Source organism: Blastomonas sp. SL216, from assembly GCA_026625625.1.
In the GTDB taxonomy this organism is placed as follows: domain Bacteria; phylum Pseudomonadota; class Alphaproteobacteria; order Sphingomonadales; family Sphingomonadaceae; genus Blastomonas.
The window spans coordinates 2,501-58,525 of sequence record CP113055.1; the positions used below are offsets into that span (position 1 = coordinate 2,501).

52 protein-coding genes, 2 tRNA genes, 2 rRNA genes, 1 other RNA gene and 1 pseudogene (1 of these 58 running past the window's edge) are annotated in these 56,025 nt (G+C 63.9%); 25 read left to right on the top strand and 33 right to left on the bottom strand.

Annotation, left to right across the window (positions count from 1 at the left end; all coding sequences use genetic code 11):
* Positions 1-18: 18 nt before the first annotated feature.
* The 3 genes from OU999_00020 to OU999_00030 all read left to right on the top strand — a co-directional run bounded on the left by OU999_00020 (position 19) and on the right by OU999_00030 (position 3,258).
* Positions 19-2,808, top strand: a 23S ribosomal RNA gene (locus tag OU999_00020).
* Between the two features lie 137 nt (positions 2,809-2,945).
* A 5S ribosomal RNA gene (gene rrf / locus OU999_00025) occupies positions 2,946-3,060 on the top strand.
* 121 nt (positions 3,061-3,181) lie between these two features.
* Positions 3,182-3,258: transfer RNA gene (locus OU999_00030), tRNA-Met, on the top strand.
* 249 nt (positions 3,259-3,507) lie between these two features.
* Here the strand turns inward: OU999_00030 and OU999_00035 are convergent.
* The 5 genes from OU999_00035 to OU999_00055 all read right to left on the bottom strand — a co-directional run bounded on the left by OU999_00035 (position 3,508) and on the right by OU999_00055 (position 6,937).
* Positions 3,508-3,777 (bottom strand): DUF1427 family protein, encoded by a 270-nt coding sequence (locus OU999_00035; protein ID WAC23622.1) that lies wholly within the window; start codon positions 3,775-3,777, stop codon positions 3,508-3,510.
* 28 nt (positions 3,778-3,805) lie between these two features.
* The gene (locus OU999_00040) at positions 3,806-4,624 is read right to left on the bottom strand and encodes an alpha/beta hydrolase (GenBank protein ID WAC23623.1); all 819 of its coding nucleotides are present in this window, start codon (positions 4,622-4,624) and stop codon (positions 3,806-3,808) included.
* Between the two features lie 89 nt (positions 4,625-4,713).
* On the bottom strand, positions 4,714-5,373 hold the full coding sequence (locus OU999_00045) for a hydrolase (GenBank protein WAC23624.1): 660 nt from the start codon (positions 5,371-5,373) through the stop codon (positions 4,714-4,716).
* 233 nt (positions 5,374-5,606) lie between these two features.
* Complete coding sequence (locus tag OU999_00050; GenBank protein WAC23625.1) at positions 5,607-6,269, bottom strand: response regulator transcription factor; 663 nt, start codon at positions 6,267-6,269, stop codon at positions 5,607-5,609.
* A gap of 101 nt (positions 6,270-6,370) precedes the next feature.
* Complete coding sequence (locus OU999_00055; protein ID WAC23626.1) at positions 6,371-6,937, bottom strand: AraC family transcriptional regulator; 567 nt, start codon at positions 6,935-6,937, stop codon at positions 6,371-6,373.
* 378 nt (positions 6,938-7,315) lie between these two features.
* Between OU999_00055 and OU999_00060 the strand changes: the two genes are divergently transcribed.
* Entirely contained in the window at positions 7,316-10,246 is a 2,931-nt protein-coding gene (locus OU999_00060; protein ID WAC23627.1) for a triple tyrosine motif-containing protein, read from the top strand.
* A 266-nt stretch (positions 10,247-10,512) separates the two neighbouring features.
* Here the strand turns inward: OU999_00060 and OU999_00065 are convergent, their stop codons facing one another.
* The 7 genes from OU999_00065 to OU999_00095 all read right to left on the bottom strand — a co-directional run bounded on the left by OU999_00065 (position 10,513) and on the right by OU999_00095 (position 22,704).
* Positions 10,513-11,901: an alginate export family protein gene (locus tag OU999_00065; GenBank protein WAC23628.1), complete on the bottom strand. Its 1,389-nt coding sequence runs from the start codon at positions 11,899-11,901 to the stop codon at positions 10,513-10,515.
* The gene (locus OU999_00070; GenBank protein ID WAC23629.1) at positions 11,898-13,514 is read right to left on the bottom strand and encodes an MFS transporter; all 1,617 of its coding nucleotides are present in this window, start codon (positions 13,512-13,514) and stop codon (positions 11,898-11,900) included. Before OU999_00070 ends, OU999_00065 begins: the two co-directional genes overlap by 4 nt.
* A gap of 25 nt (positions 13,515-13,539) precedes the next feature.
* Positions 13,540-15,471: an amidohydrolase gene (locus OU999_00075; protein WAC23630.1), complete on the bottom strand. Its 1,932-nt coding sequence runs from the start codon at positions 15,469-15,471 to the stop codon at positions 13,540-13,542.
* Positions 15,472-15,610: 139 nt separating this feature from the next.
* Complete coding sequence (locus tag OU999_00080) at positions 15,611-16,654, bottom strand: DUF4424 family protein (GenBank protein WAC23631.1); 1,044 nt, start codon at positions 16,652-16,654, stop codon at positions 15,611-15,613.
* Positions 16,655-16,658: 4 nt separating this feature from the next.
* Positions 16,659-17,081 carry a hypothetical protein gene (locus OU999_00085; GenBank protein WAC23632.1) on the bottom strand — a complete coding sequence of 141 codons (423 nt, stop codon included), beginning with the start codon at positions 17,079-17,081 and terminating at the stop codon, positions 16,659-16,661.
* A gap of 163 nt (positions 17,082-17,244) precedes the next feature.
* Positions 17,245-18,096 carry a hypothetical protein gene (locus OU999_00090; GenBank protein ID WAC23633.1) on the bottom strand — a complete coding sequence of 284 codons (852 nt, stop codon included), beginning with the start codon at positions 18,094-18,096 and terminating at the stop codon, positions 17,245-17,247.
* Between the two features lie 228 nt (positions 18,097-18,324).
* Positions 18,325-22,704 carry a response regulator gene (locus OU999_00095; protein WAC23634.1) on the bottom strand — a complete coding sequence of 1,460 codons (4,380 nt, stop codon included), beginning with the start codon at positions 22,702-22,704 and terminating at the stop codon, positions 18,325-18,327.
* A gap of 175 nt (positions 22,705-22,879) precedes the next feature.
* Here OU999_00095 and OU999_00100 point away from each other — a divergent pair, with 175 nt between their 5' ends.
* Entirely contained in the window at positions 22,880-23,248 is a 369-nt protein-coding gene (locus tag OU999_00100; protein WAC23635.1) for a response regulator, read from the top strand.
* Positions 23,249-23,304: 56 nt separating this feature from the next.
* Here the strand turns inward: OU999_00100 and OU999_00105 are convergent, their stop codons facing one another.
* A complete protein-coding gene (locus OU999_00105; GenBank protein ID WAC23636.1) occupies positions 23,305-24,264 on the bottom strand; it encodes a L,D-transpeptidase in 960 nt (319 codons plus the stop codon).
* A complete protein-coding gene (locus OU999_00110) occupies positions 24,261-24,791 on the bottom strand; it encodes a GNAT family N-acetyltransferase (GenBank protein WAC23637.1) in 531 nt (176 codons plus the stop codon). The genes OU999_00105 and OU999_00110 overlap by 4 nt, the downstream gene beginning before the upstream one ends.
* Before the next feature lie 196 nt (positions 24,792-24,987).
* Here OU999_00110 and OU999_00115 point away from each other — a divergent pair, with 196 nt between their 5' ends.
* Positions 24,988-25,596, top strand: coding sequence for a murein L,D-transpeptidase catalytic domain family protein (locus OU999_00115; GenBank protein ID WAC23638.1), 609 nt, complete (start codon positions 24,988-24,990; stop codon positions 25,594-25,596).
* 355 nt (positions 25,597-25,951) lie between these two features.
* Here the strand turns inward: OU999_00115 and OU999_00120 are convergent.
* Positions 25,952-26,026: transfer RNA gene (locus OU999_00120), tRNA-Gln, on the bottom strand.
* A gap of 117 nt (positions 26,027-26,143) precedes the next feature.
* Positions 26,144-27,229: a branched-chain amino acid aminotransferase gene (locus tag OU999_00125; GenBank protein WAC23639.1), complete on the bottom strand. Its 1,086-nt coding sequence runs from the start codon at positions 27,227-27,229 to the stop codon at positions 26,144-26,146.
* Between the two features lie 109 nt (positions 27,230-27,338).
* Here OU999_00125 and OU999_00130 point away from each other — a divergent pair, with 109 nt between their 5' ends.
* From OU999_00130 to OU999_00150, 5 genes are all read left to right on the top strand, one after another.
* Positions 27,339-27,845: a MarR family transcriptional regulator gene (locus OU999_00130; GenBank protein WAC23640.1), complete on the top strand. Its 507-nt coding sequence runs from the start codon at positions 27,339-27,341 to the stop codon at positions 27,843-27,845.
* A gap of 126 nt (positions 27,846-27,971) precedes the next feature.
* A complete protein-coding gene (locus OU999_00135) occupies positions 27,972-28,994 on the top strand; it encodes an NADP-dependent oxidoreductase (GenBank protein WAC23641.1) in 1,023 nt (340 codons plus the stop codon).
* Positions 28,994-29,806 (top strand): enoyl-CoA hydratase/isomerase family protein, encoded by an 813-nt coding sequence (locus tag OU999_00140; protein ID WAC23642.1) that lies wholly within the window; start codon positions 28,994-28,996, stop codon positions 29,804-29,806. The genes OU999_00135 and OU999_00140 overlap by 1 nt, the downstream gene beginning before the upstream one ends.
* A gap of 130 nt (positions 29,807-29,936) precedes the next feature.
* Complete coding sequence (locus OU999_00145; GenBank protein WAC23643.1) at positions 29,937-31,103, top strand: acyl-CoA/acyl-ACP dehydrogenase; 1,167 nt, start codon at positions 29,937-29,939, stop codon at positions 31,101-31,103.
* Positions 31,104-31,243: 140 nt separating this feature from the next.
* Complete coding sequence (locus OU999_00150) at positions 31,244-32,413, top strand: acyl-CoA dehydrogenase family protein (GenBank protein WAC25310.1); 1,170 nt, start codon at positions 31,244-31,246, stop codon at positions 32,411-32,413.
* Between the two features lie 193 nt (positions 32,414-32,606).
* Here the strand turns inward: OU999_00150 and OU999_00155 are convergent, their stop codons facing one another.
* Complete coding sequence (locus tag OU999_00155; protein ID WAC23644.1) at positions 32,607-33,110, bottom strand: sterol desaturase family protein; 504 nt, start codon at positions 33,108-33,110, stop codon at positions 32,607-32,609.
* 142 nt (positions 33,111-33,252) lie between these two features.
* On the opposite strand from OU999_00155, the gene leuC reads away from it, so the two are divergent.
* From leuC to grxD, 8 genes are all read left to right on the top strand, one after another.
* Positions 33,253-34,680 (top strand): 3-isopropylmalate dehydratase large subunit, encoded by a 1,428-nt coding sequence (leuC, locus tag OU999_00160; GenBank protein ID WAC23645.1) that lies wholly within the window; start codon positions 33,253-33,255, stop codon positions 34,678-34,680.
* A 70-nt stretch (positions 34,681-34,750) separates the two neighbouring features.
* Positions 34,751-35,608, top strand: a complete 858-nt coding sequence (locus OU999_00165; GenBank protein WAC23646.1) for an N-acyl homoserine lactonase family protein — start codon at positions 34,751-34,753, stop codon at positions 35,606-35,608.
* 5 nt (positions 35,609-35,613) lie between these two features.
* The gene (locus tag OU999_00170) at positions 35,614-35,802 is read left to right on the top strand and encodes an isopropylmalate isomerase (GenBank protein WAC23647.1); all 189 of its coding nucleotides are present in this window, start codon (positions 35,614-35,616) and stop codon (positions 35,800-35,802) included.
* Positions 35,789-36,382 (top strand): 3-isopropylmalate dehydratase small subunit, encoded by a 594-nt coding sequence (gene leuD / locus OU999_00175; GenBank protein WAC23648.1) that lies wholly within the window; start codon positions 35,789-35,791, stop codon positions 36,380-36,382. Before OU999_00170 ends, leuD begins: the two co-directional genes overlap by 14 nt.
* 118 nt (positions 36,383-36,500) lie before the next feature.
* Entirely contained in the window at positions 36,501-37,496 is a 996-nt protein-coding gene (locus tag OU999_00180; protein WAC23649.1) for an NADPH:quinone oxidoreductase family protein, read from the top strand.
* Positions 37,497-37,586: 90 nt separating this feature from the next.
* Positions 37,587-37,913: a DUF1476 domain-containing protein gene (locus tag OU999_00185; GenBank protein ID WAC23650.1), complete on the top strand. Its 327-nt coding sequence runs from the start codon at positions 37,587-37,589 to the stop codon at positions 37,911-37,913.
* Between the two features lie 3 nt (positions 37,914-37,916).
* A complete protein-coding gene (locus OU999_00190; GenBank protein WAC23651.1) occupies positions 37,917-38,150 on the top strand; it encodes a BolA/IbaG family iron-sulfur metabolism protein in 234 nt (77 codons plus the stop codon).
* A 31-nt stretch (positions 38,151-38,181) separates the two neighbouring features.
* Positions 38,182-38,514 carry a Grx4 family monothiol glutaredoxin gene (gene grxD, locus OU999_00195; GenBank protein WAC23652.1) on the top strand — a complete coding sequence of 111 codons (333 nt, stop codon included), beginning with the start codon at positions 38,182-38,184 and terminating at the stop codon, positions 38,512-38,514.
* A 110-nt stretch (positions 38,515-38,624) separates the two neighbouring features.
* Here grxD and rarD read toward each other — a convergent pair whose 3' ends face one another.
* On the bottom strand, positions 38,625-39,533 hold the full coding sequence (gene rarD / locus OU999_00200; GenBank protein ID WAC23653.1) for an EamA family transporter RarD: 909 nt from the start codon (positions 39,531-39,533) through the stop codon (positions 38,625-38,627).
* 109 nt (positions 39,534-39,642) lie between these two features.
* Complete coding sequence (locus tag OU999_00205; GenBank protein WAC23654.1) at positions 39,643-39,864, bottom strand: hypothetical protein; 222 nt, start codon at positions 39,862-39,864, stop codon at positions 39,643-39,645.
* A gap of 189 nt (positions 39,865-40,053) precedes the next feature.
* Here OU999_00205 and OU999_00210 point away from each other — a divergent pair, with 189 nt between their 5' ends.
* Positions 40,054-40,437 carry a glycine zipper 2TM domain-containing protein gene (locus tag OU999_00210; GenBank protein WAC23655.1) on the top strand — a complete coding sequence of 128 codons (384 nt, stop codon included), beginning with the start codon at positions 40,054-40,056 and terminating at the stop codon, positions 40,435-40,437.
* Positions 40,438-40,513: 76 nt separating this feature from the next.
* Here OU999_00210 and OU999_00215 read toward each other — a convergent pair whose 3' ends face one another.
* The 3 genes from OU999_00215 to OU999_00225 are packed head-to-tail and all read right to left on the bottom strand — an operon-like array spanning position 40,514 to position 43,178.
* Positions 40,514-40,810, bottom strand: a complete 297-nt coding sequence (locus tag OU999_00215; GenBank protein WAC23656.1) for a (2Fe-2S) ferredoxin domain-containing protein — start codon at positions 40,808-40,810, stop codon at positions 40,514-40,516.
* Between the two features lie 30 nt (positions 40,811-40,840).
* Positions 40,841-41,374 (bottom strand): J domain-containing protein, encoded by a 534-nt coding sequence (locus OU999_00220; protein WAC23657.1) that lies wholly within the window; start codon positions 41,372-41,374, stop codon positions 40,841-40,843.
* 46 nt (positions 41,375-41,420) lie between these two features.
* On the bottom strand, positions 41,421-43,178 hold the full coding sequence (locus OU999_00225; protein WAC23658.1) for a caspase family protein: 1,758 nt from the start codon (positions 43,176-43,178) through the stop codon (positions 41,421-41,423).
* Positions 43,179-43,361: 183 nt separating this feature from the next.
* On the opposite strand from OU999_00225, the gene OU999_00230 reads away from it, so the two are divergent.
* Positions 43,362-43,553, top strand: coding sequence for a hypothetical protein (locus tag OU999_00230; protein ID WAC23659.1), 192 nt, complete (start codon positions 43,362-43,364; stop codon positions 43,551-43,553).
* 45 nt (positions 43,554-43,598) lie between these two features.
* On the opposite strand, the gene rnpB is transcribed toward OU999_00230, so the two are convergent.
* The 10 genes from rnpB to OU999_00280 all read right to left on the bottom strand — a co-directional run bounded on the left by rnpB (position 43,599) and on the right by OU999_00280 (position 52,310).
* Positions 43,599-44,003, bottom strand: an RNA gene (gene rnpB / locus OU999_00235) — RNase P RNA component class A.
* A 37-nt stretch (positions 44,004-44,040) separates the two neighbouring features.
* Entirely contained in the window at positions 44,041-44,676 is a 636-nt protein-coding gene (locus tag OU999_00240) for an N-acetylmuramoyl-L-alanine amidase (GenBank protein WAC25311.1), read from the bottom strand.
* 47 nt (positions 44,677-44,723) lie between these two features.
* Positions 44,724-45,668 (bottom strand): DMT family transporter, encoded by a 945-nt coding sequence (locus OU999_00245; protein ID WAC23660.1) that lies wholly within the window; start codon positions 45,666-45,668, stop codon positions 44,724-44,726.
* Between the two features lie 76 nt (positions 45,669-45,744).
* Positions 45,745-46,614, bottom strand: a complete 870-nt coding sequence (locus OU999_00250; protein ID WAC23661.1) for a protein-glutamate O-methyltransferase CheR — start codon at positions 46,612-46,614, stop codon at positions 45,745-45,747.
* Positions 46,611-47,678, bottom strand: coding sequence for a response regulator (locus OU999_00255; GenBank protein ID WAC23662.1), 1,068 nt, complete (start codon positions 47,676-47,678; stop codon positions 46,611-46,613). The genes OU999_00250 and OU999_00255 overlap by 4 nt, the downstream gene beginning before the upstream one ends.
* Positions 47,679-47,733: 55 nt before the next feature.
* Entirely contained in the window at positions 47,734-48,099 is a 366-nt protein-coding gene (locus OU999_00260; protein ID WAC23663.1) for a response regulator, read from the bottom strand.
* A 112-nt stretch (positions 48,100-48,211) separates the two neighbouring features.
* Positions 48,212-48,646 carry a chemotaxis protein CheW gene (locus OU999_00265; protein WAC23664.1) on the bottom strand — a complete coding sequence of 145 codons (435 nt, stop codon included), beginning with the start codon at positions 48,644-48,646 and terminating at the stop codon, positions 48,212-48,214.
* The gene (locus tag OU999_00270; GenBank protein ID WAC23665.1) at positions 48,643-51,021 is read right to left on the bottom strand and encodes a chemotaxis protein CheW; all 2,379 of its coding nucleotides are present in this window, start codon (positions 51,019-51,021) and stop codon (positions 48,643-48,645) included. The genes OU999_00265 and OU999_00270 overlap by 4 nt, the downstream gene beginning before the upstream one ends.
* 84 nt (positions 51,022-51,105) lie before the next feature.
* Positions 51,106-51,756, bottom strand: a complete 651-nt coding sequence (locus tag OU999_00275; protein ID WAC23666.1) for a histidine phosphotransferase family protein — start codon at positions 51,754-51,756, stop codon at positions 51,106-51,108.
* Between the two features lie 143 nt (positions 51,757-51,899).
* Positions 51,900-52,310, bottom strand: a complete 411-nt coding sequence (locus tag OU999_00280) for a M67 family metallopeptidase (protein WAC23667.1) — start codon at positions 52,308-52,310, stop codon at positions 51,900-51,902.
* 16 nt (positions 52,311-52,326) lie between these two features.
* On the opposite strand from OU999_00280, the gene OU999_00285 reads away from it, so the two are divergent.
* The 4 genes and pseudogenes from OU999_00285 to OU999_00300 all read left to right on the top strand — a co-directional run bounded on the left by OU999_00285 (position 52,327) and on the right by OU999_00300 (position 55,299).
* Complete coding sequence (locus OU999_00285; protein WAC23668.1) at positions 52,327-53,304, top strand: RluA family pseudouridine synthase; 978 nt, start codon at positions 52,327-52,329, stop codon at positions 53,302-53,304.
* A 76-nt stretch (positions 53,305-53,380) separates the two neighbouring features.
* Positions 53,381-54,286, top strand: coding sequence for an RNA polymerase sigma factor RpoH (gene rpoH / locus OU999_00290; protein ID WAC23669.1), 906 nt, complete (start codon positions 53,381-53,383; stop codon positions 54,284-54,286).
* A gap of 186 nt (positions 54,287-54,472) precedes the next feature.
* Positions 54,473-54,868 (top strand): NADH:ubiquinone oxidoreductase subunit NDUFA12, encoded by a 396-nt coding sequence (locus tag OU999_00295; protein ID WAC23670.1) that lies wholly within the window; start codon positions 54,473-54,475, stop codon positions 54,866-54,868.
* 248 nt (positions 54,869-55,116) lie between these two features.
* Positions 55,117-55,299 (top strand): annotated as a pseudogene (locus tag OU999_00300) (DUF2155 domain-containing protein).
* Positions 55,300-55,334: 35 nt separating this feature from the next.
* Here the strand turns inward: OU999_00300 and aat are convergent.
* Positions 55,335-56,025, bottom strand: partial view of a leucyl/phenylalanyl-tRNA--protein transferase gene (gene aat, locus OU999_00305; GenBank protein WAC23671.1) — the 3' portion only. Its footprint extends 140 nt past the window's final position; the window shows 691 of its 831 coding nt (coding positions 141-831); its start codon lies off the right edge, out of view; the stop codon is at positions 55,335-55,337.

Here is a 56,025-nt window from a genome sequence, read left to right on the forward strand (position 1 = left end):
ATTGGTGGTGTGGACTCTCAAGCGTGAGGTAAGAGCATTTGGTGGATGCCTTGGCATGTACAGGCGATGAAGGACGTGGCACGCTGCGATAAGCGTGGGGGAGCTGTGAGCAAGCTTTGATCCCGCGATTTCCGAATGGGGAAACCCACCCTCACCATTTCATTTCGGCGCTGGTTTCGACCAGTATCGGAGTGAGGTGGATAGGGTATCACCTTGGTGAATAAAATAGCCTTGGTGAAGCGAACCCGGAGAACTGAAACATCTCAGTACCCGGAGGAAAAGACATCAACCGAGATTCCGTTAGTAGTGGCGAGCGAACGCGGACCAGGCCAGTGCCTGATGTTTAATTAGCAGAACATTCTGGAAAGTTTGGCCATAGCGGGTGACAGCCCCGTATGCGAAAATGAAACATCAGGACTTGAGTAGGGCGGGACACGTGAAATCCTGTCTGAACATGGGGGGACCACCCTCCAAGCCTAAATACTCGTACATGACCGATAGCGAACAAGTACCGTGAGGGAAAGGTGAAAAGCACCCCGATGAGGGGAGTGAAACAGTACCTGAAACCGAATGCTTACAATCAGTTGGAGGGTCCTTGAGGCCTGACAGCGTACCTCTTGTATAATGGGTCAGTGACTTAATCTATCAAGCAAGCTTAAGCCGTTAGGTGTAGGCGCAGCGAAAGCGAGTCTGAATAGGGCGACTGAGTTTGATGGATTAGACCCGAAACCCGGCGATCTAGGCATGACCAGGCTGAAGGTGCGGTAACACGCACTGGAGGGCCGAACCGTTTAATGTTGAAAAATTATCGGATGAGTTGTGTTTAGGGGTGAAAGGCCAATCAAGCCGGGAAATAGCTGGTTCTCCGCGAAATCTATTTAGGTAGAGCGTCGGATGTTTACCTGTGGGGGTAGAGCACTGGATGGGCTAGGGGGTCGCGAGATCTACCAAACCTAACCAAACTCCGAATACCACAGAGTTAGTCCGGCAGACAGACGGCGGGTGCTAAGGTCCGTCGTCAAAAGGGAAACAGCCCTAACCTACAGCTAAGGTCCCCAAATCGTATCTAAGTGGGAAAGCATGTGGGATTTCCAAAACAACCAGGAGGTTGGCTTAGAAGCAGCCATCCTTTAAAGAAAGCGTAACAGCTCACTGGTCTAAATAAGAGATCCTGCGGCGAAAATGTAACGGGGCTCAAGATACGTACCGAAGCTTAGGGTGTGCGCAAGCACGCGGTAGCGGAGCGTTCCGTAAGCCTGTGAAGCGGGAGGGTAACCGACCGTGGAGGTATCGGAAGTGAGAATGCTGACATGAGTAGCGATAAAGAGGGTGAGATGCCCTCTCGCCGAAATCCCAAGGGTTCCTGCTTAAAGCTAATCTGAGCAGGGTGAGCCGGCCCCTAAGACGAGCCCGAAGGGGGTAGTCGATGGGAACCACGTTAATATTCGTGGGCCTGGTGGTGTGTGACGGATGGCGTAAGTTGTCAGGCCTTATTGGATTGGTCTGGCTTCGAAGTTGTCCCAGGAAATAGCCCCACCGTATAGACCGTACCCTAAACCGACACAGGTGGGATGGTAGAGTATACCAAGGCGCTTGAGAGAAGTGTACTGAAGGAACTCGGCAAATTACCTCCGTAACTTCGGGAGAAGGAGGCCCCACATATGGGCAACCACGTGTGGGGGGCACAAGCCAGGGGGTAGCGACTGTTTAGCAAAAACACAGGACTCTGCTAAGTCGGCTTCAAGACGACGTATAGGGTCTGACGCCTGCCCGGTGCTGGAAGGTTAAGAGGAGGAGTGCAAGCTCTGAATTGAAGCCCCAGTAAACGGCGGCCGTAACTATAACGGTCCTAAGGTAGCGAAATTCCTTGTCGGGTAAGTTCCGACCTGCACGAATGGCGTAACGACTTCCCCACTGTCTCCAGTACATGCTCAGCGAAATTGAATTCTCCGTGAAGATGCGGAGTACCCGCGGTTAGACGGAAAGACCCCGTGCACCTTTACTGCAGCTTCAGAGTGGCATTAGGAAAGAACTGTGTAGCATAGGTGGGAGGCTTTGAAGCGACGGCGCCAGCTGTCGTGGAGCCATAGGTGAAATACCACCCTGTTGTTTTCTGATGTCTAACCACGCACCGTTATCCGGTGCTGGGACCCTCTGTGGCGGGTAGTTTGACTGGGGCGGTCGCCTCCTAAAGAGTAACGGAGGCGCGCGATGGTGAGCTCAGGACGGTTGGAAACCGTCTGTTAGAGTGCAATGGCATAAGCTCGCCTGACTGCGAGACTGACGAGTCGAGCAGAGACGAAAGTCGGTCATAGTGATCCGGTGGTCCCTCGTGGAAGGGCCATCGCTCAACGGATAAAAGGTACGCCGGGGATAACAGGCTGATGATTCCCAAGAGCTCATATCGACGGAATCGTTTGGCACCTCGATGTCGGCTCATCACATCCTGGGGCTGGAGCAGGTCCCAAGGGTTTGGCTGTTCGCCAATTAAAGTGGTACGTGAGCTGGGTTCAGAACGTCGCGAGACAGTTTGGTCCCTATCTGCCGTGGGCGTCGATAATTGAGAGGAGTTGACCCTAGTACGAGAGGACCGGGTTGAACATACCTCTGGTGTACCTGTCATTGCGCCAGCAGTGCAGCAGGGTAGCTATGTATGGACGGGATAACCGCTGAAAGCATCTAAGCGGGAAGCCTCCCTCAAGATAAGTTATCATCGAGTCGTGGAAGACCACCACGTTGATAGGCCGGGTGTGGAAGTGCAGTAATGCATGGAGCTAACCGGTCCTAATTACTCTGTTCGCGCTTGAGAGTTCCACCATCAATGACAACATTGGTGACGGATGATTGAGCCGGATATTCGCCAGAACTACGCCTATAACTTGCCAGGAATGGCAGGACTTGAATGTAACAGCATCGATTAAAAACCATGTGCACCTGCTTCATTGCTTGGTGGCCATAGCGTCAGTGCCCCACCCGATCCCATCTCGAACTCGGCCGTGAAACCTGACTGCGCCGATGGTACTACCGCTTAAGCGTTGGAAGAGTAGGGCGTCGCCAGGCATTGAAGCCGGTGCGCATGGAAAAACCCATTCATGATGATCAAAAACCGCCCAGGCCAACACGCCAGGGCGGTTTTTTGCCCTCTAGGGCACACGTCCTCACAAGGACGCAAAGTTGGTGGCGCGGGATGGAGCAGCCCGGTAGCTCGTCAGGCTCATAACCTGAAGGTCGCAGGTTCAAATCCTGCTCCCGCAACCAACTCATATCTACACAAACAGATGGAATCATTCCCTCAAAGCTTCGCTTCTGAGGGCGATTTCGTGCGTCCATCGAATACGTCATCGTAATGGGGCGAACGTGGTCTCGCTCTCTCGGTGCAACACAGTTCGCCCGTTCAGCGCGCAACAATGGCATGGGCAGGCGCTGTGAGGCCGATAGGCATGTCGCTGCTCGTCGTCACCGGACGCGCGCAATCGCCTCACCTCCCCTTTGAAAAACCCATTTGCATCAGCGCTCATGCTCCGATTTCGGGGAAGGGTCTTCCATCCTGGCAACGGGGTGGCCGAGGACGTCGCGGGCACAATCGGATTTGACGAAATGCGCGATATCCTGCCGCGCGTGTAGCCGCTTGGCGATGGGAACGATCTGTTCGCCCAGCAGCATGCCGAGCAGGCCAAGCAGTGCGATTACTGGCGGCGCCGGCGAGCGGACGCCGAGGAGACTGTAGAGCAGCCCGACCAGCAGGCCGGCGCCCAGTGACAGGATATAGGGCTTCATCGACACTCTCCTCGGCGCAGCGATGGGATCAGCGGCGTGCGAACGCCAGCAGGTCCTGGTTCAGGCGATCCTGGTCCTGCGCCGGGATGGCGTGAGTCGCGCCCTCATAGACCGATAGCGTGGCATCGGCGATGAGCGTTGCAGCGATGCGCGCGGTGGTGTCGATGGGCACGATGCTGTCGGCATCGCCATGAATGATCAGCGCGGGCACGTCGATCGCCGCCAGATCCTCGGCAAAGTCGGTTTCGGAGAATTGCGCGACGCACTGATATTGCGCATGCGCACCGCCCGCCATGCCCTGCGACCAGAACGCCATGCGCAGGCCATCTTCTTCGGGCCGTCCCTGGTCCCAGCCGAAAAACGTGTCGGGAAAGGTCATGTAGAACCCCGATCGGTTGTCGAGCACCGCCTTGCGGATGCCGTCGAACACTTCCATCGGCACGCCGCCGGGATTGGCCGGGCTCTTGGCCATGGTCGGGATGACAGCGCCGATGAACACCATCCCGGCCACGCGGCTGGTACCGTGGCGGCCTACATAGCGGGCAATCTCTCCGCCCCCGGTCGAATGGCCGACCAGAATGGCATCCTTGAGGTCAAGCGCATCCATGACGGCGGCCAGGTCATCGGCATAATGGTCCATGTCGTTGCCGGTTGCCGGCTGGTCCGATCGGCCATGGCCGCGCCGGTCATGCGCGATGACGCGAAAGCCGTTATTGGCGAGGAACAGCATCTGTCCGTCCCAGGCATCGGCGTTGAGCGGCCATCCATGCGCAAACACGAAGGGCTGGCCTTCGCCATATTCGCGATAATAGATCTGGGTGCCATCCGCAGTGGTAACAAAGCTCATCGGCTCATCCTTTCACGAGGGGGGATTGAAGATAGAGGCGGGGCCGGCGGTCAGCGGGAGGGGGCAGGGTGCCGCCGGCCCCTTGATGGTCAGTGGCCGCCTTCGCCGGCACCGAACATCATCTTTGCATAGCCGATGCCCAGCCCGTAACCGCCGCCCCAGATCCGGGCGATGCCAGTGGTGCTGTCATAGGTGTCCGCACGCGCCCAGTCGCGCTGCAGCTCCAGCAGATATTGCAGCGCTGTCATCGGCCGCGCGCCTGCCTGGATCATCCGCTCGCACGCGCGCTCATGGGCTTCGGTCGAGATATCGCCACAGGCATCGGTGATCACGTAAACCTCAAACCCCTGGTCGAGCGCGGAGAGCGCGGGGCCGACGATGCACACGCTGGTCCACAGGCCGGCAAGCACGATCCGCCGCTTGCCGATGCGGTTGACCTCGGCGATCACCGCCTCGTCCTCCCAGGTGTTCATCGATGTCCGGTCCAGCATCGCCTGGCCGGGAAAGGCATCGGCAATTTCGCTGAACATCGGGCCGGAAAAGCTCTTTTCCGCAACCGTGGTGAGGATGGTCGACACGCCGAACGATTTGGCCCCGCGGCTGATCAGCGCGGCATTGTTGCGCAGCAGCTCGATCGCAATCGACTTGGTGGCAAAGGCCATCTGCGACTGGAAATCGATGAGGATCAACATGTGGTCGCCGGGCGAAAGCAGCGATTGTCCGGGGGCGGCGATTGCGGTGGGGGTCATGGCATGCTCCTTGGGTCCGTGCAGCGCGAGGCTGTCCGGAAGCTTGGGGGTTCGACGAAGGTCTCGGGTGCCGCACCGGACAGGGCTGCTGTCGCCAGCGACCTGAAGGGCGGGCATGGCCAGACCCTAAGCCGGGCTGATGCACGACGTCTTGGACAAGGCTGATATGCTTTGCCGCTCAGCCAGCAATTGCCATCGGCGCCAGGGCGTTTCGATGGTGAGCGAAGATGCCCTTAGAGCTCGATCAAGCCCCGCTTGGCTGCCAGCGTCACCGCATGGGTGCGGTCGGTCGCGCCCAGCTTGGCAAAGACCAGCTTCATATGGCCTTTCACCGTTTCCTCGGAAATCTTGAGCTTGGCCGCGATCTGCTTGTTCGAATTGCCCCAGGCCGCCAGCGAGAGCACCGCGATCTCGCGTTCGGACAGGTCTTCGTCGAGAACATGGAGCGCGATGGCGTTGGCGACCTCTGCATCGAGATGCTTGCCGCCTTCGTGCACCGATCGAATTGCGCCGAGCAGGTCATTGCGCAGGCTGCCCTTGAGCAGATAGCCCATCGCTCCGGCGCGCAGCGCCTTGATCGCGCGGCCGTCGCCGGCATAGGTGGTGAGCACGATGATCCGGGCATCAGGCGATGCGGTGCGGATCTGCGTGATCGCATCGACGCCCGACATGTCGGGCAGTTGCAGGTCCATCAGAACGATATCGGGCCGCAGCCGCTGATATTCGGTTATCGCAGCCTGGCCGGTCTCGGCTTCTCCGGTTACCGCCATATCGGGCTGGGTCGAAATCACCGCGCGCACGCCTTCGCGCAGCAGCGCGTGATCATCGACGATCATCACCGCGATCGGCTGTGCCTGACCTGGCGTCTGCGCCCCGCTGGAACCTCGCTGCTGCATTGCTGCATTCATATCGCCGGTTGGCAGCATTGCATACTGCACCGGTAAAATTTGCACAGGTTTGGAGCGAGAGGGGCCGATCGACGCGGCGGGCGATCCGCTCAGTCAGGCTGTTGCCAGCTGCGCCGCCAGAGCATGGGCGTGGTGCCGACGATCCGCCGGAACAGCCGGGTAAGGTGCGCCTGATCGGTGAGCCCGCACGCACAGGCGATCTGCGACAGCGTGTCGTTTGTCTCCAGCATCAGGCTCTGCGCGCGGCGGATGCGGCAGCGGATGATGTAGCTATGCGGTGTCTCGCCCATGCTGATCTTGAAGGCGCGGCTGAAATGCCCGGTGCTGAGCCGCACGATCGCGGCAAGGTCATCGGCCAGCAGCGAGGATTCCAGATAGCGGTCGACATGCTCGAGCACGCGCCGCTTCTGCCAACCGGCCAGCCCGCCGCGCAGGGTGGGCACGTGCCCGGGCAGGGCGCTGGGGATCAGCAGGGCTTCGATCGGATCGTCAGCCTGCTCCTCGGCCAGCAAGGCTGAAAGCCTGTCCAGGCAGTCGCGGGTCCGCCCGATGTCCTGGGAGAGGGCGATCCGGGCATCGGCCACAAGCGCGATGATCTGGGGCGAAAGGCCGGTCGGGGCAGGGCCGGGAGAAACAGGCGAGGCGAGCTGCGACATTGACGATACTCCCGTCCGGCGCCCCGGGTGCCTGATGCGCCCGGCCAGTCGAGGGAGAATGTCGCAGAACAGCCGGCATCGCCCCAGCCCCGGTCGGGCGGTCGCGCCACGCTCATTCGGGTGGGGCAACCACCCCTCTTTTGGTCACCGCGCAGGAACGGCCGCAATGGTCCGATAAAAGGCAGGGCCGTGCAAAACATGCAGGCATTCGACAATCGGGCCCGTCAGCCGCCATCTAATCTGTCCGTCCCAGCCGCCTGCCGAAGAAAGCGCTGCCATGTTCTTCAGCCGACCAGCGCCCTCCCGGCGATCAGTGCTTCAGATTTCTGTCGCCTGGCCATCCGCGACATGGCAAAATCTGCTATGCGACCCGGCCCCTTGCCTCTGCTGAGCAATCCTTTCCGGTGGCTGGCGGCTGCGCTGGTCTGGCTGGCATTGCTGGCCGCTATCCTGACTCAGCCTGCACACGCGCAGGACATTCCGGGCTATGTCCATCGCCATTGGTCGGGTGCGGATGGCGCGCCGTCCAATATCCGCGCGATCGCCCAGACGCCCGATGGCTATCTCTGGCTGGGCTCGGCCAATGGATTGTACCGGTTCGACGGCATCCGCTTCGAGCAGGTCCAGCCCGAAAGGTTCGACCGGTTCCGTTCCTCGCGCGTCACGGCGCTCGCCGCCGCGCCCAATGGCGATCTGTGGGTCGGCTATGATTATGGCGGGCTGACCGTCTATCGCGGCGGCAGGTTGCGGTCCGCCAATCCGGAAACGCCGCGCGGCGTGGTGTCCAGCATCGTGGTGGGCCGCGATGGCACGCTTTGGGTCGCGGTACAGAGCGGGCTGGGCTTTCAGTTGCGCTTGCTCAGGAACGGCAAATGGTCGGTGATGGACGCCAAGTCCGGCCTTCCGCCCGAGCCGATCCAGACGCTGCATATCGACCGTGACGGATCGCTGCTGATCGCGATGTTTCCGGGCCTCTACCGGCTCGCCCCGGGAGCCAGAAAACCGGTGCTGATCTCCGGTATCGGCGAGGTCAACATGGCACCGACTTTCACCCGCGATGCCGCCAAGCGGCTGTGGCTCTACAGCAGTGCAGGGCTGTTGCGGGTGACCGCCCCTGCGCTCGACCCCGGTCTTCAGTTCGAGGCGCTGCGCGGCGGCGCGGAGGGCAAATGGTCGTTGCTTGTCGAGGATGGCAGCTTCTGGATCGTGGGCGGCCAGAAAGGCATGATCCGGCTGCCGGTCGATCGTCTGCGCAAGGACGCGGCGGAATATCTGCCCTCGCAGCTGTCGGTGCTGTTGCGTGACCGCGAAGGCACGATCTGGGGGGGCGGGGTAGACGGGCTCCACCGTTATGTCCGTTCCGGGCTGGTGCCCTCCGGCATTCCCGGGGTGCCGAGCACGCAGATCACGACTGGCGGCGGCGCTGACCGGGGGCTGTATGTCGGCACCGAGGATGGGGTGTTCCGCATCCTCGACGGCAAGGCCAGCAAGATATCGGTCAACCGCCATGCGCTGGATATCTGCTCCAGCGGCGATGGCGAGATCTATGTGGCAACGGGCGGCAGCACCGATTTGCGGATCATCGATGGCAAGCGATCCTATCCCCGCGGACCCTGGATGGCTGACCAGGCGGCCGCCACCCACTGCGCCTTCGATCTGGCGGGAACATTGAGGGTCGTTGCCTATCCCGACATGATCTATCGCGCCGCCGGGCCCGGCTGGGTTCTGGAGACAGGCTGGCCGATGACCGGTCAGATGGCCGCAACCGGGAAGGACACGTTCATCGTCAGCATGACGATGCGCCATCTTGTGCGGTTTGCGCCCGGCAAGGTCACCCCGATCTGGCAGGCCAGCTCCATCCCCATCGGCTTTACCCGTCTGCTCAAGCGGATCGGCGATATGGTCTATGTCGGCGGCGACAACGGCCTGTCGCGCATCCGCGGCGATACCGTGCAGACGCTGGATGCGGGGCGCTATCCCGTTTTGCGCGGGATCACCGGCATCGCCCCGCAGGGCAGCAAGGTCTGGCTGATCAGCGGCGCGGGCATTTTCAGGATATCGGCGCGCGATCTTTACCGCGCCTTTGCCAGGCCTGGCGCGCCTATCGCCGTTGAGCAGTTCGGCGCGCATGAGGGGTTCAGCGCGCGCGACCCCGCCTATGTCGCCAATGATGTGGCGATCGACAATCAAGGCACGGTCTGGCTTGCGACGTCGCAGGGTTTGATGAAGCTGCTCCCCGCGCGCCAGCCCCGCAACCGCCTGGCACCGCCTGTATCGATAGCGCGAATCGATGCGCCCAGGTTGCGGCTCGACAAGGGGCATTATCGCCTGCCTGCGGGCAGCGACCGCATCGGCATAGAGTTTGCCGCGCTCAGCCTGGTCGATCCGGAACGCAACCGCTATCGCTATCGGCTGGACGGTGTCGACAGCGACTGGGTGGAGGGCGGCACCCGCAGACGCGCCGATTTTGTCGGGCTCGGGCCGGGCGATTATGTCTTCCGCGTGATCGGCTCGAACGCCGACGGGGTCTGGAGCCCGAAGGCGGCGACCGTCCGCTTCACCATCGAACCTTATTTCTGGCAGACCTTGTGGTTCCGGCTGTTGCTGGTGCTGCTGGCCGTGATCCTGCTCGCGCTGTTCGTGCGCTGGCGCTTTCATGTGGCGACGCAGATCACCCGCGCGCGGATCGAGGACCGGGTGGCCGAGCGCGAGCGGATTGCGCGCGACCTGCACGATACGCTGCTCCAGGCGATCCAGGGGCTGGTGCTGCGCTTCCAGTCGGCGCTCAACCTGCTGCCCGCAGACAGCCCGGCGCGTCCGCTGATCGAAGAGGCGCTCGACCGCTCCGACGATGTCCTGCTCGAAGGGCGCGAACGCGTGCAGCAGCTGCGCCAGGATGCCGAACCCAAGGACATGGTTGCGCTGCTGCACGATATCGCCGCGCGGACAGCCGATATCGATCCCGGCGCGATCACGGTGACAGGCACGCCCAGGCCGCTGTGTGCACCAGTCGCGGATGAAGCAGCATTGATTGTCGGCGAAGCGCTGAGCAACGCGGCCCGTCATGCCGGGGCCAGTGCGATCGCGCTGGCTATCAGCTTCGCCCGCGACCGGGTCGAGATCAGCGTCACCGATAATGGCATCGGCATCGCGCCCGAACTGCTGTCGAACGGCAGAAAGGGCCATTTCGGCTTGCAGGGCATGAACGAGCGCGCCCGGCTGATCGGCGCCAGCCTGACGATCGAGCAGCCCGCCGGCGGCGGCACGCTGGTCCGCCTGGTGCTGCCGGCGAAGATCGCGTTCCGATAGAGCACTTTTCGACCAATTTGGGTCAACGTGATTGCCGCAGGAAGCTTCTCGGCAAGGAGCGTTGCGCAAGGGCGGGCTGGTAGCCCGTCCAAGCAAGGCGACGCCGTCCGAGAGGCTTCCTGCGGCAACCCCGAAAGGGCGGGCCCCTTTTGGCCGACTGCGGCGTCTCTCGTCGGTCACTATGCGATGGCATGGCTCCCTCCTCGATCCTTGCACTCGGCCAAAATCGGCTCCGTCCCGATGACCCAAATTGGTCGAAAAGTGCTCTAAAGCCTCAGCCGCGCTTCGAGCGCCACCATGCCGATGGTCCGCGATGGCCCGGTCTGTGCAATATACGCGCCCGGGCGGAAGGCAGAGAGCGAGGCGGTGAACGAGAGCAGCTCATCCGGCTGCCATTCGGCGACGATCTCGATCTGATCGCCGATATGGCGCGCCGCATCCGGATCGGCAGCGCGGATCAACTGGCCGGGTATGTCGTAGATGCCGTCGCCGCGCGTGGCCCGCCAGAAAAACGCGGCGGCGAGTTCCAGCGACACCCCGCGACCCAGATCCCAATCGATCGCGGGCGCGAGATGGATGATGTTGCGCGGGCCGACAGGTGAAAGCTCACCGAAATAGCGGCCCTTGGGGAACAGCGCATTGAAGCTGCCCAGCCGGGTGTCGCGCGCATCGCGGTCTCCGCTGGCGATATCCGCGCGTAGCCTGAGCCTGGGCGATGCGGCATCAGCACTGAGGCTCCATTCGGTCTCGGTGGCGATCGACCAGGCGTGGATGCGCTGCCCGGCAAACTGCCCGCGCTGCGCCATCGCCTCCCAGTTCCAGCGCCACCGTCCGCGCTTTCCGAACGCGCGCACGCCGAAGGTGTCGCGCCGCTCGCGGCCGGTTTGCAGCCCCTGCTGGGCCTCGTCATCGGCCAGGCGCAGCCAATAGCCATCCAGGTCGACGCCCGGTGCCAGCGCCAGCGTGGTGTACATGCCGGACAGGCGGCGTGTGCGTGACGTTGCGTCATCGACATTGCCGCTGCCAACCGCCACGGGCCGCAAGTCGAAGGCAGCGATGCGGTGCGGGCCGAGCTCTGCCAGAAGGTGCAGCCCGTCAAACGCCTGCGGGATGTTGGGGCCATAGCGCGTGCCCACCAGCCGCTCGCTGCCCAGCGCCACCAGCGCACGTCCGGCGCGCAGTGTCAGCCGGTGCGCTCCGCCGAGCGCCAGGCGAATATCGCCAAAGCCCTGCAACAGGTCGATCCCGGTTTCGTCCACCGGGCCCTTGCCCGCATCGACCCCGCGCGCATAGCCCGCTATGCCTTGCGCGAACACTCGGACCGGACCGGCGTGCAGATCGGCACTCGGCATAGCGCGGAGCCACAGATAGCCATCATCGGGCGGCGCGGCATCGCCCCAGAGATTGTCGTCAAACCCCTCGAACCGCGCGCGTGCCTCACCCCCCAAGGTCAGATAGGCGGTGCCGGACCCGACCAGAGCGATGTATTTCCCCCGCCGCCAGCCAGTGAGCGCGGTATCGCGCAGCACGGACCAGTCCTCGTCGTAACGGACATTGGTCTGCGGGACCTGTTGTTCACCCTGTGCCGGTGCCTGCTCCTGGGCCTGGGCCGTGGCGGGCAGCAGGACAAGGCAGGCAAGCCAGCCGCGCATCATCGCCGCGCGACAAAATGGCGCACCAACGGCGGCGCAGTGCCGAGATGAAAGCTGCGCAGCGCATCCTGGATCACCCGGTCGGCCCCGGTCACGCGTTCGTGCTGGCGCAAATGCTCCAGCCAGCTCTCCACGGTAAAGGTCTCGATGACCGATCCGGGCGCGGCCGTGTCCTCGTAAACCCCCCAATCGATCGCGCCGTCGCGGCGGCGGATGCGGCGCATCGCCTGGATCGCGTCGAAAAAGGCCGGTATCCGGTCCGGGTCGATGCGATATTCGATCGTCACCAGCACCGGCCCGCTGTCATGCGCCACCGCCGCCTCGACCATCGGCACGGGCCAGTGCGCGGAAGGGGCAAGGTCGGGCGCGCTGGCTGCATCCAGCGGCAAGCGGGCGGCGAGCCAAAAGCTGGCCAAAGCGAGCAACACTGCCGCAGCAACCAGCGCCGAAGGGACGCCGATGACAGAGGCAAGCGTGCCCCAGACGGTCGCGCCGAGTGCCATCGATCCCTGGAACACCAGCAGATAGATCGCCAGCGCGCGCGCCTTGACCCAGCCGGGTGATGCTGCCTGGGCCCCACCGTTCAGCGATGCCATCATCGCGATCCAGGCCAGCCCGGCCAGAAAGATCATCGCGGCGGCGCTGGCGAAGGTGGCGATCTGCGACAGGCCGGCCATTGCCGCTGCCAGCAGCAGCGATGCCGCGAGCGTGATCGCATTCGCACCCATCTTTTGGCGCAGGCGCGGCATCGCCAGCGCGCCGGTCACCGCGCCCAGGCCCATGAATGTCAGCAACCCCCCATAGCCCAATGGCCCCAGGCCCAGATCGCGCCGCGCAATGATCGGCAGCAGCGCCCACAGGCAGCTGGCGAACAGGAAGAAGCCGATCGCCCGGATCAGCACGACGCGCAGCTCGGGCGCGCCGAGCGCATAGCGCAGGCCTGCGCGCATCGCGCCCACCATATGCTCGGCCGGTAGCGTCCGCACCGCTGCCACCCGCCGCCAGCGGGCCAGCACGAACAGCGCGCCCATCACCGACAGCGCATTGGCAGCGAATACTGCGCCAGGCCCCGCCATAGCGATGATCAGCCCTCCCAAGGCCGGACCGATGGCGCGCGCGATATTGACCCCCAGGGCATTGAGCGCGACCGCCTGTTGCAGCGAGGCAGGCGGAACCAGTTCGGGCACGATCGCCTGAAAGGCGGGTGCCGAAAAGGCTGCGCCGGTCGCGATGGCGGCGGTGAACAGCAGCAGCAGCCCTGCGCTCGCCTGGCCAGCCAGGGTCACGACTGAAAGCCCTGCGGCGGCGAGCAGCCCGAAAAGTTGCGCGGCGATCAGCAGCTTTCTTCGGTCGATGATATCGGCCAGAGCGCCTGCAGGCAGCGCAAAGGCGAACATGGGGAAGGTCGTCGCGGCCTGGACCAGTGCCACCATCAGCGGATTGGGCGAGAGCGAAGTCATCAGCCAGCCTGCGCCGACATCGTGCATCCATGTGCCGATGTTCGACATCACGGTCGCGATCCATAAGGCGCGAAACAGCGGGATCGCCAGCGGATGAGCAGGCGGCGGGCTGTCCGTGCTGTGCGGCGCGGTCATCGCGCGCGGCGAGCCCGGCACAAGCGATCGATCGCATGCGTGCTCATCACACAGCCCAGCAGCCGCAGCCGAACGCGCCCCAGAAGCTCTGCACATCGCCTGCCGCCACCGGCGTTGCCAGCGCCCGGGCATGGTCATGGCCGTGCACCGCGCAGCCCGCTCCGCAGCCGCATGCCGATGCCAGCTTTGCGGCGGCTTCGGGCGTGCGGTGATAGCCGCCAAAGGTGGCGACGGGCGACCAGTCCGGCATCGGGCGAGGAAGAGCAGGGGCGAGCGGCGCGAAATCGCCCTCGCCATGCACGACCTTGCCACCCAGCACAGTGAGCACCGATCGCAGGTGCACGATCTCGCTTTCGGGGACAGTGAAATAGTCGTCGGACAGAAGCGCGAAATCGGCGAGCTGGCCGGCAATGATCTGACCCTTTTTTCCCGTCTCGCTGGAAAACCAGGTGTTGCGCTCGGTCCAGAGCCGCAAGGCGGTTTCGCGGTCCAGCCGGTTGCGGACCGGGTAAAGGGTCATGCCGCCCAGCGTGCGCCCCGTGACCAGCCAGGCGAGCGACACCCAGGGATTGTAGCTGGCCACACGGGTCGCGTCGGTGCCCGCGCCGACTGGAACCCCGGCCTCCATCATGCGGCGGATAGGCGGGGTCGTCTCGGCCGCCCTGGCGCCATAGCGTTCGACGAAATATTCGCCCTGAAACATCATCCGGTGCTGCACCGCGATGCCGCCGCCCAGGGCCGCGATCCGATCGATATTGCGATCGCTGATCGTCTCTGCATGGTCGAAGAACCAGTTGAGCCCCGCGAGCGGAATGTCGCGATTGACCTTTTCGAACACGTCGAGCGCGCGGCCGATCGTCTGGTCATAGGTTGCATGCAGCCGCCAGGGCCAGCGCCGCTCGGCGAGCAGGCGGACGACAGGTTCCAGATCGCCTTCCATGCTCGGCGGCATGTCGGGCCGCTCGACGCGGAAATCCTCGAAATCCGCGGCCGAATAGACCAGCATCTCGCCTGCGCCATTGTGACGATAGCTGTCATCGCCATCGCCGGGCTTTACCTGTGTCGACCAGCTCGCAAAGTCTCGCAGCTCTTCGCCGGGCTTTTGCGTGAACAGGTTATAGGCGATGCGCAGCGTCAGCTCGCCATCGGCATGCAGCCGTTCGATCACCCGGTAATCATCGGGATAGTTCTGGAAGCCCCCGCCCGCATCGATGACGCTGGTGACCCCCAGGCCGTTCAGCTCGCGCATGAAATGTCGGGTGGAGTTGCGCTGATAATCCTCGGGCAGCTTCGGCCCCTTGGCCAGCGTGGAATAGAGGATCGTCGCATTGGGCTGGGCGAGCAGCAGCCCGGTGGGGTTGCCGCTGGCATCGCGGACGATCTCGCCGCCCGGAGGGTCGGGCGTATCCTTGGTATAGCCGACGACACGCAGCGCCGCCGCGTTGAGCAGCGCGCGGTCGTACAGGTGCAGGATGAACACCGGCGTGTCGGGGGCGGCGGCGTTGATCTCGGCAAGGGTTGGCAGGCGTTTTTCCGCGAACTGATGCTCGGTAAAGCCGCCGACAACGCGCACCCATTGCGGGGGAGGGGTGTTTTCGGCCTGTCGCTTCAGCATCGCCATCGCGTCGGCCAGGCTGGGCACGCCATCCCAGCGCAATTCCATATTATAGTTCAGACCGCCCCGGATCACATGGATATGGCTGTCGATCAAGCCGGGGATCAGCCGGCGGCCCTTGGCATCGATGACCACCGCGCCCGGCCCTGCCGCTGCACGCACCTGCGCCTCGCTGCCTACGGCAAGGAAGGTGCCGCCGCGCATTGCGACCGCTTGCGCCACCGGGTTGCTGCGATCGAGCGTGGTCACCTTCGCGTTGACGATGACGGTGGCGGTTGCAGGCATGGCGAAGCTCTCCGTGGCGTTCAGCAGGGCTGAACTGGCAACACCGGCGAGCGCCGAGCGGCGGGTGATCTGGGTCATGCTCGCGGGTCCTTGGATGGGGAAGCGCCATCAAGCACCCGGGGCACCGCCCGGTCTTGTATAAAGGGCACCTGTTCGTGCACCTGCGACCACAAGTTCGCCAGAACGCGCAGCAGGGGCAGCGTTCGGCGGTCAGCGGTCAGCGGCCCTCGCCATTGACGATGAACTCCACCAGGAACACGTCCAGATCACGCGTGGGTTCGAAATTCGTCCTGACCACCTCGAACTGGGTCGGGCTGATCTTCTTCACGCCGTCCATGCAGAAGCTGACAAGATTTTCCGGCCGGCCCTTGTCGACCACCAGCCGGAAGTTCCGGATCGGCCCGAGCCAGTTCGCCCCGGTTTTCAGCACATAGCCGAACCATGTCTGCACGGGGGTTATGTCGGGGTCGGGCTCTGCATTGGCCTTGCCGCCATAGACGCGCCGGTCATAGGCCGCCAGGAACGCCGGGTCGATGCAATAGGGCGCTGCCAGTCCGTCGGGTCCTTTGAGCGCCATCTCGCGATAGTCGCGGTTGAGCGATCCGCTGGCCGATCCGCCGACCATCGGCCGATAGCTGTGCTCGACCGTGACCTTCGATCCGGGCGGAAAAGTCTGGAAACGGGTGACATGCGTCTGCACCACCCAGCCGGGCCGCAGGTTGCGCACCGCGCCGCCGCCGCTTTCGGCATCGTCGATCAGAATGCCTTCTGCCACCAGCGCGCTCGCCACCTGATCGGGCAGGGCGTTGAGCCTGGCGGACAGGCCCTCGTCGCGCCAGTGGAGCACCGGATAGCCGAGCTGCTTGAGCCGCGCCTCGACCGATTTTCCGCGCACCATCGGCACGTCATAACGTTCCAGCGGGGCAGGCTTGCTATCGATCAGCGTCTGGAAGTCGAGCTGGCTCCAGTCCTGATACATTCCGGTGTCCTGCGCCTCTTCCAGCTCGCGCTCGCTTGGTACCGGCAGAGGGAACGAGATCATCAGGTGCTCGGCCTGCGAGCTGTTATTGGCGAAGACATAGCGGACCCTGACCCGCGTTTCGGAGAGATACAGGTCCTCGCTCTCCATCTCGACGGCGGCCGAAGGTGACAGCTCCAGCCCGCCCAGATTGACTGCGGCGACGGTGTCGTTGGCGCGCAGTCCTTCCGTTGCCCCGAGGGCGACAAGGCTGGCGCATAGCCATGCAAAATGCCGTTTCATGGCCTTACTCCGCTGCTGGATCGTTTTGGGTGGGCGCGCCGACGGTAAATTCATAGACGGTGGAGAGCGACTGGCCGTTATCGACCGGCTGCGCCATGACCTGGATGCGATAGGTTCCATCGCGGGTGATCGGCTGCTGCAACGGAAATACGAAGCTGCGCGCGCGGATATAGGCACCGCCGGTCTGGAACAGCACATAGCGCTCCTCGCGCTCCTCGAAGATCTTCACCATCTGCACGTTGAACAGATGGACGTCGTCCGCAAATTCGAAGCGCAATTCGGTCACCGGAACACTCGCGGCGGTGTTTTCCGCCGGGCTGACCTGCACCAGCACCGGGGCTGGCAATTCGGCCAGGGCAGGGCCCGCCATCAGCGCGGACAGGGCAAGCATAAGGCCTGCAGGCACCAGGTGTCTGGGCATGATCATGGGCATTGGTCCCTTCAGCATGGGCATGAAATGGTGATCGGGTGTGCGCCGCACAGCCATTGGCCATGCGGCGCACGGGGTACCGGATGGTGGCCGGCTAGCCTTTCGCAGCCATCATCCGCATGATGAGTTCACGGTCGGGTTGAACTCAGCATTCGGGCATTCAGCATCCCTTTTTCTTCTTCTTGGCCGCGCCAAGCGCTGCGCCTGCCAGTGCGCCCATTGCCTGGCCCTTGCGTCCGGCAACCGCGCCGCCGATCGCAGCGCCCTGCGCCGCTTCGGTATCGCACGACTTTTGCGGCAGATCGGCGTTGCCCGTGGCGGTGGCCACCGCGGCTTCGGGCTCATCCCTCACCGGCGCATCGCCGAAGAGCTTGCGATGGACCGGGGTGAGCAGCTTTTCATCGAGATCATTGCCCGCGAACGTTGCCACGACCACCCCGCGATTGTGCGCGTACATCGTGTTGTAATCGCGCAATGCCGCCCCCCGGATCCGCCCGGCGTCGATGGTTTCATAGTTCGACGTGCACCATTTGCCCCATTCGTCGACCTCGCCCGCCGCGCAGGCCTTGCCGGTCTTGGCGCGCGACGATGTCGGCTGGCTGAGCGTGGTGACGCAGGTCAGCCCGTCGCCGGTGGTAAACCATCCGGTGGGGCAACGATCGGCCTTGCTCTGCTTGGTCAACGGATCGGTGGTGCCCTTTTGCACATAGACCGGCGGTGCCTTCTCGCACCACGAGGTGCCGGTATTATACCCCGGGCGGCACGCCTCTCCGCCCTTGCGCCGATAGACTTCGCGCGCGTTCGATCCGGTGGGATAGCAGGTTTCGGTATTGATGCGGCTGTTGACCGCCGGCGCATAAGACCAGCCTGCCGGGCAGGACGCGCCTTCGCTCGCCACCGGGCTCAGCCCGCTCTGGGCAGAGGCAGGTGCGACGGGTGTCACAGCAGCAACGGCGGCGACGAGCGCCAGATGCGGAAGGCGCTGCGCGGCACCGGCCAGGCTGAATTTCATGATCATTCCCCTCAATGCTCCGGCTGCCGATAACCGGGGCAGCCTGTGTGAGGGGCATGCGGCAACCGCAGCGCGGCCGATACACCATGCGTCATGCTACCATATCATGGGATAGGCGCGGTACGTTGGGGGCAGGGTCAGCCCTGGCACGGCGCGGAAAACGGCGATGACCCGGGCCATGCAGGCGGCGATCCAGCGCGGATGCCGCGGCCGGCGTCAGGCCTTCTGTCAGGTCGGCGAAGGCGCGCCTGCTGCCAGAACCAGCCGGGCCAGCGCCGGCAGGGAGGATGCGCCGGTCTTGCGCATGATGGATGCGCGGTGATTTTCCACCGTCCGCTGGCTGATGTGCAGGTCGGCGGCGATATTCTTGCTGGGGTGGCCGGCCAGGACCATTTCCATCACTTGATGCTGGCGCGGCGTCAGCCCTTTGAGGTGCCCGATGGCATCGGCCTGCCAGTCCGCCAGTCTCGCTGAATCCCGCGACAGTTCCAGCGCGCGATTGATGCTGGCCATCAGCGCATCGCGGGCCACAGGCTTTTCGATAAAGTCGATCGCGCCAACCTTCATCGCTTCGACCGCCATGGGAACGGCGCTGCTGCCGGTGATCATGATCGCCGGCAGGTGATGGCCTTCGGCCTTGAGGCGGCGGAGCAAGGCGATGCCGTCAATACCGGGAAGATACGCATCGATCAGCAGGCAGGCCTGGCCGCCTGGCCGAAAGGTTTCGAGAAAGGCCTCGCACGTGCCGAAATCCGCGACACGGTGCCCCTGCAGTTCGACCAGGTCGCGCAAGGCGAGCCGCACGCTGCTGTCGTCGTCGACGATATAGATGGTTGCCGCGTCGGAGGAAGCGGCGGGCGAGGGAACGACGGGCGAGGAAACAACTGGCTGTGCGTTGCTGGCGGGTGGGAGCAAGGCCTGGATCGCCTGGACCATGGTATCGAATTTTACCGGCTTGTTGAGCTGCAGGCACCCCCGCGCCGCGACATCGCGCAGGGTCGTGGTCGATATGTCGCCGGTCAGGATGATCGCTGGAAGCGCTTCTCCCAGCATCTTGCGCAGCCCGGCCACAAGCCGCAGGCCATCCATCCCGCCAGGCAGATTGTAATCCGTCAGCACAAGCGCCGGAAGGCAGGCGCCGGATGCAACCATATCCTGCGCTGCCCTGGCATCTGCGGCGGTTGCGATGCGATAGCCCTGTTCGCCCAGAAGCTGGGCCAGCAGATCGCGCAGATCGGGATCATCATCGACGATGAGAATGGACGCGCTGCCTGCCTTGCCTGGCGCAGGCAGTGGCTGGTCCAGCCGCGCCCCACCCGGTGGAGCGGGCGGAGCCGTGATCCTCGCCGCTGCGACTTCGATCGAGAATACCGACCCTTTTCTGGGCGTCGATCGCACGGCGACCCTGTGGTCCAGCAGGACACCCAGCCGCTGTACGATCGACAGCCCCAGGCCCAGCCCCAGGCTGCGCTCGCGCGCGGCATTGTCGAGCTGGTGATATTCATCAAAGATCGCTTCAAGCTGCGATGCCGCGATACCGACGCCGGTATCCCAGACTTCCAGACGCAACATGTCGCCTTGCTGCCTGCAGCCAAGCAATATCTTGCCGCGCTGGGTATATTTGAGAGCGTTGGAAACCAGGTTGCGCAGCATCTGCGCGATCATCGCCGGGTCGCTGTGCAGCACCCGGCTGCTGTGCACCATCCGCAGGTCAAGCTTTTGCGCCTGGGCCTGATCGACGAATTCCCCAGCGACTTGCCGCATCAGATCGCCGATGACGAAATCGACCGGACGGGGCTGGACGATCCCCGCCTCGATCTGGTTGATGTCCAGCATCGTGTTGAGCATGCCCGACATCGTGGTGAGCGTCTGCTCCAGTCTCCCCAGCAGGGTCTGCGCGCTTTCATCCTTCACCTTGGCAAGCAACAGGCCCTGCAGCAGCGCGAGCGATTGCAGCGGCTGGCGCAGATCATGGCTGGCAGCGGCGAGAAAGCGCGATTTGGCAAGATTGGCCTGTTCGGCCTCGCGCTTGGCCGCTTCGAGCGCGCTGCGCGAACTCTTCTTCTCGGTGATGTTGGTGAAGGTGATCACGACACCCTCCACGCCGTCCGTGTCGGTCCGATAAGGCAGGATGTGCCGCATGAACCAGATGTCGCCGGACGCTTCCACCTCGCAGTCGCGCCCCTTGCTGTCATGCAGGACAGCGCGAGCGTCATCGGCAAGCGCGGGATCGGAAAACAGGGTGCGCAGGTCTGACAGGGGCCGCCCGATATCGCCGGGGATCAAGTGGAACAGGGCCGTGGTGGCCGGGGTGAAGAAGCGGATGTTCAGATGGGCGTCGAGAAACAATGTGGCGACATCGGTGCTGTAGAGCACATTCTGGAGGTCATTCGATGTTGTGCGCTGGCGTTCGAGCGTTTCCTGCAGCTGGCTGTTGAGCGCGGTCAACTCCTCGTTGAGCGATTGCAGTTCTTCCTTGGAGGTGAGCAGCTCCTCATTGGTCGACTGATATTCCTCGTTGACCGACAGCGCCTCTTCACTGACCGCGCGATGCTCCTCGTCGAACACCGCGAGGTCGTGCAGGGCTGCCGACAATTCGGTGCGCGCAAGATCAAGTTCGGTTTCCAGCTCTGCCACAGCTGGGCGATCGGCAGCCGCGGGTGCGGTGCCGGCCTTGGGCATAGGGCCGTGACGGTCGATAAAGGCGATCAGCAGCAGCTCTTCGCCGTCATGCATGACGAGACGGACGTCGAGGTCGAAAGGGATCGACACGCCATCGCGCTTTGCACGGCCACCAGCAGCGACGCGGTGCGGGGTTGCGCGATCGACGCTTTCAATCGCGGCGCGAAGCTTGCCGCGCAGGCCGGGGGCGGCCATCGCCAGCAGACTGTGGGTGGGATAGCCCGGCGGAACCCGCAAATATCGCTCGGTCGCGCCCAGCGAGTAGATGCAGTCGTACCGGCGATTGATCAGCACTGCAGTGGGGGCCAGCCGCTCCAGCACCAGCCGGCGGCACAGCTCGGCCAAGATCGGCTGTCGTGCCGTCGCTTCTGCCTGTTCCGCAGCCGTCAAGGGCTGCTTGCCATCGCGTGGATGGCGTGAAAACAGAAAGGTGCCAGGCCTGCTCTTGCCGATCTGCCGGTATATCCGCTCGGCCTTGGCGATCGGCGTGAACTGTCCTTGGGCGTGACCGATCGTCTCCGATGTGCCCAGCACCAGCGTGCCGCCGGGAACCAGGGCAAAATGAAAAAGCCCGATGGCCTTGGCCTGGGCATCAGGGCCGAGGTAGATCATGAGATTGCGACATGACACCAGATCGATCCGGGAAAATGGCGGGTCGGCCAGCAGGTCCTGCACCGAAAAGACAATGTCCGCCCGCAATTCAGGAACCAGGCTATAGCCCGACCGATCCTTGCAGAAGAACCGCGCCAACCGATCTTGCGACACATCTTGCGCTATGCTGTCGGGATAATGGCCCGCGCGGGCAATAGCCACCGCATCAGCATCGACGTCTGACGCGAGCACGCACAATTTGATCGTCCGCCCGGACGCTGCGATCCCCTCGGTAAAGACCATGGCGAGCGAATAGGCTTCCTCGCCGGTGCTGCACCCTGCAACCCATAGGCGCAAGGGTTCGCCCTCGGGATGCTGGTCGACGATGTGCGGCACGATGGTCGTTGCAAGCAGATCAAAGACATGGGCGTCGCGGAAGAAGCTGGTGACGTTGATCAGCATGTCGCTCGCAAGCAGGTCGCGTTCTGCAGGCTCCCTGTCCAGCATCGCCAGATAACGCGCCCTTTCCTTCAGGGGGATGGATGCCAATGCCATCCGGCGTTCGATCCTGCGATGCAGGGTGCCCATCTTGTAATGGGTGAAATCATGACCGGTCTTCTGGCGCAGCAGATCGATGATGTCAGCAAGCGATGCAGCCTGTGTGTCCGCCTCCGGACCGGCCTTGCCCGCGGGGTCCCTGAAATGTTCGAGAAGCGCCATGGGCATCGCAGCCACGGACAGAACCCGGTTCACATGGCCTCCGGCGGCAGCGCTTTGCGGCATGGCGTCGTACTCAGCCTCTGCGAGATCCTGGACCATGACATAGCCGCCATGCTGACGGATTGCCTCGATGCCCTTGGTTCCGTCGGTACCGGTCCCGGACAGAACGATGCCCGCAGCACGCAAGCCCAGGTCCTGGGCCATGGTTTCAAACAGAAAGTCGATCGGCATTCTCGTGCCATGCGGCACCACGGGCTTTTGCAGGTGGAGCGCGCCACCGACGACGGAAAGATACTGCCCTGCCGGAATGACATAGATATGGTCGGGCGCCAGGATGGTCCGCTCGCTCGCTTCGGCGATGGGCAATGTGCTGTGCTGTGCCAGAAGGCTTGCCAGCAGGCTGTCGTGGTGCGGATCGAGATGCTGGACCAGGATGTAAGCAAGGCCGCCATCCACCGGCAAAGCCTCTACCAGGCGGGTCAGCGCATGCAGACCGCCTGCCGAAGCGCCAATGCCGACAACCGGAAAGCCGCCAGCCCGGGCCGGAACAGCGACTTCAGAAGATACCGGTGCGTCAGCCTGCGGCGTTTCTGGGTGGGGATGTATTTCTGGCACAAGGCAAGACCTTCCGAACGAGGGCTGCCTTTGCGCTGACAGAAGCGTCGTCCCTAACATGTCCGCCCAAAGCTGTCGATGCAGCCAGGTGCTGGGTAGTTTCCGATGCTGCTTTCTCCGCGGGTGCCCGTGCTAAGCCTCGGTGTCGATCGAGGATGATCGAGGGGAGAGCATCATGGATCCGGCCGTTCGCGTGCTGATTGTCGAAGACGAAGTATTGATCGCCATGCTGCTCACCGAATTGGTCGAGCAGCTGGGCTGCAGCGTGTGCGACGTGGCGGCGACCGAGGCGGGCGCGGTGGCCATGGCACGGGCGTACGAGCCCGGCCTGATCATCGTCGATGCCGGCCTGCACGAAGGCAGCGGCGTCTCCGCAATGAACACCATCTTGGAGCAGGGCTTTGTCCCGCACATATATGTCACCGGAGACAAGCACCTTGTCCGGACTCTGGCGGGGCAGGCGATCGTGCTGGAAAAGCCGTTCTTCGCGCGGGACCTGTCAAACGGCATCGAACGGGCGCTGGCTGCTGCGGATGGGCCTTGACCTGCAGAAGGACCGGTCGCGGCGGCGCCTGTCTGGAAGGCCAGCGCCTCGGCAGGTCACGGATCCTCGCCGGTGAGTATGGTCATCGCCTTGCCCGTGCCGGAGCTTCGCATGGAATCGCGCGTGATCAGCAGGGTGGTGCCTGGACCGATGACGCTGCGGATATGCTGCCGAAAGGCATCGGGAAAATGTCCGCGCGCGCTTTCCTGCGGCGTCATTTCGGCCGCGCTGGCGCGTGCGGTGCCCGGCAGTGGCAACCGCAGCCAATGGGGGCCCTCGGTATCGACCCGGTCCAGCGTGAAGGCCTCGGTACGGGTCACGGGGCCGTCGATGGCGATTGCGCTCGATCCGATTTCGATGCCGTTGCGCAAGACGACGATGCGCCGATCGCGTCCGCTGACCATGATCGAGACCGGGCCGGCGGGCGAATTGCCGGGTTGCCAGCGAAACCTGGCCTCGCGGCTGCGGTCATCATCCGGCCGGTTGTCGAGCAGGCCCGGTGCTGCGGTCATTTCAGGGGCCAGCGGATCGTCGGTAATGACCACCGTAAGCCCAAGGTCGGTCACGCCGAACAGCAGCTTGGCAAAGGGCAGCGGCAGCCGGATGCAGCCGTGCGATGCGGGATAGCCTGGCAGGTTTCCGGCGTGCATGGCGATCCCGTCCCAGGTCAACCGCTGCATCATCGGCATCAGCGCATTGCTGTACAGGTTGGACCGGTGCTTTTCCGCCTTTTGCAGGATCACGAAAATCCCCGTGGGGGTCTCATGTCCCTTGGCTCCGGTCGAAACAGTCGACACGCCGATCGGCAGGCCATTGCGGTACACATAGGCCCGCTGGGCGGTGAGGCTGATGATGATCGTCACCGGTCCTTCTGGTGCAATCGCCGGGGCCCAGAGGAACTCGCCGGGCTTGAGCGCTTCGATGGCGCCATCGGTGGCGATCGATGGCGTCTGGGCCTGCAGCGGTGCACCGGGGGTGAGCACCAGAAGCGCCAGCGCCGTGAGGGCGCGTCTCATGCGGGGTTCAACTGCTTCTCGACCAGCACGAGGGTTGCGTCCCCCGGATAGGACCGGGCGGTAAATCCCATCTGGCGTTCCATGTCGATGGCCCCATGGTTGGCGCGGTTCTCGATGGATTGCAGCACCTTGAGCCCCTTTGCCTTGGCATAGCCAGCCACATGGCCGAGCAATTCCCAGCTGACGCCGCGCGCCTTGTAGTCGGAACGGATGGAGATGGCGACCTCGCCTGTCTGCATCGCTGCATCGCAGGCCAGCATGGCCGTCGCGATGATCTCCGCACCGTCATCGACAAAGGCGAGGAAGTTTTCGGTCAGGCGATGGTCGATATCGGTCATCGCAACGAGCTGGTCATGGCGCACGGTATTGAGCGCCGTCAGGAACCGGAAGCGCAGATCGTCGGGCGCGACATGCGTAAAGAACTCAGCGAGCAGGGCCTCATCAGACGCTTGGGCAGGGCGCACCGTGAAGCAAAATCCGGTATGCGTCGTCATCACCTGATTCAATGTATCCGTATCGGTCGGCATGGGTGTCCATCCAGTCTGTGGGCGGGTGGCATGATCGCTCGCGCGTGATCATGGCAGGTTGCTGGCCGAGCAACAGGGTCGGAAACTACGCATGCGGGTGGATCAACCGCCCGGACAGCGCCAGCCCGCACTGCAAACGCGCCCGCAGGAGCATCCGGCATTAGGTCATCGCGTCCAGCGGGCCTAATGTGCCTTCATGACAACAGACATTTCGCGGCGGCAGTTCATCAGCAGCGGCGCGGCGGCATCAGTGCTGGCGTCGGGCGGAGCAGCATTTGCCCTCCCATCGCTTCCGGCCCTCTCGCCTGCAGTCAGACGCCAGGCGCTCGCAGCGCTCGAACAGCACCGGGCTCGGCTGATGCATGTCGACCGGATCGGCATCGTCGATTTCACCTGGCCGTCCTCGGCACCGCGCCTGTTCATCCTTGATGTCGCATCAGGGACCAGCCAGCCGCACCTTGTCGCCCATGGCCGGGGATCGGACCCGACGCATACCGGCTGGGCCTTGCGCTTTTCGAACGAACCTGGATCGCTCGCCTCGTCCAGCGGAGCCTTTGCCACGGGGGCCGAATATACCGGCAAGCATGGCCGGTCGATGCGGTTGAGCGGGCTTGATCCGGAAAACGGCAATGCAGAAAGCCGCGCCATCGTCGTCCATGCCGCGGCCTATGTCGGTCCGGAGATTGTCGCCAGCACTGGCAAGCTGGGCCGCAGCCTGGGGTGCTTTGCGGTCTCTCCGGCCAGCCTGGGCGCGGTGCTGGAAGGTCTGGGGACCGGAAGGCTGATCTACGCCGCAAAGGGCTAGCCTGGCTGGCGCGGTTCGGATGCGCATGGGGAGTTTCCGACGGCTTTGGCGCGGCGAAGCTGCGTTTGCCGCAAGGCCGTGCTGTACCGCACAGACCCGCGAAGGCATCGGCAATATCGAGAACTGCGCACGCTGCCATCCTGGCGAGGCCAACGATGGGAAAGCACATGACCAGGCCGTGAAGCTGGGCGCGATTAGGGTGATATCGCGTCGATGAAGGGCCATGCCTCATGGGCTCCGAGCGAGGACGGATCATGATGCTGTCGCTTGGCCAGCCCACGGCTCCATGCTCGTAGCCCGTTATTTGAAGCTCAGGCTTTTTTGAATTTTGGTGCTTTGAGCCAATCTGAGAGGCTGGCTGGGGTGGCAGGATTCGAACCTGCGAATGCCGGTACCAAAAACCGGTGCCTTACCACTTGGCGACACCCCAATGCCCTGCTTCGGGCGCTTGCCGACCATGGGTCGGGCTAGCGCGGGAGCGGCCTATATACGGAAAAGGCGCGGGCCGCCAAGCGCCTTTTTGGGGCGACGCGCGGCCTGCGGAAACTCAGCCGATGCGGTGGACCCAGCCATGCGGGTCGGCGGCATCGCCGCGCTGGATCGATACCAGGGCAGAGCGCAGGCTGGCCGTGACCGGGCCCGACTGGTTGCCGCCGATGGTGAAGCTGCCTTGCGGTGATTTCACCGTGCCGACCGGAGTGACGACCGCCGCGGTGCCGCAGGCGAAGGTCTCGCGCAGCTTGCCGCTTTCCGCATCCGCCTGCCACTGGTCGATCGAATAGGGCTGTTCGGTGACGGTCAGGCCCTGCGCGCGCGCCAGATCGATGATCGAGCTGCGGGTGATGCCGGGCAGGATCGTGCCGGTCAGCGGCGGGGTGATGATGCTGCCATCCTCGAACACGAAGAACAGGTTCATGCCCCCCAGCTCCTCGACCCATTTATGCTCGGCCGCATCGAGGAACACGACCTGGTCGCAGCCTTGCGCGGTCGCCTCTGCCTGGGCAACGAGGCTGGCGGCATAATTGCCGCCGCACTTGGCAGCGCCCGTGCCGCCGGGCGCGGCGCGGGTGTAATGCTGCGACACCCAGATCGTCACCGGCGCGATGCCGCCCTTGAAATAAGCACCCACCGGCGAGGCGATGGTGATGAACAGATATTGCTTGGCCGGGCGCACGCCGAGAAACACTTCGCTCGCGAACATGAACGGCCGCAGGTACAGCGCGCCGCCTTCCACCTTGGGGAACCATTCGGAATCGATCCGAACCAGCTGCTCGACCGATTCGATGAACAGATCATTGGGCACATGCGGCATCGCCATGCGCGTTGCGGATTCGTTGAAGCGGCGCGCATTGGCATCGGGGCGGAACAGCGCGGTGCTGCCGTCGGACAGCTTGTACGCCTTCATCCCCTCGAAGATTTCCTGCGCATAATGCAGCACCGAAGAGGCGGGATCCATCGGGATCGGCGCGCGCGCGGTCACCCTGGCATCGTACCAGCCGCCCTCGGCCTCGTCATAGCGCACCACCACCATGTGATCGGTGAACAGCTTGCCGAAACCGGGATCGACCAGGGCCGCATCGCGCGCATCGGCAGGCGTGGGATTGGTCGTCGGTTCGATCGCGAAAGGCAGCATGTCATCCCCTCAAGGTGCAAGGATTGAAACTGGTATGTGCGTCCCGGCGGCTGGCCTTGCTGCAACGCGGGCTTGCCAAGACCTAATCTCGCTGGCAATCAAGGTCAACATGCCTGTCCCATCTTCCCCCTCGGCTTCCGCGCTTTTCCTGCGCGAGGATGAAATCCGCCATGGCGTGGAGCTGCTGTTCTTCGGCTATACCCGGCTGACCAAGTCGATCGACGACCAGCTCGCCGTCCAGGGGCTGGGCCGTGCGCACCACCGGGCGCTGTATTTCATCGCGCGCAATCCCGACCTCACGGTAAGTCAGTTGCTGCGCGCGCTGGCCATCACCAAGCAGTCGCTTGGCCGGGTGCTGACCGAATTGCAGCGCCGCGATCTGATCGAGACCCGCAGCGGCGAGACCGATCGGCGGCAGAAGCTGCTGCGGCTGACGCCTGCGGGTGCTACGCTGGAAGCCGAGCTGTTCGATGCATTGCGCAGCCGGCTCTCCCAGGCCTATCGCCGGGCCGGGCAGGATTCGGTGACCGGCTTCTGGCGCGTGCTGGAAGGGCTGGTGCCCGATGCCGACCGCGCGCTGCTGGCCGAACTGGGTAATGATCGCCGCCCCGGCTGATCTCTCGACTTACGAGCCTGCCTGACGCGCCCGACTGACACGGATGTCAGCATTTCCGCTTTGCTAATGGTAGCGGTTATGCAATCAAGCCTGGAACGATAAAACAGGCAGGAGCGGGAAGAGGTCATGGCGACGATGCGCAGCGTGGTGCTGAAGGCACCGATCGATGGCCTGCCGCAGCCCGATGATTTTGCCATTGTCGAGCGGGAGATTCCCGCGCTCGAAGACCAGCAATTCCTGATCGAACACCGCATCGCCTCGGTCGATCCCGGCGTTCGTTCGCGATTGCATGCGACGGGCGCGAGCTATGCTCCGCCGATCCCGCCGGGTGGCACGATGGACGGGTTCATGGTCGGCATGGTCAGCGAAAGCCGCAATGCGCGCTTCCCGGTCGGCACCTGGGTCACCGGCAGTGGCGGCTGGACGACGCACAGCATCAGCAACGGGCGCGGCTATGTGATGCCGATCGCCGATAACGGCCTGCCGCGCACGCTCTGGCTGGGCGCGCTGGGCATTCCCGGCATGACGAGCTGGTTCGGGCTGAAGCGTGTCGGCGAAATGCGAGAAGGCGCGCATGTCCTGATCACCTCTGCAGCCGGCGTCGTCGGCGCGACCGCAGGCCAGCTCGCGCGTGCCTGGGGCGCGGCAAGCGTCACCGGCATCGCAGGCGGCCAGCAAAAATGCGACTGGCTGGTCGAGGCATGCGGCTTCGATGCGGCGATCGATTACAAGGCGACCGATGATCTTGGCGCGGCCATCGCGGCGGCCTGTCCCAAGGGCGTGGACATATTGTTCGACAATGTCGGCAATGCGATGATCGACACCGTGCTGCCGCTGATGCGCCTGAATGGCCATATCGTCATGTCGGGCCAGGTGGCCGACTATAATGTGCCGCAAGGCCAGCGTGTCGGCATCACCAATACCGGCGAGTTCATCGCCAAGCGCCTGACGATGCGTGGCATCCTGGTGTTCGACGACATCCCGCAGTTTTCCGAGGCGCAGGCCGCGATGGGCGCGATGATCGGCGATGGAAAGCTCATCTATCGCGAAGAGCTGTATGACGGATTGGAAGCGATGCCCGAGGCTTTCTGCGGGCTGTTCACCGGCGCCAGCTTTGGCCGCCGTCTGGTGCGAATGGGAGACTATTGATGAGCCACGATTTCCGCATCGAGGACCAGAACTATAGCCGCTTCACGTTCGAGCGCGACGGGCGGGTGCTGAAGGCAATCATTACGTCGGACCATCCGGTCAACGGCGTCGACGGGCCGATGCACGACGAGCTGGCGCGGGTGTTCACCGATCTGCAGCGCGACAGCGATAGCGACATCATCGTGCTGACCGCCAAGGGCAGGGCCTTTTGCGCGGGCGGCGATTTCGCGTGGTTCCAGCAACAGATCGACGATCCCGCGAGCTTCCGCGCAATCGCCTGGGACGCCAAGCGCATCGTCTCCAGCCTGCTCGAGATGGAAAAGCCGATATTGTGCCGGTTGAATGGCGCAGCGGCAGGGCTGGGCGCAACCATTGCGCTGCTGTGCGACATCATCGTCGCGGACGAAAGGGCGGTGATCGGCGATCCGCATGTCAAGGTCGGGCTGGTCGCTGGCGATGGCGGCGCGCTGATCTGGCCGCAGCTGATCGGCTATGCCAAGGCCAAGGAACTGCTGATGACGGGCGACATGCTGAGCGCCAGCGAGGCCAAGGACCTCGGGCTGATCAACCACGCGGTGCCGGGCGATCAGCTCGATGCCAAGCTCGGCGAGATCATCGCCAAGCTGCAGGGCAACCCGAAATGGGCGGTGCGCTGGACCAAGAGCGTGACCAACATTCCGCTGCGGGCATTGGCCGCGCAGATGATGGATGCGGCGATCGGCTGGGAGAGCGTCTCCAACTATCTCGGCGACCGGCGCGAGGCCGTGGCCGCGATGGCCGAGAAGCGCGCGCCGAAGCTGACGGGGGAGTGAGGATGAGCGCTTTGCATCGACCTTGCCGTTCTCCGGCGAAAGCCGGAGTCCAGGAGCGCCTGCAGTGCGATCTCTCTTCTGGATTCGGGCTTTCGCCGGAAAACGGATTGGCATGCGGGAGAGCGGACGCATGACCCTCCAGACTTTTACCGACGAGCCCGAGCATGTCTCCGCCCTGCGCGCGACGATCCAGCGGTTCATTGCCGACCATGCCCCGCGCGAGGCGCGCCAGGCCTGGGACAAGGCGGCGCACTGGCCGCGCGATGTCTATGGCAAGCTCAACGAACTGGGGCTGACCGCGCTCACCGTACCCGAGGAGTTTGGCGGGGCAGGGCAGGATCTGGTCGCCGCCATCGCGGTGATCGAGGAACTGGCGACCGCAGGGCCATGCCTTGCCGGTCCCTTCATTCATACCAGCTTCTATGGCGGCATGAACCTCAGCGAAAACGGGTCGCCCGAACAGAAGGCCGAATTCCTGCCGCGGCTGGCGAGGGGCGAGATGTTCTTCGCTTATGGCCTGTCCGAACCCAATGTTGGCGGCGACCTTGCCAGCGTCGAAACGCGCGCAGTGCGCGAGGGCGACGAGATTGTCATCAACGGTGCCAAGCGCTGGTGCACCGGTGCGGACTGGGCCGATTATATCTATTGCCTCGTGCGCTCGGGTCCTGCGGAAGAGCGCTATCGCAACCTCTCCTTCGTGCTGGTGCCGACCAGGGCGGCAGGCGTCACCATGCAGGATATCGAGCATGTCAACCTGCGCTATACGCACAGCCAGGACGTGTATTTCGACAATGTCCGGCTGCCCTTGAGCGCCATTGTCGGCGGCGAGGCGATGTGGAACCAGGGCTGGAAACTGCTTGCTGGCCGCGCGCTCGATGTCGAGAAGCTGGAAATCTCCGCCGTCGCGCTCGGCATCGCGCGCGCCGCGATCGACGAGGCCTGGGCCTATGCGCAGGAGCGGGTGCAGTTCGGCAAACCGATCAGCCAGCACCAGGCGATCCGCGCCAAGCTGGTCACCGCGCGCACCAAATGGCAGGCGGCGCGCCATCTGCTCTATCACGCCGCCTGGCTGGCGAACGAGGGGCGGCCCTGTTCGGTCGAGACCAGCATGGCCAAGCTGTTCGTCGCCGATACCGGGGTGGAAATCGCGCTCACCTGCCAGCAGGTGATGGGCTCCTATGCGCTCAGCGATGCCTATGAGATGGAGCGGCATGTCCGCGACCTGATGGGCATGCCGATTGTCGGCGGATCGAGCGACATGCAGCGCAACAATCTGGCGAGCCTGATGCGGTTGTAAGCCAAGCGCGGCGATGGTTTTCTCGTCACCCTGAACTTGTTTCAGGGCCCATTGTGCGTCTGGGCACGGATGGTGCGCATCGAGAAATGGGTCCTGAAACAAGTTCAGGATGACAGTTAGAGAAGGGGCGAAGGAACGTGATGCAACCACTCGAAAGCATTGAGCCGCTGGGCCATGCCATCGCCATGCTGCTGCCCGGCATTGCCGCGCGCGCGGACGAGATCGAGGCGACGCGGCACCTGCCTGCGGATATCGCGCAGTCCATGGCCAAGGCCGGCGCATTCAACATCCTGCGCCCCAAAAGCCTGGCCGGGCTGGAACTGACGCCGATGGACATGGTGGTGGTGCTCCACGCCATCGCCCGGGCCGAGGCGAGTGCGGGCTGGTGCGCTATGATCGGATCGACCACCGCGCTCAACGCTGCCTATCTCGCGCACGACGTCGCCAGGGAAATCTATGCCGACCCGCATTCGATCACCGGCGGGGTGTTCGCACCGATGGGCCGGGCGGATGACATGGGCGACCATTATGTCGTCTCGGGCCGCTGGCAATGGGGATCGGGCAGCGCCAATTGCGACTGGCTGTCGGGCGGCGCGATGGTGTTCAAGCAGGGCGAGTTGCAGCGCTTCGAAAACGGCGCGCCTTATCACCGGATGATGATCTTCCCGGCGGACCAGGCCGAGCTGCTCGATACCTGGCATGTGATGGGCATGAAGGGCACCGGCTCGGGCGACTTCACCGTCAAGGACATCATCGTCCCCAAGGAGCGCAGCGTCTCGCTGATCGCCGACAAGCCGGTGGAGCCGGGCGCGCTCTACCAGTTCCCGGTCTTCGGGCTGCTGGCCCTGGGCGTTGCTTCGGTCGCGCTTGGCAACGCCGCCGGTGCGCTCGACGAGATCGAGGCGCTGGCCAAGGCGAAGAAGCCGCAGGGCGGCCAGCGCAGCCTGGCCGAGCGCGGCGTGGTGCAGACCGAACTTATGCGCGCGCAGGCCAAGCTGGGCGGCGCGCAGGCCTATTTGCGCGAATGCGTCGAGGCGTGCTGGGCCGGTGCAACCGCGCGTGGCGAGCTATCGCCAGAGGAACGCGCGCTGCTGCGCCTTGCTGCGACCTATGCCACCGAAACCTCGGCAGAGGTTGCCAAGGCTGCCTTTACCATCGGCGGTGGCAGCGCGGTCTACATGACCAGCAACCTGCAACGCCGCTTCCGCGACGCTCATGTCGCAACCCAGCACATCGCGACAGCGAGCAGCGTCTATGAGCTGGTGGGCCGCGTTGCGCTGGGTCTGCCGACCGATATGGCGATGTTGTGACACATTGCGCCTCTCCCTTGATGGGAGAGGCAGCGAGACTTGGTGGCTTGCCACCTGGTCGCAGCGGTGAGGGTGATGGTGCGGCTGGGTGTAACAGCGCGGCGTGGCAGGCTTAGCTCAATCCGGAGAGATCACCCCCACCCAACCTCCCTCATCGATGGGGAGGGCTTTGGGTGTCTTTCAAAGACCCGGCTCAGCTCGCGCCGACCGAATCGCGGACCACGGCAATCCCTGCTTCGCGCTGGCGCTTGAGTTCCTGCTTCAGCTTGACCGGGTCTTCGGCGACGATGAAGCCGAAGCTCACTCCGCCCTCCTTGCCGATCGTGGCATGGTGCAGCTTGTGCGCCTGCACCAGCCGCTTGGCATATCCGCTCTTGGGTACCCAGCGGAAATAGCGCTGATGCACCAGCCCGTCATGGATAAGCGTGTAGATGGCACCATAGATCATCACGCCGATGCCCATCCAGGTGGCAGGCTCCCAAAGCCAGGCCCCGATGATGAACAGGCTGATCGAGAGGGCGGAGCCGACAATGGCGTACAGGTCGTTCTTCTCGAACATATTGTTGTGCGGCTCATGATGGTCGCGGTGCCAGCCCCAGCCCCAGCCATGCATCACATATTTGTGGCTCCACCACGCCACGAATTCCATGAACGCGACAGAGGCAATCACGATACCGAAGTTGATCAGGGCTTGCATCGCTCAAGAATAGGCGCATTCGCTGGCCGATTGAAGAGGGCATATAGTCCCGGTTGCAAAAGCAACCAAATCTGCGCTGGATTTGGGCATTGGCTTCTGCCAAGCGCCCTAGCATATCCGGTTTGAAGGGGTAATCTGCACGATGGCTCAGGCAAGGACGCTGTACGAAAAGATCTGGGACGCGCACGTCGTCGATCAGCGCGACGATGGCACCGCGATCATCTTCATCGACCGCCATCTCGTGCATGAAGTGACCAGCCCGCAGGCGTTTGAGGGATTGCGAATGACCGGGCGCAAGGTGCGCAGGCCAGACCTCACGCTCGCCGTGCCCGATCACAATGTGCCGACCACCGCGCGGATCGATGCCAGTGGCAACCGCGTGCCGATTGCCGACCCGGAAAGCCGCGCGCAGCTCGAGGCGCTCGAGCGCAACGCGCCCGCGTTCGGCGTGCCCTATATTGACGCCACCGACATCCGCCAGGGCATCGTCCATGTCATCGGGCCCGAACAGGGCTTCACGCTGCCGGGCTGCACCATGGTCTGCGGCGACAGCCACACCGCCGCGCACGGCGCGCTGGGTGCGCTCGCCTTTGGTATCGGCACGTCCGAGGTCGAGCATGTGCTGGCAACGCAGACGCTGCAGCTCAAGCGCTCCAGGTCGATGGAGATCCGGGTCGAGGGTGATCTGCCTGACGGCGTCAGCCCCAAGGACCTGATCCTGCACATCATCGGCCAGATCGGTGCGGCAGGCGGCACCGGCCATGTCGTCGAATATCGTGGGCCTGTGTTCGAGAAGATGTCGATCGAAGGCCGGCTGACCATCGCCAACATGTCGATCGAGGCAGGCGCGCGCGCTGGTCTGATCGCGCCCGACGATACGACCTTCGCGTATCTCAAGGGTCGCCCGATGGCGCCCAAGGGCGCGGACTGGGAGGCGGCAGTTGCCTATTGGCGCACGCTCAAGACCGATGACGGGGCGGTGTTCGACAAGTCGGTGGTCGTCAACGCCGCCGATATCGCGCCCTCGGTCACCTGGGGCACCAGCCCGGAAGACGTGGTGCCGATCACCGGGGTCATTCCCGATCCGGACAGCTTCGAGGATGCCTCCAAGCGCGCCGCTGCGCAGAAATCGCTCGACTATATGGGCCTTTCTGCCGGCACCCCGCTCACCGAAGTTCCAGTCGAGCATATCTTCATCGGCAGCTGCACCAACAGCCGCATCGAGGATCTGCGCGCCGCTGCCGCCGTGCTGAAAGGCCGCCGCAATGCGCCCGGCATCAAGTCCGCGCTGGTGGTGCCGGGTTCCGGCCTGGTCAAGCGCCAGGCGGAGGAAGAGGGGCTGGACCGCATCTTCATCGAGGCCGGTTTCGAATGGCGCGAGCCGGGTTGTTCGGCATGCCTCGGCATGAACCCGGACAAGGTGCCTGCGGGCGAACGGTGCGCATCGACCTCCAACCGCAATTTCGTCGGCCGCCAGGGCCCTGGCGCGCGTACGCATCTCGTCAGCCCCGCAATGGCGGCGGCAGCGGCGGTGACCGGACGGTTGGCGGATGTGCGGGACCTGGTGTGATCGACCTGCACGCTTGCCATAGGGCATGATGTTGCCGACGATGCTGCAAGGCTGCGACAGAAGGGCAAGGATGATGCGCAAGTTGAAGACATGTTTCGTGATGGCAGCCTCGCTGGGCCTGGCTGCCCCTGCCGCCGCACAACAGGCCGAGGTGAGCCAAGCCGAGGTCAAGCTGTGGCGGCTCGATTGCGGATCGGTCGCGGCTAACGACCTCAACGCGTTTTCGGATACCCAGGCCTATACCGGCAAGTCCAAGCGGCTGGCCAGCAGCTGCTATCTGATCCGCCACGGCAGCGATTACCTGCTCTGGGACACCGGCCTTCCCGCCGCGATGAAGGGCAAGCCGCTTGATCCCAAGGCGGCGATGGACGCCACGGTGACCGCGACGATCAAGGAGCAGCTGGCGCAGCTCAAGGTCGATCCGGCCGCGATCAGATATGTCGGGGTCAGCCATTATCATTTCGATCATATCGGCCAGCTCGCCGACTTTCCGGGCGCGACGCTGCTGCTCGGCAAGCCCGACTGGCAGGTGGTGACCACCGATCCGGCGAGCTATGGCGCCAACCCGCAGCCGTTCGAGCCCTGGATCAAGGGCGGCGGCAAGGTGGAGCAGGTCGCGACCGACAAGGACGTATTCGGCGACGGATTGGTGACGATGCTGCGCCTGCCCGGCCATACCCCCGGGCATAACGGCCTGCTGGTGCGGCTGAAGGGCAGGGGGCCTATTCTGCTGACCGGCGATCTGGCCCATTTTGCCGAGAATTACGCGACAAACGGCGTGCCGACCTTCAATGTTGATCGGGCACAGACGCTGGCTTCGCTTGACCGGTTCAAGAAACTGGCAGACAATCTCAAAGCAACCGTGATCATTCAGCACGAACCGGCAGATATCGCAAAGCTGCCGGCATTTCCCCAAGCGGCGGAGTAGGATAGTTGACCAAGGACAAGAAGAACGGCTGGTCCAACAGCGCCATGGCAGGCGCTGCGGTGGGATCGGCGGCGCTGGCAGCAGCATTGCTCTATGTCGGCAAGCAGTTCAGCAAGCCCAAGCCGGACACCGCTGGCAAGAAGCCCGAAGAACCGGGCGCCGAAGCGACCGAGGGACCCCATGCAACCGATTGATCGCGTCGAGGGCCGGGCCATTCCCTTTGGCCGCAAGAATGTCGATACCGATATCATCATCCCCGCGCAGTGGCTGAAGACGATCAGCCGCGAAGGGCTGGGCAAGGGTGCGTTCGAGACGGTGCGCGCAGAGCCGGGCAATGTGTTCGACGATCCCGAATTTGCCGGTGCGCCGATCCTGATCGCGGGCGATAATTTCGGCTGCGGATCGAGCCGCGAACATGCCGCCTGGGCGCTGACCGATCTGGGCATCACGGCGGTGATCGCGCCCAGTTTTTCGGATATTTTCTCCAGCAACGCGTTCAAGAACGGCATCCTTTCCGTCGTGCTGCCGCAAGAGGCGGTCGACCGGTTGATGGAGGTCGCGGCGACCGATCCGATCCATATCGATCTGGAAAGCCAGACCGTGACCACGCCGTTCCAGGACCGGTTCAGCTTCGATATCGATCCGTTCCGCAAGACCTGCCTGATGCAGGGGCTGGACGAGATCGGCCTGACAATGGCCAAGACTGACGCGATCAGCGCCTATGAGGCGAAGGTCAGCGCCGAACGTCCCTGGCTGGTGCCTGCTACTGCATAATTCCGTCATTCCCGTGAACGCGGGAATCCCGCTTCTTCGCCAAGTGCTGAAGCGAGCGGGACCCCCGCCTTCGCGGGGGTGACGGGGAATAATCACAAACATTTGGAGAGAGCCCAAAATGAAAGCCCTTTTGTCGAACGCCGCAGGTGGCCCCGAAACGCTGGAAATGACTGAGATCGACAGCCCGGTCGCAGGTGCAGGCGAGCTGCTGATTGCGGTCAAGGCCTGCTCGATCAACTTTCCCGACGCGCTGATCATCAAGGACATGTATCAGCTCAAGCCCCAGCGCCCGTTCGCGCCGGGCAGCGAGATTGCAGGGATTGTCGAGGCGGTGGGCGAGGGCGTCACCGGCTGGGCCGTGGGCGACCGCGTGATTGCGGGCACCGGATTTGGCGGACTGGTCGAGAAGAAGGTCGTCGCTGCTGCCGGGGCCTACAAGCTGCCCGACCAGTTCAGCTTCGAACAGGGCGCATCGCTGCTGATGACCTATGGCACCTCGATCCACGCGCTCAAGGACCGCGGCCATATCAAGCCCGGCGATACGCTGCTGGTGCTGGGCGCAGCCGGCGGCGTGGGGCTTGCCGCGGTGGAACTGGGCAAGGCCTATGGCGCGCGCGTGGTCGCGGCTGTGTCGAGCGAAGTCAAGGCCAAGGCCGCGCGGGAATCGGGAGCGGACGATGTGGTCGTCTATGAGCGCCAGCCGTTCGACAAGAACCAGTCGCGGGCGCTGGCCGATGCGTTCAAGCAGGCGGTCGGCCCCAATGGCGCGGACATCGTCTATGACGCGGTGGGCGGCGATTACAGCGAGCCTGCAGTCCGTGCGATGGCGTGGGAAGGCCGCTTCCTGGTGGTCGGCTTCCCCGCCGGTATCGCCAAGCTGCCGCTCAACCTCACCCTGCTGAAGAGCTGCGACGTCTGCGGTGTGTTCTGGGGGGCGTTTGCGGCGCGCGAGCCGAAGCGCAACGCGGCCAATATCGCCGAGCTGTTCGATCTGTGGGCGGCGGGCAAGATCTCCCCGCGCATCTCCGAAACGTTCAGCTTCTCCAATGCGCCTCAGGCGATCGCCAAGCTTGAAAATCGCGAAGCAATCGGCAAGCTTGTGGTGACGATGTAACCAGTGGAATCATGCGGTTTGGCGCTTGCCGCTTTGGCGCGCTGGGCCTATGCGCAGACGCCAGACCTGCATGACCAACAAGGGGCCGACATGACCAGTTTCAATGATCGCGAACGCGCGTTCGAAGCCAAGTTTGCAGCCGATGAGGACCTTCAGTTCCGCATCACCGCCCGCCGCAACCGCCTGATCGGCAACTGGGCTGCCCAGCAGATGGGGCTGACGCCGGAAGAGACCGAAGCCTATGCCAAGTCGGTCGTCCAGGCCGATTTCGAGGAAGCGGGCGACGAGGATGTGATCCGCAAGCTGCTCGGCGATCTGGTGTCTGCCGGCGTCGATATCGACGAACTGGGCGTTCGCACCGCGCTGGAGGCCAAGATGGCCGAAGCCCGCCGCCAGTTCATCGAGGAGTCGAACTGAACCATGCCCATGGCCGCAGCCGATATCGAGGCGCTGATCAAGTCGGGCATCCCCGATGCCGAGGTGACGATCACCGATCTCGCGGGCGATGGCGACCATTACGCCGCGCATGTCGTGGCGGAAAGTTTCCGCCCGCTCTCGCGCATCGCCCGCCAGCGCGCAGTCTATGCGGCGCTGGGTGGACGCATGGGCGGAGAACTCCACGCCTTGCAACTCACCACGGCGGTTCCCAGCTAATTGTCATCTGCATATTCAAGGAAGCATACCGATGACCGACACCGCACAGGCCCGCATCGCCGAAATCGTCAAGGCGAACGACGTCCTTCTGTTCATGAAGGGCACGCCGCTCTTCCCGCAATGCGGCTTTTCCAGCCGCGCCATCGCAATTCTCGACCATCTGGGGGTGGATTATGAGAGCGTCGATGTGCTGCAGGACATGGAAGTCCGCCAGGGCATCAAGGAATTTTCCGACTGGCCGACCATTCCGCAGCTCTATGTGAAGGGCGAATTCATCGGCGGATCGGACATCATGATGGAAATGTTCGAGGCAGGCGAACTGCAGACGCTGATGCAGGAAAAGGGCCTGGTTTCGGCCGGGTAATCACTGCCGGAGCAATGGTTCTACGCGGCACTCCTGCGCAAGCGGGGGTGCCGTTTCATTTTGGCGATCCGAGTGTCAGGCGCGATTGCCGCCTTTGCGAAAATGGCGGATCAGGCCGTTTGTTGCGCCATCCGCGCCGCGCGTGAGCGGCGCACGCCATCCAGGCAGAAAACCACCACTGCGCTCCAGATCAGCGCAAAGCAGATTGCGTGGGCGCGGGTGAACGGTTCGTCATAGACGAATACGCCCAGCATGAACTGGATCGTCGGGCCGATGAACTGGACGAAGCCCAGCGTCGAAAGCGGCATCTTGCGCGCCGCGCTGGCAAACAGCAGCAACGGGAGCGTGGTCATCGCGCCCCCTGCGATCAGGAAGGCGTCGGTATAGGCTGAATAGCCAAAGCCGGGCGTCGGGTCATACAGATGCGCCCAGATCGCATAGCCGATCGCAAAGGGCAGCATCAGCACGGTTTCACAGGCCAGGCCCGGCAGCGATCCGACCGGGGCCATTTTGCGCACCATGCCATAGAGGCCGAAGGTGCCCGCAAGCGACAGGCTGATCCAGATCGAGGCGAGCGATTCGCTCGCCAGCACCAGCACGCCCGCCGCCGCCAGCGTGATCGCGATCAGCTGCGTGCGGTTCATCCGTTCGCTGAAAAACACGACGCCCAGCGCCACGTTGATCAGCGGATTGATGTAATAGCCCAGGCTCCCGGCCAGGATGTGCTCGTTGGTGATCGCCCAGATATAGATCAGCCAGTTGCCCGCGATCAGCGTCGTGCTGGCCAGCATGAAGCGCCGGGTGCGCGGATCGGTGATCGCGCTGCGAAACTCGCCCAGGCTCTTGCGCGCCCAAAGGATCGCCAGCACCAGGATCACCGACCACATCACGCGGTGCGCGACGATCTCCACCGGGGAAATGCCCTGCAACTGCTTGAAGAACAGCGGCATGAAGCCCCAGATCGTATAGGCTCCCACCGCCTCGGGCAGGCCGTTCAGTCGCTTGGTGTCACCGCTCATCGCGGCGGGGTAGAGTGATTTCGCGCGAAATGAAACATGTCACGGCTCGCAGATGACGGAAAACGGCAATCCGGACCGTGCGAGCGCGCGAGTGCCGCGCATGCGCGGGTCAGATAATGCCGCCGCCCAGCGAAAGCCGTATGATGCACACCACCAGCACGATAAGGCACAGATTGCGTCCGGTGTTGCTGCTGGACAGGAAGCCCAGCAAAACCCCGACCAGCGCGATCGGCACGATCAGCCAGTTGAGCGCGCCCAGCAGCGGGATGAAGGCAGGGATGGCGAGCAGCAGGGCCACGATCCCGACGAGAATGGAGAGGATGTTCAGCATGTGTCTTATATGGATAAGACAGCGGAACGTTGCAAGTGTTTTCACGGTTCGTCGCTGTAATGGCTCGCTTCATCGGTGAAACGACCGGAATCGGGCACGTTGTCATCTGTTCATGAAACTGGCTGCGAGGATGAATGTTGTTAGCTTCGAGCCGGGCCAAACGTCCGGAGCAATTTGTGGAGACAAACCATGTTTACTCTTGCCCTTGCCAGCGCTGCCGCATTTCTGAACCCCGCGCCCGCAGCTCCTGCTGCCCTGCCGGTTTCGACCAATTTCTATTCGCAGGATGTTGCGCAGTTCGACCGTGGCGAACGCCGTGCCTATCGTGAAGGCCGCCGCGATGCGCGCCGCCAGGCCCGTTACGAGGGTCGCTACTGGCGCGGTGAAGATGGCCGCTATCGCTGCCAGCGCAGCAACGGCACGACCGGCCTGCTGGTCGGCGCAGGTGTCGGCGCTCTGCTCGGCAACGAGATTGCAGGTCGCGGCGACAAGACGCTGGGTGCCGTTGTCGGTGGCTTGGGTGGCGCAGCCGCAGGTCGTGCGATCGATCGCAGCCGGGTCAACTGCCGCTAAGGCCTGACCTGAACCAGACGCACGCATCGTGCGCCTTGCAAGGGGCCTCTCCCGGCGACGGGAGGGGTCCTTTTGCTTAGGCGCTCAGGTCTTCTGCGAGCCGGTCGATATCGGCGTCCTCGCGCACGATCTGCCAGCGATCGGGATGGCGCGTGTCGATCAGCACCACGCCCTTTTTCGGGCAGATGTCGAGGCACGGTACTTCGACCACGCCCAGCCGCGCCTTGCGGCCCTTTCCGGCGGGCAGGCGGCGCTTCAGCGCCTTGGCGAGCGAACGGTCGCCTTCGGGGCCAAAGCTGGCCTTGGCGCGTTTCTGGCACTTCTTGCACACCAGCAGCGCATGCGACCAGTTGGCGCGGATTTCGGTTTTCATGGGCGAGCAGATAGGGATGAGGCGGCGTGATTACACGCCCTTCCAGGTCTTTCGCTCCTCGGCGCTGCGCAATACCGCATAGGCCGCCTGGATCGCCTGGAAGCGCACGGCGGCCTCCTTGTCGCCCTGGTTGGTATCGGGATGATTGGCCTTGGCGAGGCGGCGATAGGCCTTTTTCACCTCTTCGAACTCGGCATGCACATCGCATTCGAGCACATCGAGCGCGCGCATCTCGTCGCGGCTGCGCGATCCGTCGCCAGAACCCGTCCAGCCGTGAAAGGCGGATTCGCGATAGCCCGAATTATCGCGCTGTTCCTCGGCGGCGCGCGCCGCCGCCTCTTCCTTGTCGAGGCCGGCAAAATAGTCCCAGCCCTGGTTGTATTCGGCGGCGTGGCGCTCGCAGAAATACCAGCGATCAGGGCTGTTCGGGGATTTGGGGGCAGGGCAATTGCCCGGCTGATCGCAGCCATGCCGATCGCACATCCGCACCTGCTGCGCCTCACGCGAAGCGCCATAGCCCCGCCAGCGCGGGAAACCCCAGTCGGTAGATCGTCTGCCTGCCATGCGCTGTCATCTAGCCATCACAAGCCCACAGGGCTAGAGGCTTCCCTCATTCCGGCAAGACGATACTGGCCAGCACGCCGCGCCTGCCGGGGTCGAGCTCCTTGTGCGACAGTGCCAGCCGCGCCCAGTAGTCGGCTTCTCTGGCAGAGCGTGGGACACCCAGGCCGTCGGCATAGCGCCGGGCCTGCAGGAATTGCGATCCGGAAAACCCGCCGCTCGCGCCGCGGGTGCAGTGGCGCTCGGCGTCCGTACCCGCCAGTTCGTTGCGGAAATAGGCGAGTTCGCACAGCCAATGGTCGCCCTCGCGATTGCCTTTGGCGGCCAGCGCGTTCAGCAGCCGCTGGGATGTTGCCTGGTCGCCCGTATGCGCGCCGAGCGCGAACATCGCGAAGGGATGGCCCTTTTCGGCCGCCTGCAGGAACAGGCTCCGCGCCCGTGCCTTCAACGCTGCCACCTTGGCGGGATCGCGCTCACCCCGCGCCTCGACGATCAGAAGGTCGCCCAGATGCGACTTGGCCTTGGCATAATCCTGCGCCGCGGCAAGTTCGTAGAGTTCACGCGCCCGCGCAGCCTCTTCAGGCACGTTGTTGCGCAGGAAATAGGCCAGTTCGAGTTGTCCTGCAGGATGACCCTGCGCCGCCGATTTCTCCAGCCACTGGCGCGCGGCGGGCAGGTTCTTGTTAATGCCGACCCCGAATTCCATCATATAGCCCAGCAGATATTGTGCGACCGGGTCATTGGACTGCCGCGCCGCCAACAGAATGTCGCCCAGCCGGGCCTGGGTCAGCAGGTTGCCGACGATATAGGGTTCGTCCTCCACCGCCAGCCGGTCGAGCGTCAGTGCGGCAAGAACACTGGTCATTTGCGGCAGGGCCATGGCGAGCGCCGCCGCTGCGCCGCCGCGCGGTGCCCCGGTCCGTGACCTTGCAGGGTCGGGCATCGGCATCAGGAAGAAATCCTCGCGGAACTGCCCATAGCGGACAGGATATTGCGCCGGATCGATCACCGGCTTGGTCCGCTCCTCCACGTCGCGGGCGACGATCTTGAGATACTGGTCCAGCTCCAGCCCGGGCGTTCCGGTATGCTTGGCGATAGCGGCGGCAAACGGGCTGATCGCGTCGGCCTTTGGCGGGGCATCGTCCAGCGCCGGGCTGCCCTTGACGGTGGAGTAGAACACCACGCCCTTGCCGCCGCGTGGCAGGCCGATGGTGCCGACCGCCCCGTCACGCCCGCCCGGATCCAGATCGGTCAATTCGACAACGGCATCGAATGAGCGGCAGGCATCGAGAAAGAACAGGTTGAAGCGCTTGGCCCTGGCGGCGCCCATCACCGATTCCAGCGGCAGGAAATGCTCGCCCAGGCCGTTCTTGCTGGCGTAGCGCGGGGCATCGACCGGGACGAGATAGTTTTCTCCGCCAAATTCGAAGCCATGCCCGGCATAATAGACGAGCGCCGTGTCCGCATTGCCGGACAGGTCGGCAAATTCGTCAATCGCCGCCCGTGCCGACGCAGCATCGACATCGACCAGCCGGATGACGCGGAAGCCGGCCTTGGCAAAGACGTCGCACAGCCGCTCGACATCATTGCCGGCGTTCGCCAGGCTGTCCCAATCGGCGCCGTCATACCCGCCATTGCCGATCAGCAGGGCTACCCGCTGGTTCTGCGCCGGCTGGCCGCACTCCTTGCGCCCGGCATCGGCCTTGGCGGCAGGTGCCTGTGCAAGGGCTGTCCCCGGCAATGCCGCCATCAGCGCCAGCGCCCCGCCCGCCAATGCAATCCGCCAAATCCCCGCCTTGCCGCCCATGCCTGTACCCCTGACCGTGTGCTGGAAAGCTACAGCCTGGCTCTGCATCCCGCAACGCCCCGCTCGCTTCATCGACCCGCGATGTCGTTTGTCGAACGCTAAGGGTCTTGAAAGCATTGATCGGCTATCTATCTCGCATTCGCAGCATAGATTGCAATTGAAGACGTTTCAGGGAATCCGTTGATGAGCCGCCAGTTGATGTTCGCAGCCATGCTCTCCATCGCGATGATGGCGACGTTCGTGCTCGGCTCGCAGGCTTATGCCGGCGGCGATGCGGCGCAGGATTTTGCGCAGTGCGACCTGGAAGAGCTGGAGCAGTCGCCCGCCGCCATCGATTATTCGGTGCCGTCCAAGCTGGTGCTCGCCTCGCTCTGAGCACGACCGGCCCGAGGCCGTTTTCATCATCCACAAAATCGCAAAATCGCCAGAGGGTCTGTAAGCCGGGTTCTGTCCTGACCGTTGCCGGTCATGGGCAGCCATTCCTCTAGGCGGGGCATTGCTGCACCGCTCAAGCAACCAACCCGGGCGGCAAGGGGCCGAAACTCCCCTGGGACGCGCCTCCGACAAGCGGAAACCGTATCGCCAAATCCGCCCCTATTCGGTCTTGCTCCGGATGGGGTTTACCGTGCCGCGAACCATTGCTGGCCGCGCGGTGCGCTCTTACCGCACCCTTTCAATGTTACCGGGCCGAAGCCTTGGGCAACCTGCTTTCTGTTGCACTGTCCCTGGGGTCGCCCCCGCCGGGCGTTACCCGGCATCCCTGTTTCGTGGAGCCCGGACTTTCCTCGCGCCATTTGCATGACCCGCGGCTGCCCGACCCTCTGGCTGCGCGCGGCCTAGCGCGGAATGGGGGTGAGCGCAATCAGCGCGTGCGCCCTGCGTCCCGGTCCAGCAGCAGCGCGAACAGGATGGCGCGGCATTCGCCGTCGATCTCGCCGGTGATGGTGCCGGGCCGCCAGCGCCGCTGGAAGGCGGTGGTCGCCGCGCGGCCATCAGAGATGTCATAGCCGAAGCGTTCGAGCGCGAGCATGAAAGCCCCATCGCTCCAATAGGGATCGACCAGCCGCCCATCGGGGATCGGCAGCGCCAGGCGCACCCGCGCCAGCCTTTGCCAGTCGAACAGTTCGCCCGGATCCTGCTTGCGTGCCGGCGCGATGTCGCTGTGGCCCACGACATTGGCACGCGGGATATTATACCGGTCGACAATATCGGCGACGAGCGGGATCAGCGCGGACATCTGCTCTTCGGGGAAAGGGCGATAGCCGAATTCATGGCCGGGATTGACGATCTCTATGCCGATACTGGCGCTGTTCACATCGGTGATGCCGCGCCAGTGCGATCGGCCCGCATGCCAGGCGCGCCCCGATTCCTCGACCATGCGGATGATCTGGCCATCCTCTGTCACGACATAGTGCGCGGACACCTTGCTGGCCGGATTGGCGAGCCAATCGATCGCAGAAGGGGCGTCCTCCATGCCGGTATAGTGCAGCACCAGCATGGTGATCGGCAGCTTGCGCTCGTCAAAGTTCGGCGACGGGGTGTCGATCAAGATCTGGTCCCTTCCTTCATCAGCCGCGCCTTGGCGAGCTCGCGCGCCTTCTGGGCGTTGCGGACGGCCACGATAGAGACGCCTGCCAACGCGATCAATCCGCCTGCAATCATCAGCGGCGTCAGCGGGGTGCCGAACCACCAGGTGGCAAAGGCGACCGAGATGACCGGGGTCGGGATGGTGAGCGGGCTGACCGTCGAAACGCTGTGCCGCTGCAGCAGCCAGACCATCGCACCATGGCCGCCGATGCTCGATCCGATCGCGGCATAGGCGGTCCAGGCATAGGTCTCGGCGGTCAGGTGCGGCAGTTTTGCCATGCCGTTCGGCTCGAGCAGCAAGGCAAAGGGCAGGATCACCAGCGATCCGATCAACCCCAGCCAGCCGCTGATATTGAGCACGCCGATGCCGCCCAGATTGCGCTGGATCAGCGTCGCAGTGGCCCAGATCAGGCTGCCCACGGCGGATATCGCGATCGCGGGCAGCTCCTTGCCCGCCGAGGGATCGAACACCAGCAGGACCACGCCGAACAGCGCCAGGACGATCCCGATCAGGCGCGGCACGCCGATCTTCTCCTTGAGGAAGATGACAGCGAGGATCAGCGAAAAGGGCACGCCAAGCTGGCCAGCGATGGCGAGCGCGCTGACATTGTTGCTGACCTTGAGCGACAGCCCGACCGCGACATAGAACAGGCCGCCGCTCAGGACGCCGAGCAGGCCGATCAGTTTCATCCGGCCAGGCACGATGCGCAGGAAAGGCAGGCAGACCAGCGCGACGATCGCCTGGCGCAGGAACGCCCCAGGCAGCGCGCCGGCGCTGTCCACGGCGGATTTCATCGCGATGATGTTGAAGCCCCAGAGCAGCATCATCATCACGGCCACGGCCCAGTCGAGCCGTCCAAAGCCGCGTTCGGGCAGGTCTTCAGGGTGCGAATCGGGCTGCATGCGCGCTGGCATAGGGCAAATGCCGGTGCAGAACAGCACCTTGCTGCACCTGCGAAGGGTCAGGCTTCAAAAAAGCTCAGGACAGGGGGGGAGGCAAGGCCGAGAGGCCGGTGCGTCCGGGAAGCGCCTTGCAATAGAGCCCGCGCATTTCGCGCGTGGCCGAAAACAGCTCGGTCTGGTCCATCACCGTTTCGGCCGCGCCCAGCATCAGCAGGCCATCGTCCTCCAGCGAGCGTTCCAGCTTGGAATAGGCAATCGCGCGGGTTTCGGGCGCAAAGTACATCAGCACGTTGCGGCACAGGATGATGTCGAAACGGCCAAGATCGGTGCGGGGCTTGAGGATATTCTCCTCCTGGAAGCGCACCATCTGCTGCAGCCGCGGATCGATCACCCAGTCATCGCCGTCCTGGGTGAAATAGCGCAGCATATAGTCGACAGACAGGCCGCGCTGGATTTCGAACTGGCTGTAGCGCCCCGATCTTGCGCGGGCGATGACCGAGGCCGAAATGTCGGTGCCGACGATTTCGACATTCCAGTCGGCCCAGTGCTCGCGCTCATTTTCGATCAGCATCGCTACCGAATAGGCTTCCTGCCCGGTCGATGTGCCCGCGCACCAGATGCGCAGCGATTTGCGCTGTGCCCGGCGTTCGCGCAGCACCGGAAAGGCTTCCGACCGCAAGGTGGCGAACAGCGCTATGTCGCGAAAGAAGAAGCTCTCGTTGTTGAGCATCAGCTCAAGCGATTCCTGCAGCAGCTTCTCGTTCTCGGCATCGGAAAGCACCGCAACCAGTGCCTCGAGGTCGGGGATGGCATGCTGTTTGAGCAGCGGCGCAAGCGCCGACTGGATGCGCCAATAGCGGCTGGGTGCGATCTGCTGTCCCGTGCGGGTTTCCAGCAGACCGGCAAGGATGCGGGTGGCATCGGTGGCGGGTTGAGCGTGGATCATGCGTCCTCCAGCCAGCAATCGGCAATGAACCGGGCGATCCCGGCAGGGGGCAGAACCACGCTGGCAAGGCCTGCGCGCGCGACGCTGCCCGGCATGCCCCAGACGGTGCTGGTTTCGATGTCCTGCACATAGATGGGGGCACCGACCTCTGCGAGCGCGCGGGCGCCTGCCAGTCCGTCAGAGCCCATGCCGCTCAGCATCACGCCAGCGCCGCTGCTGCCGAAACAGCGTGCGACCGCTTCCAGCATCGGATCGACAGAGGGCTTGTAGGCGCTGGCCGGCCACTCGCGCAGCAGCGCGATGCGCACCTGCCCGTCGGCGCGTTCCAGCCCCAGATGCGCGTCGCCCGGCGCGCAATAGATATGCCCGCGCTTGAGCGGCATGCCGTTCGTCGCCAGACTGACCGGGCGAAGGCCCAGTTCATCGATATGCCGCACGAAATGCGGCATGAACTCGGCGGGCAGATGCTGGGTAATCAGGATAGGCGCATCGACCCGGGGGTCGAGCGCGCTGAGCAGCGTGTGAATGGCCGGGATGCCGCCGGTCGACGATCCGATCGCGATGCACTGGAGCGGGCAGGGCAGGTTGACCGGCCGGGTCAGCACCACCGGCACCGCCGTGTGCCGGGTCAGCCGGTCTTCGCTGAGCAACTGCAGCCGCTGGTGGAGCGCCTGGATGAAATCCTGCGAATAGAATTGCCGCTCGGGCTTGGCGAGCGTGTCGCTCGCCCCGAGCGCCAGTGCCTTGAGCGATGCGGGCGCGCCATCGCCGCAATGCGATGACAGCACCAGGATACGCGCATGATGGCTGGCGGCGAGCAGGTCCGGAAGCGCCTCCAGACCGTTGCGGCCAGGCATCTCGATATCCAGGATGATGATGTCGGTCGTGCCGTTCTGCAGAAAGGCGAGCGCAGCTGCTGCCGATGCGACGCTGGTGGCCAGTTCGAGGCCGGGCAGCGATTCCACGATGCGTTGCAGGATCGACCGGGTGACCAGGCTGTCATCGACGATCAGCACGCGGCTGTCCACCGCTTGGCTCGCGGACCGCAAGGGCTCCCGCCGCACGGCTGTCCCCTGTCTGGGCCCTGTCATGACGTCGCTACCCCCCTCGCGCTGCAGGTCAGGCGCAGCCGACGATTTGCAGCTTGCTGTGCAGGGTTTCGCGGTCAAAGGGCTTCATGACATATTCGTCCGCTCCCGCCTCGATCGCCGCCTGGATATGGCCGCGACCGTTTTCGGTGGTGCAGAAGACGACCTTGGGGTGATGGCCGCCCTGTTCCTTGCGCAGCGCGCAGAGAAATTCCATGCCGCCCATCACGGGCATGTTCCAGTCGAGCAGCACGACATCGGGCATGGCTCGGCCGCAATGCTCCAGCGCCTCGCTGCCATCGGCGGCTTCCGTCACGGCAAAATCGAGCGTTTCCAGAATGTGCCTCGCAACCTTGCGGATCACCTTGCTGTCGTCGACGACCAGACACGTTTTCATCAAAGCGGCCTCCCTGCGGCATATGCGCCGATGTTCGATCTTATGGCCGATTGGTAATCAGCAGCTTAACGGCGGCCATCGCTGGCAAACGTTTGTTGCAAAACATGGCCCGTCATGCGGCGCGGCGCGTCGAGGGGTTCACCATGTAATCGGGATCGATCAGCAGGAATGTCTCGCCGTCGAGCTCCAGCAATGATCGGCCTATCTCGCTCCATCCTGCGGGCAGCTGGCTGGGCAGCGGCAATGTGGGCGTGCGGATGGGGATGACGTCGAGCACGTCATCAACCAGCAATCCATAGCAGCAGCCGCCGATATTGACGACGATCGCCGGCTGGCCCGAGATCAGTTCGGCAGGCTCGCCGGTGACGAAATACTGGCAGTCGATCAGCGTCAGCACCCGACTGCGCAGGGCAAACAGGCCGCAGATAAATGGCGCGGCAGACGGCACCGGCACCGATTCGCGGACCTTGACGACGCTGTCGATCCGCTCGGACGGAATGGCGACCGTCTCGCCCGCGATCACCGCGATGAGATACAGGTCCTTCATGCGCTCTGCCTTTTCTGGCCTGCGATCAGGCGCCCCAGCAGCGCCGCGCGGTCATAGCGGTAGATGACGTCGCCATCGGCCGTGGCAGCCGATAGCGTATCGCTCAGCCGGATCACCTGTCCGCGCAGCGAAGCGGGGGCAGGCGCTGTGTCGCCGACGATGATGCTGATCACCGCATCGCCTTCTGCCGCATCATCGATACTCGACATCACCGGGCGATATCCCGCTGCGGCGACCAGAGGAGCCAGGATATGGCGCGTCCAGGGATCGTCCTGACCGATCAGGCGGCAGGCGGGGCGATCGGTTTCGGGCGGTGCGCCCAGCAGAACGCTGAAGATCCAGTGCACGTCGAGCACTTCCAGCTGCAGATCGCCTATCAGCGCGATGCCGCCGATCAATCCGGGCTGCGGAGCGGGTTCGACGCGCGAGGGCAGGCGAACGATGTCGATCACATCGTCCACGGCATAGAGCGCCTGCAACCGCCCATCGGTCAGGTGCAGCAGCTTGGCAAAGGGTTCTGTCGGTAGCGCGGAAAGGCCGATCACCGGCCGGCTCTCGCCATCGATGCTCAGGCGGACCTGGCCTGCTGCTATCGCAAGCCTGCGGCTGTCCACATCCTCGACGCGTTCGACGGCAGTCAGCGGGATCAGGCGCAGATGGCCTCCCGGTTCCTGGAACAGCAGCGCCGAGCCGCCATCGGCTGATGCCGCAGCTTCGGTCTCGTCGGTCAGGCTCTGGTCGGACCGGGGAAGTTCGTTGAGCCGCGCGCGATGTGCCAGGCCCAGGGGATCGAGCAGCAGCATCGGGCGGCCATTGTCCGGCAAGGTGGTGCCCGCATAAAGCCCATCGGCCATGATCACCGGTGCGCCGGGGCGCACGACCAATTCCTCGTGATCGATCACCGCCTCTACCGACAATGCGTAGCGCAGGTCCGACGCGGCATTGACCGTGATGATGGTGCGATAGCGCGCCTGAGGAGCAGCATCGGGATCGAGCCCCAGCAGCGTTTCCAGCGCGACATAAGGCAGGCATTCGCCGCGAATATAGGCAAGGTCGCTGCCGCCGACCTGCTGAATGCGGACCTGGCTGTTGTTGTCGAACAGGATTTCGCGGATCGCCGAACGCGGCATCGCGAACTCCTGTCCGCCGGCCCGCACCGTCAGGCACGGGATGATGGTCAGCGTCAGCGGTACGCGCAGGATGACGCGCAGGCCCTTGCCGGGGGTGTTTTCCAGATCGATCGATCCGCCGATGCGCTCGATATTCGACCGCACAACGTCCATGCCGACACCGCGGCCGGAAATCGCGGTGACATGATCCGCTGTCGACAGGCCGGGCGCGAAGATCAGCTCCAGCCGGGCGCGTTCGCTCAGCGCGTTGATTTCCGCCGTACTGCGGACCTTTGCCGAAAGCGCCCGCGCGACCAGCCGGTCGGTGTCGATGCCGCGCCCGTCATCGGCAATCTCGATCAGGATCTGATTGCCCGACTGGCGTGCGGCGATGCTCAGCCGGCCGGTTTCGGGCTTGCCCGCCAGCCGCCTTGCCGTGGGCATTTCGATGCCATGGTCGATGGCATTGCGGATGATATGGGTCAGCGGATCGCGGATCATCTCGATCATCTCGCGGTCCAGCTCGACATTGCTGCCCGATGTGCGCAGGTCCACCAGCTTGCCCAGATCCGCGCAAAGATCACGCACCAGCCGGGGGAGGGGGGAAAATATGCGGTCGATGCGCTGCATCCGCGTCTGGCCGATCGCGTCGCGCATGTCGGCAATGCACGACGACAGCCGCTCGAAGGCGTTTTCCAGACTGGTACCGTTCTGCTCGTCGCGCAGGCAGCGGGCGACCTCGTTGCGCGCCAGCACCATGTCGGACACGCCATTCATCAGATGATCGATCAGTTCCAGCGGCACGCGGATCGACCGGACCACTGCCTGCCGTCGTGTCAGATCGAGATCGGTCCTGCTGTTTTCGATCGGCAGTTCGACTTCGGGCGCGGCGGCGGTCACATCGCGGTTCAACGCGGCGATCAGGTCGGCATCGGTGCTGTCGGGCAGGGCCTCGCCGGTTTCCATCACCACGATCAGTTCGCCGATCCGGTCGATGATCCCCAGCACCGCATCGACCAGCGGCGCCGAAGGTTCGCGCGAGCCATCGCGCACCTGGGCGAGCACGTCCTCGGCAGCGTGGCTCAGCCGCTCGAAACGGGGCAGGTTGAGGAAGCCGCAGCTGCCCTTGACGGTGTGGACGAAGCGGAAAATGCTGTCCAGCCGGGCGCTGTCCCTGGGGTCTTGCTCCCACAGCACCAGCTCGCTGGCCAACGCGTCCAGCGTTTCGCGGGTCTCAGCAATAAATTCCTGAATCAGGTCGTCCATCGTCACCGTCCGCATGCGCTGGCGGACGGTGTGCGCTGAATATGGTTAAGATCAGGTTGCGCGGCCGACGATGCGGCCAGCCGATCAGACGCGCAGCATCGCCCCGATGATCAGCGATTCGGGTGTCGCGGCCAGCTGGATGGTGCCGCCATTGGCGCGCGCGATCCGTTCGATCATGAAAGCGGGCGCGGTGCGCGGGCTCAGCATCGCGCTGGCCATATCGCCTTGCAGGGCGTGCGCCAGCGTCTCGTCGATCACGACCTTGGGTCCGGTGGCGTTGACCGCGATCTCGCACTGACCGTCCTGCTCTTCCGCCGCGATGATCAGCTGCCCGCCACGCACCAGGCCATCAAGGCCGATCAGCGCGAGGTTGAGCAGCACCTTGACCGCAGGCTTGGCCAGCATCGCGCTGGGCACATGCCATTGCAGCTCGACCCGCGGCTTGTCGGCAACCAGCCCTTCGATCAGCTGGCGCGGTTCGCTGACATCGACCTTGTCGCCAAAACCACCGGCCGCACCAAAGGCGAGGCGGAAGAACTTGAGCTTGTTCGCCGATGCGCGGGCGCTGTCGGTCAGCAGCTCGATGCAGCGGGCTCGCATTTCCGGATCGGTTTCGTCCGCCAGCAGCTCGAGCCCGTTGTTCATCGCACCGATCGGGCTGAGCAGATCGTGGCACAGCCGCGAACACAACAGGCTGGCAAGTTCGGTTTCGTTCAGGTCCGTGGTGCTGGGCATAAGCGGGGACTGGCCTTTGTGGCGATGATCGGGAAGAAATGCGCAAATAACGGCGGGGCCGTGTCGGGCCGATGTGGCGAAAATGCCGCACAGGTTCAAGCCTTAATGCACCATCGTGTAACGCCGGCGGCGAGCAGTGCCAGTCATGGGGCAGGCGGGGCGATGTCCACCGCGTCGAACGCTGCGTGCACCGAGCCGCCAGCTGCCGCGCGCCATGCTGTGATTTTGGTGCCTGCGATGATCAGCCACAGCCTGCCGTCAGGGGCCGCGCTCGCCGCGTCGCGCGGGGAAGGCTCGGCGCGGCCATTGGGGTGCGAATGATAATAGCCGATGATGTGGGGGCCACCGCTGCGCATCGCGCGTTCCGCCGCGATCAGCGCTGCCGGATCGATCTCGAACGTGTCGGACGGGGCATCGGCCACATTGGTGCAGGGGCGGACATGGGTGATTGCCCCGGCATCGCCCAGCAGCAGCCCGCAGCATTCCAACGGATGCGCGCTCGCGGCCTCGGCCAGCAATTGATCGTGGAGCGCGCTTGAAAGCAGGACCGGCATCGGCCAGATCATAGCGATGAACGGTGGGCAATCCAGTGGCAGTGCAGATGGTGGCAACACCCGGGCGGGCAGAGTGCCGGAATCCGCTGTCGGCCAGCGGATCGATGCCGGGCTGGCGCTGATCGAACCCGAACTGTCGCGCGAGCGGATCAAGGCGCTGATCCTGGAGGGGGCGGTGGAGCTGGACGGCAAGGTCGCCAGCCGTCCCTCGGTCAAGCTCGCTGCCGGTATGCGCTATGCGATCCGCGTGCCCGAGGCGCAGCCGCTCGACGCCGAGGCACAGGCCATCGCGCTCGACATCGTGTTCGAGGATGCACACCTGCTGGTGGTCGACAAGCCCGCCGGGCTGGTGGTGCACCCAGCCGCAGGCCATGCCGATGGCACGCTGGTCAACGCGCTTTTGCACCATTGTGCGGGCCAGCTTTCGGGCATTGGCGGCGTGGCGCGGCCCGGGATCGTGCACCGGATCGACAAGGACACGTCCGGGCTGCTCGTGGTGGCCAAGACCGATGCCGCGCATCTGGGCCTGGCTGCCCAATTTGCCGAACATTCGATCAACCGCCGCTATGTCGCGATCGTGCAGGGCCGGCCGAGCCCCGCCAACGGCACCGTACGCGGCAATATCGGCCGATCCGATCATGATCGCAAGAAAATGGCAATGGTGGGTGAGGGGCGCGGCAAGCATGCCGTCACCCATTTCACCAGCGAGGAAAGGCTGAAGGATGCCACGCGGATCGAGTGTCGGCTGGAGACCGGCCGGACCCACCAGGTGCGCGTTCACATGGCCAGTATCGGCCATGCGCTGCTCGGCGATCCGCTCTATTCGCGCCCGCCCAAAGCCCTGCGCGACCTGCTGAAAGGCGCGGATTTCCGCCGCCAGGCATTGCATGCCCAACGGCTGGGGTTTATACATCCGGTGACTGGATCTGAATGCGACTTTTTTAGTCCGATTCCGGCCGACATGGCGGAACTTTTGGATAGATTGCGTGTTTAGGTTGCAAGTCGAAATGCGATCCCCATGAAGGGTGCTCCATCGAGGCCCGCATAACGGATTGGCAGAAAGGGAAAAAATGAGCGCGACCAGAAGTGTCCCGGCAACGATCCCCGCCCTTGGTGGCGAGGCTAGCCTGAACCGTTACCTCACCGAAATTCGCAAATATCCGCTGCTCAAGCCCGAGCAGGAATATATGCTGGCCAAGCGCTATCAGGAACATCAGGACCCTGAAGCCGCTGCGCAGCTGGTGACCTCGCATCTGCGCCTCGTGGCGAAGATCGCGATGGGTTATCGCGGCTATGGTCTGCCGGTCAGCGAACTGATTTCCGAAGGCAATATCGGCCTGATGCAGGGCGTGAAGAAATTCGAGCCCGATCGCGGGTTCCGCCTGGCCACCTATGCGATGTGGTGGATCAAGGCATCGATCCAGGAATATATCCTGCGCAGCTGGAGCCTCGTGAAGATGGGCACCACTGCGGCGCAGAAGAAGCTGTTCTTCAACCTGCGCCGGATGAAGAACAACCTGCGTGCGTTCGAGGATGGCGATCTGCACCCCGACGATGTGAAGACCATCGCGACAAAGCTGGGCGTGTCGGAAACCGAAGTCGTCAACATGAACCGCCGCATGGCGATGGGTGGCGATGCGTCGCTGAACGTCTCGATGCGCGAGGATGGCGACGGCCAGTGGATGGATTGGCTGACCGATGACGCTCCGCTTCAGGACGCTGCGGTCGCCGACGCGCAAGAGGCCGAGATTCGCCACAAGCTGCTCGGTGAAGCGATGGAATCGCTGAACGAGCGCGAGCGGCACATCCTGAACGAGCGTCGTCTCGTTGATGAACCCAAGACGCTCGAAGAGCTGAGCCAGGTCTATAATGTCAGCCGCGAACGCGTTCGCCAGATCGAGGTGCGCGCTTTCGAGAAGCTGCAAAAGGCGATGCACCGGCTTGTCTCCGACAAGCAGATGGCGCTGGCGGGCTGAACCTGATCGCCGGGGCCCAGTCGCCCCGGTCCCACAGATCCCGGCGGGTCGCACCAACGGATAGAAGCGGGATGGCACTGCCGTCCCGCTTCGCCTCTTTCCGGGCCATGTAAAGCCGTGTCGGCCCGTGCTTTTCGCTGCAAAAGCATCTTCCCCTTTCTGTTCCCAGGCATTAAGCGGGCAGCCATGGGACTATTGGCAAAAATCTTCACCTGGTGGGACGGCGCGACCGTCGGTACGCATCTGTTCAGCGCGCTGAACGGCGAGAAGGTCGGCGAAGACCATCAGGGCAACACCTATTTCCGCTCCAAGCCCAAAAAGGGCCAGAAGGAGCGTCGCTGGGTGCTCTACAAGGGTGCCAATGATGCGAGCCGTGTTCCTTCCGAATGGCACGGCTGGCTGCACCACAGCTATGACGCCATTCCCGAAAGCCATCTGCCGCCGCCGCGCATCTGGGAAAAGGACTATGTCCCCAACCTGACCGGCACGACCGCCGCCTATCGGCCCGCCGGCGCGCTGGAGCGCGGAGGCGTCCGCGCCGCTGCGACCGGCGATTATGAAGCGTGGACGCCCGAGGCGTGACTCGCGGGCGAATCATCGCCATCCTCATTGTCATCGCCGCGCTCGCAGGGGCGGGCGTTTATGCCGGCTTGCAGTTTGGCGACCGGTTACTGAAGCCCGCGCAGCGGGCCGCGACCAAGCCGGTGGCCATCCGCAACACCACGCCGCCCCCTGTTCAGGCAGCACCTGGCGATGCCACGCCGATGGCACAGCGCGTGGCTACCATCGCGCTGCTCAACAAGCGCAACGGCGAGACCCGTGATCTGGAAATGAAGCCCGGCGAATCGCGCCGCATCGGCAATGCGATCGTCCGCCTGTCCGCCTGCGAGCGCACCGCGCCTTGGGAACAGGTGCCCGAAACCGGGGCCTTTGTGCAGCTGCTGGTGCAGGAGCGCGAAACCCGTTCGTCCGACCCGGTGTGGAAACGGGTGTTTTCCGGCTGGGTGTTCAAGGAATCGCCGTCGCTCAACGTGGTCGAGCACCCGATCTACGACGTCTGGGTCAAGAACTGCGCGATGGAATATCCGGGCGAAGATGCGCCCGCTGATGAAGACGGCAAGGGCGGCGCGTCGGCGGCACCAACCGCCTCGGCTCCGGCCAATGCGGCAAATCCTGCGACCATCCCCGATTCGGCTCCGGCCCCTGCAACCCCGTCGACCGATACCGAATAAAGCCCCGGGGTGACCGGATGCGGCCGCTGCACGCGCGGCGGGGCATAAGGCGAATTGCAGATCGCCTTGTTGAGCAGCTTGAGATAGTCCGACTGGGGCAGCTCGATCGCGCCCATCGATGCCAGGTGCGGGGTGATGAACTGGCAATCGAGCAGTTCGAGCCCGCCCTTGCGCATCGCCGCCACCAGCCAGGCGAGCGCCACCTTGCTGGCATCGGTGGCGCGGCTGAACATGCTCTCGCCGCAAAAGGCACGACCGATCTCGACCCCGTACAGCCCACCGACCAGCTCGCCATCGCGCCAGCATTCCACGCTGTGCGCGCGGCCCTGCTTGTGCAACGCGATGAAGCTCGCCTCGATCGTGCGGTTGATCCAGGTCTGTTCTCGCCCCTCGGCAGATTCTGCGCACAGCGCGATGACGCGGGCAAAGGCGCGGTTGCAGGTGACGGTGAACCGATCCTGGCGCACCACCTTTTTCAGCGACTTGGCAAAGCGGAAGCCGTCCAGC

What these genes read in the sequence shown, in the direction of transcription:
- OU999_00075 (WAC23630.1), bottom strand. Translation starts at nt 15,471, where the DNA reads ATGACCCAGATCACCCGCCGCTCGGCGCTCGCCGGTGTTGCCAGTTCA.
- OU999_00065 (WAC23628.1), bottom strand. Translation starts at nt 11,901, where the DNA reads ATGATGCGCGGCTGGCTTGCCTGCCTTGTCCTGCTGCCCGCCACGGCC.
- OU999_00110 (WAC23637.1), bottom strand. Translation starts at nt 24,791, where the DNA reads ATGCCGACCGATACGGATACATTGAATCAGGTGATGACGACGCATACC.
- OU999_00100 (WAC23635.1), top strand. Translation starts at nt 22,880, where the DNA reads ATGGATCCGGCCGTTCGCGTGCTGATTGTCGAAGACGAAGTATTGATC.
- OU999_00035 (WAC23622.1), bottom strand. Translation starts at nt 3,777, where the DNA reads ATGAAGCCCTATATCCTGTCACTGGGCGCCGGCCTGCTGGTCGGGCTG.
- OU999_00275 (WAC23666.1), bottom strand. Translation starts at nt 51,756, where the DNA reads ATGCCCAGCACCACGGACCTGAACGAAACCGAACTTGCCAGCCTGTTG.
- OU999_00085 (WAC23632.1), bottom strand. Translation starts at nt 17,081, where the DNA reads ATGATCATGCCCAGACACCTGGTGCCTGCAGGCCTTATGCTTGCCCTG.
- OU999_00165 (WAC23646.1), top strand. Translation starts at nt 34,751, where the DNA reads ATGATGCGCAAGTTGAAGACATGTTTCGTGATGGCAGCCTCGCTGGGC.
- rarD (WAC23653.1), bottom strand. Translation starts at nt 39,533, where the DNA reads ATGAGCGGTGACACCAAGCGACTGAACGGCCTGCCCGAGGCGGTGGGA.
- OU999_00270 (WAC23665.1), bottom strand. Translation starts at nt 51,021, where the DNA reads ATGGACGACCTGATTCAGGAATTTATTGCTGAGACCCGCGAAACGCTG.
- OU999_00230 (WAC23659.1), top strand. Translation starts at nt 43,362, where the DNA reads ATGAGCCGCCAGTTGATGTTCGCAGCCATGCTCTCCATCGCGATGATG.
- OU999_00135 (WAC23641.1), top strand. Translation starts at nt 27,972, where the DNA reads ATGGCGACGATGCGCAGCGTGGTGCTGAAGGCACCGATCGATGGCCTG.
- OU999_00280 (WAC23667.1), bottom strand. Translation starts at nt 52,310, where the DNA reads ATGCCGGTCCTGCTTTCAAGCGCGCTCCACGATCAATTGCTGGCCGAG.
- OU999_00040 (WAC23623.1), bottom strand. Translation starts at nt 4,624, where the DNA reads ATGAGCTTTGTTACCACTGCGGATGGCACCCAGATCTATTATCGCGAA.
- OU999_00140 (WAC23642.1), top strand. Translation starts at nt 28,994, where the DNA reads ATGAGCCACGATTTCCGCATCGAGGACCAGAACTATAGCCGCTTCACG.
- OU999_00295 (WAC23670.1), top strand. Translation starts at nt 54,473, where the DNA reads ATGGGACTATTGGCAAAAATCTTCACCTGGTGGGACGGCGCGACCGTC.
- OU999_00205 (WAC23654.1), bottom strand. Translation starts at nt 39,864, where the DNA reads ATGCTGAACATCCTCTCCATTCTCGTCGGGATCGTGGCCCTGCTGCTC.
- OU999_00265 (WAC23664.1), bottom strand. Translation starts at nt 48,646, where the DNA reads ATGAAGGACCTGTATCTCATCGCGGTGATCGCGGGCGAGACGGTCGCC.
- OU999_00105 (WAC23636.1), bottom strand. Translation starts at nt 24,264, where the DNA reads ATGAGACGCGCCCTCACGGCGCTGGCGCTTCTGGTGCTCACCCCCGGT.
- leuC (WAC23645.1), top strand. Translation starts at nt 33,253, where the DNA reads ATGGCTCAGGCAAGGACGCTGTACGAAAAGATCTGGGACGCGCACGTC.
- OU999_00245 (WAC23660.1), bottom strand. Translation starts at nt 45,668, where the DNA reads ATGCAGCCCGATTCGCACCCTGAAGACCTGCCCGAACGCGGCTTTGGA.
- OU999_00130 (WAC23640.1), top strand. Translation starts at nt 27,339, where the DNA reads ATGCCTGTCCCATCTTCCCCCTCGGCTTCCGCGCTTTTCCTGCGCGAG.
- leuD (WAC23648.1), top strand. Translation starts at nt 35,789, where the DNA reads ATGCAACCGATTGATCGCGTCGAGGGCCGGGCCATTCCCTTTGGCCGC.
- OU999_00185 (WAC23650.1), top strand. Translation starts at nt 37,587, where the DNA reads ATGACCAGTTTCAATGATCGCGAACGCGCGTTCGAAGCCAAGTTTGCA.
- OU999_00260 (WAC23663.1), bottom strand. Translation starts at nt 48,099, where the DNA reads ATGAAAACGTGTCTGGTCGTCGACGACAGCAAGGTGATCCGCAAGGTT.
- OU999_00150 (WAC25310.1), top strand. Translation starts at nt 31,244, where the DNA reads ATGCAACCACTCGAAAGCATTGAGCCGCTGGGCCATGCCATCGCCATG.
- OU999_00285 (WAC23668.1), top strand. Translation starts at nt 52,327, where the DNA reads ATGAACGGTGGGCAATCCAGTGGCAGTGCAGATGGTGGCAACACCCGG.
- OU999_00240 (WAC25311.1), bottom strand. Translation starts at nt 44,676, where the DNA reads ATGCTGGTGCTGCACTATACCGGCATGGAGGACGCCCCTTCTGCGATC.
- OU999_00225 (WAC23658.1), bottom strand. Translation starts at nt 43,178, where the DNA reads ATGGGCGGCAAGGCGGGGATTTGGCGGATTGCATTGGCGGGCGGGGCG.
- OU999_00080 (WAC23631.1), bottom strand. Translation starts at nt 16,654, where the DNA reads ATGAAACGGCATTTTGCATGGCTATGCGCCAGCCTTGTCGCCCTCGGG.
- OU999_00125 (WAC23639.1), bottom strand. Translation starts at nt 27,229, where the DNA reads ATGCTGCCTTTCGCGATCGAACCGACGACCAATCCCACGCCTGCCGAT.
- OU999_00055 (WAC23626.1), bottom strand. Translation starts at nt 6,937, where the DNA reads ATGTCGCAGCTCGCCTCGCCTGTTTCTCCCGGCCCTGCCCCGACCGGC.
- OU999_00155 (WAC23644.1), bottom strand. Translation starts at nt 33,110, where the DNA reads ATGCAAGCCCTGATCAACTTCGGTATCGTGATTGCCTCTGTCGCGTTC.
- grxD (WAC23652.1), top strand. Translation starts at nt 38,182, where the DNA reads ATGACCGACACCGCACAGGCCCGCATCGCCGAAATCGTCAAGGCGAAC.
- OU999_00190 (WAC23651.1), top strand. Translation starts at nt 37,917, where the DNA reads ATGCCCATGGCCGCAGCCGATATCGAGGCGCTGATCAAGTCGGGCATC.
- OU999_00090 (WAC23633.1), bottom strand. Translation starts at nt 18,096, where the DNA reads ATGAAATTCAGCCTGGCCGGTGCCGCGCAGCGCCTTCCGCATCTGGCG.
- rpoH (WAC23669.1), top strand. Translation starts at nt 53,381, where the DNA reads ATGAGCGCGACCAGAAGTGTCCCGGCAACGATCCCCGCCCTTGGTGGC.
- OU999_00050 (WAC23625.1), bottom strand. Translation starts at nt 6,269, where the DNA reads ATGCAGCAGCGAGGTTCCAGCGGGGCGCAGACGCCAGGTCAGGCACAG.
- OU999_00115 (WAC23638.1), top strand. Translation starts at nt 24,988, where the DNA reads ATGACAACAGACATTTCGCGGCGGCAGTTCATCAGCAGCGGCGCGGCG.
- OU999_00145 (WAC23643.1), top strand. Translation starts at nt 29,937, where the DNA reads ATGACCCTCCAGACTTTTACCGACGAGCCCGAGCATGTCTCCGCCCTG.
- OU999_00250 (WAC23661.1), bottom strand. Translation starts at nt 46,614, where the DNA reads ATGATCCACGCTCAACCCGCCACCGATGCCACCCGCATCCTTGCCGGT.
- OU999_00215 (WAC23656.1), bottom strand. Translation starts at nt 40,810, where the DNA reads ATGAAAACCGAAATCCGCGCCAACTGGTCGCATGCGCTGCTGGTGTGC.
- OU999_00045 (WAC23624.1), bottom strand. Translation starts at nt 5,373, where the DNA reads ATGACCCCCACCGCAATCGCCGCCCCCGGACAATCGCTGCTTTCGCCC.
- OU999_00180 (WAC23649.1), top strand. Translation starts at nt 36,501, where the DNA reads ATGAAAGCCCTTTTGTCGAACGCCGCAGGTGGCCCCGAAACGCTGGAA.
- OU999_00210 (WAC23655.1), top strand. Translation starts at nt 40,054, where the DNA reads ATGTTTACTCTTGCCCTTGCCAGCGCTGCCGCATTTCTGAACCCCGCG.
- OU999_00220 (WAC23657.1), bottom strand. Translation starts at nt 41,374, where the DNA reads ATGGCAGGCAGACGATCTACCGACTGGGGTTTCCCGCGCTGGCGGGGC.